Here is a 55,961-nt window from a genome sequence, read left to right on the forward strand (position 1 = left end):
CAAAATTCACCCCCGAGCCGAAGCACAGAATCCGGACGGTGGATCAGGGCTCAGTCACGCAGGTCAGGGGCGCAGGCGGCCGCCACCCGATAGGTCGCGCACACCATCCCGCTGTCCGAGACGTGGCTGCCGGTCAGGGTGAGCAGGACGTCGCGCGCGAGTCGGCCGAAGAGGGGGATCCCCTCACCGAGGAGCACCGGCGCCGTGCTCACGGTGATCTCGTCGATGAGACCGCGCTCGAGGCAGCTGCGGATCAGGGCACCGCCGTCGACGTAGACCTGCTCCGCGCCACCGGACCGCAGGACCGCGGACGCCTCCTGCAGGGACGTCACGAACGTGACGCGGTCGTCGAGCCCGCGTCGGGTGCGGGACACGACGACGACGGACTTGTCGGGGTAGGGCCAGTCGCCGAAGGTGAGGACCTTGTCGTAGGTCCGGCGGCCCATGAGGACGTGATCGACGTCGGGGTAGAACGTCTCCCAGGTGAGGGCGGGGCGGTCACTGCTCACCCGCGCGTGGGACCGACCGGGAGGCGGGTCGGTGAGCCAGTCGAGGTCGTCGTCGGGACGGGCGAGGTAGCCGTCGAGGCTCACCCCGACGAAGACACGTCCGGTCCAGGCGCGCGCACCGCCGAGGTCATCGGTGGCCTCACTCACGTCATCGACGTGGTCTCGGGGCTGGGGCCGCTTCGGGCTCACCCGTCCTCCTCATCCCAGATCCGGGTCTTGCGCGGACGCCGGGGAGCGGGGCTCGGCGCGTCGGGGCCGAGGGAGTCGCGGTACTCCCGGCGCAGGTAGACGAAGACGATGGCGAACCCGACCGGCGCGGCCCCCCACCACTGCAGGGCGTAGGCGAAGTGGGGGCCGGTGTCCGTGGAGGGCGGCAGGAGCGGGGTCGGACGCGGGGGAGTGCCGCCGTCGGCCGTACGTTCGGCGTCGAGGACGACGTAGATCGGCCGCAGCCGCAGACCGGTCACCCTGGACACCTCGGAGAGGTCGATCGAGGCGAGCTGTCCGGCCGGGAGATCGCGACCGCGGCTCTCCTCACCGGGACGCAGCCAGCCGGTCACCTCGACGGGGCCGGACGGCGCCGGGGGGACCTCGGGCAGGATGTCGGCGCGCTCGGCGTTCTGGACCCACCCGCGGTCGACGACGACGCCCTCGCCGCCGGAGAGTCGCAGGACGTCGAGCACCTCGTAGCCGTAGGTCACCCGCTGCGGCCGGTTGCGGACCATGAACCGGCCCTCGGGCAGGTAGCTGCCCTCCATCGAGACGTGACGCCACTGGCCGTCCTCGGGCAGCGACCCCGCCCCGGCCGGGACGATGTCGTCCAGCGGCGAGGGTGGCGCCGCGTAGTAGGTCTCGATCTGGTGCTTGCGGTGAGTCTTGTCGAGGTGGCGTCCCCACTGCCAGCGGCCGAGGAACACGCACGCGGTCGCGAACACCGCGGCGACGAGCAGCGCCGTCAGCCATCGCCGGGTGAAGAGGAGCCGCCACACGTGGGTCACGTTACTCGGGGCCCCGGCACGGCCGTCCGGCGCCCGCCCCTCACGGGCTCCGACAGACGCCGTCGCTATCGTTGCGGCATGACCACGGAGTCCCCGCGCGTGCCAGGTCCCCCGGAGCAGGGGTCGGTGCCCGGTGCGTCGGGGTCCCTGCCCTGGCCCGTGCGACGCCCCGTCGACGGCCCCGGGACCGCGCCCCCGGTCTCCCGTGACGGGCTCGTCGACACCTTCGGGCGTGTGGCCCGCGACCTGCGGGTCTCGCTCACCGACCACTGCAACCTGCGCTGCACCTACTGCATGCCGGCCGAGGGGCTGCCGTGGATGGCGCGACCCCAGATGCTCACCGACGACGAACTCCTCCGGCTCGTCGGGCTGTTCGTCGACCTCGGCATCGAGCAGGTGCGCCTCACCGGCGGTGAGCCCCTGCTGCGCAAGGGCCTCGTCGACCTCGTCGCCGGGATCGCCGCCCTGCCCGAGCGGCCACGGATCGCGATGACGAGCAACGGGATCGGTCTCGCGCGCCTCGCAGGCGACCTCGCGGAGGCCGGCCTCGACCGCGTCAACATCTCCCTCGACACGACCGACCGGGCGACGTTCGAGCAGCTCGCCCGCCGTGACCGCTTCGACGACGTCGTCGCCGGACTCGCGGCCGCCGCCGACGCCGGTCTCCTCCCGGTCAAGGTCAACGCGGTCGCGATGCGGGGGATCAACGACGACGGGGTCGCCGACCTCCTGCAGTGGTGCCTCGTGCGTGGGTACGAACTCCGCTTCATCGAGCAGATGCCCCTCGACGCCCAACACGGATGGGCGCGGTCGCAGATGGTGACCGCGGACGAGATCCGCGAGCGCCTCGAGAAGCGGTTCACGCTCACCGCCGTGCCGGAACGGGGGAGTGCGCCCGCCGAGCGGTTCCTCGTCGACGGCGGCCCCGCCGTCGTCGGGGTCATCGCCAGCGTCACCGCGCCGTTCTGCGGGGCCTGCGACCGGGTGCGGCTCACCGCCGACGGCATGGTTCGCAACTGCCTGTTCGCCCGGGGCGAGGTCGACCTGCGGGGACCCCTGCGCGAGGGCGCGAGCGACCGCGACCTCGTCCGCCTCATCCGTGGCGAGATGTGGCGCAAGGCCGCCGGTCACGGCATCGGCAAGCCCGACTTCACCCAGCCTGCGCGGCCGATGTCCGCGATCGGCGGTTGATCGCGACAGCCCTCACGGGCGGCGCGACGACCCGCGTCAGACCCGCGTCGCTCCGTGATCGGCGTCCTTGGCCGTGCCGACGACGACCGTGGGGACGGGCTGCGGTGCCGGGGACTCGGGGTCCTCCTGTGCCGGTCGGTCCCAGTCGTGGGTGCCGGCCTCGGCCGTGAGCATGCGGTGGACGACGGGCTCGTGCTCCTCGACCGTGGTGCGCATGTCCCGGTTGTTCGCGAGCACGACGGCCGGGTAGGGAAGGACGACGGCGGCGGCGATGAAGATCCACGCGCCGGGGCGCCAGTCGACGACCGTGACGAAGAGCCCTGCGATGAGGAAGCAGATCGTGCGGATGGACATGGAGATCGTGTATCCGCGCATGCGTCGGCGTTGATCCTCGGCCCGCGATCTGGGAAGGCTGGAGATCGAATGAACCCGCTCGTCGGGGTCTCTCGCCATGTCGCCACTCTACGCGCCGTCTCCGATCGCGTCACCGGCGCGGGCTCGGGACCAGCGAAAAGCTACCCGTGGGTCACCTGAGGGCATGTGCGACAAGGGAGTCCGTGGTGCATTAGGTTCGGGATCGCCCGCCGCCGTCGTCCCTGCCAGGAGCGCTCCGATGACCGATCCGACCCCCCGTCCCGTCCTCGTCACCGGAGGCAACCGAGGCATCGGCCTGGCCGTCGCGAGAGAACTGCGCGAGGCGGGTCACCCGGTCGTCGTCGGGTGCCGGTCGGAGGAGGCGCCCGAGGGTCTCGATGCGGTCCGCCTCGACGTCACCGACACGGCCTCGGTGGACGCGGCGTTCACCGAGGCGGAGAAGATCGTCGGCGCCCCGATGGGTGGCCTCGTCGCGAACGCGGGCATCACCCGAGACCAGCTCCTCATGCGCATGAGCGACGACGACCTCGACGCCGTCCTCGACACCAACCTCGTCGGGGCCATCCGCTGCGCCCGCCGCGCGACCAAGAGCCTGCTGCGCGCCAAGGGTGGGCGGATCGTCCTCGTCTCCAGTGTCGTCGGCCTCTACGGCTCGCCGGGGCAGGTCAACTACGCGGCGAGCAAGGCGGGTCTCGTCGGCGTGGCCCGGTCCCTCACGCGCGAGCTCGGCTCCCGGCGCATCACGGTCAACGTCGTCGCGCCCGGCTACATCGACACGGCGATGACCCAGGAGCTGCCCGACGACCTCAAGGCCACGTACCGCGGGATCATCCCCGCCGGCCGGTTCGGCGAACCGGAGGAGGTCGCGGGCGTCGTGCGGTTCCTCGTCTCCGACGCGGCCGGCTACGTCTCCGGCGCCGTCATCCCCGTCGACGGCGGGTTGGGCATGGGGCACTGACCCCGCCCGTGCCCCCGTCCCACCTCACCCGCCCAGCCCCCAGGAGAAGAACCCCCATGGCCCTGCTCGAGGGAAAGAACATCCTCGTCACCGGTGTGCTCACCGAATCGTCCATCGCGTTCCACGTCGCGCGCCTCGCGCAGGAAGAGGGCGCCACGGTCGTGCTCACCTCCTTCGGGCGCGCCGCGCGGATCACCGAGAAGATCGCCAAGCGGCTGCCGGTCGAGGCGCCCGTCGTCGAGCTCGACGTCTCGAACGCCGCGGACATCGACGCCCTCGCCGACCGCGTGCGGGCCCACACCGACCACCTCGACGGGGTGCTCCACTCGATCGGGTTCGCCCCGCAGGAGGCCTTCGACTTCATGGGCGCGAGCTGGGAGGACGTCGCGCCGGCGCTCCAGATCTCGGCCTACTCCCTCAAGGCCCTCGCCAAGGGGTGTCTGCCCCTCATGTCGACCGGCGGCACGATCGTCGGTCTCACCCTCGACGCGTCGGTCGCGTGGTCGGGGTACGACTGGATGGGCGTGGCGAAGGCGGCGTTCGAGTCGACGAGTCGGTATGTCGCCCGCGACCTGGGCCCCCGGGGCATCCGCAGCAACCTCGTGGCCGCGGGGCCGATCAGCACGACGGCCGCCAAGAGCATCCCGGCGTTCTCGAAGTTCGCCCAGTGGGGCGACCACTCCCCGCTCGGATGGGAGATCTCCGACCCCACCCCCGCGGCCAAGGCCTGCGTCGCGCTCCTCTCGGACTGGTTCCCCGCGACGACCGGCGAGATCGTCCATGTCGACGGTGGCTTCCACGCGTTCGGTGGTTGAGCGCCCGGCCGTCTCCGAAATCCTCACCTGATGAGCGGTATTCGCCGATAGGGGTCGGGAGGGCGTCGTTCTCGCGCCCGTCCGGACCCACCGGAGGAATCCCGCGCACACGTGGAGGCCGCACGCATGTCGAACGAGTCGCCGATCTGGACCCCGGCGCGGCATCCGCTCGCCCGGTTCCTCCGCGGACTCGTCACGGGAACCCGGCCGCCGATGGACGGCGGATGGATGCGAGTGACGCCCTGGGTCCCGCACATCCAGGGCATCCTGTCCTTCCCCGGGCACGCGATCCTCGCGGTCTCCTACGATCACACCGAGAACGACCTCGCCGAGCTCGGCGTCGACGGCTGGGGCGGCGCGCACGACCCACGGGTCGTCACGGCGCTGGCCAAGAACGGCTGGATCGACACCCTCGACCTGCTCATGCTCGGCCCGGGCGGAGGTGAGGCGAGCGCCGGTGACCACCTCGTGATGCGCTCCGATCTCGCCCGCCACCCCCTCGTCGAACACGCGAGGCGCGTGCGCTCGGAGGTCCAGGTGTTCGGCTCGGCCGACCCGGCGGTGGAGGACGTCGTCGTGCTCGCACGTGGCATCGGTGGCTTGCGAGAGATCTCCTTCGCCCTCGATCCCCGGCATCGTGGTCAGGGCAAGGGCACCGCGCTCGTGCAGGCGGCGTTGCACTCGGTGCCGGAGAACGAGCTCATCGCCGCATGCGTCGCGCCGGCGAACCTGCCGTCGTGGAGGTGCCTCGAACGCGCGGGCATGACGCCCTACGGCACGGTCCAGCTCTTCACCGACCGCCCCGAACGACGCACCTGAGCCACCGCACGCCTGGCGGCGCGTCAGACGGGTTCGGCGCGTCCGGCGGATGCGGCGGGGGAGAGGCCGAGGATCGGGAGCACGAGGGCCAGGTCGGGGACGTCGATCGCGAGGTCCGCCTGTTCCCGGGCGACGGGTTTGGCGCAGAACGCGATCCCGAGCCCGGCGAGCGCCATCATGTCGAGGTCGTTGGCGCCGTCACCGATCGCGATCGTATGGGCGAGGTCGATGCCCTCGACCTCGGCGAACTCCCGGAGGGCGGCCGCCTTGGCGGCCCGGTCGACGATCTCCCCGTCGACCTCGCCGGTGAGCCGCCCGTCGCGGATCGCGAACCGGTTGGCCCGCACGTGGGTGATCCCGAAGCGTGCGGCGAGGGGTCCGACGATCTCGACGAACCCACCCGAGACGAGCGCGACCGCGTGTCCCTGGTCGTGCAGGGTGCGCACGAGCACGTCGGCCCCGGGGGTGACGGTGACCGAGGCCTCGACCTCTGCGAGAACGTCCCGTCCGAGGCCCGCGAGGGTCGCGCACCGCGCGCGGAGGCTCTCGCCGAAGTCGAGCTCACCGCGCATCGCGGCCTCGGTGACGGCCGCGACCTCGGCCTGCGCCGTCGCGCCGGCGTGCGCCGCGACGAGTTCGATGACCTCCTCACGGATGAACGTCGAGTCCACGTCCATGACGACGAGCAGACGCCCGTCCGGCACGTGGCCGGGACGGGCGCCCGACGAGCTGTCGGCGTTCACGTTCTGACGGCGAGGTTCGTTCACGCTCTGATGATGACGCCGTTCACGCCGTGGACACGGCGTTCGTCACGCCCGGACGATGGTGTTCTTGGGCACGACGACGACCCCGTCGTCACTCACGTGGAAGCCCCGTTCGAGGTCGCGCGCGTGGTCGACGCCGACCTCGGCACCGTCCTCGAGGACGACGTTCTTGTCGAGGATCGCCTTCTCCACGACGGCCTTGCGACCGATGCGGGCGGCCTCCAGGAGCACGGAGTCGTGCACCTGTGCATAGGAGTTCACGCGTACGAGCGGCGAGACGACCGATCCTTCGACCCGGGCCCCGGAGATGACCGCCCCGGAGGCCACGGCGGAGTTGATCGCCTCCCCGAGGCGGCCGGTCTCGTTGTGGACGAACTTGGCCGGCGGGTGGTTGCCGACCTGGGAGGTGTAGATCGGCCACTCGTAGTTGTAGAGGTTGAAGATCGGGTGGATCGCGATGAGGTCCATGTTGGCCTCGTAGTAGCTGTCGATCGTGCCGACGTCGCGCCAGTACGCGCGGTCGCGATCGGTGACCCCGGGGATCTCGTTGTAGGCGAAGTCGTACACCCATCCCTCGCCACGGTCGACGAAGTGCGGCACGATGTCGCCGCCCATGTCGTGGGCGCTGGCCTCGTTCTCGGCGTCCGCGACGACGATGTCGCGCAGCACGTCGGCGTCGAAGACGTAGTTGCCCATCGAGGCGAGCACCTCGTTGGGGGAGGAGGGCAGCCCCTGGGCGTCCTTCGGCTTCTCGCGCCACCGACCGATCTTGCGCTCGTCGGCCGGGTCGACCTCGATGACACCGAACTGGTCGGCGAGGGAGATCGGCTGCCGGATGGCCGCCACCGTGATCCCCGCCTGGGTCTCGATGTGCTGCTGGACCATCTGACTGAAATCCATGCGGTAGACGTGGTCGGCGCCGACGACGACGACGTAGTCGGGGCGCTCGTCGTCGAGGGTGTTGAGGCTCTGGTAGATGGCGTCCGCGCTCCCCATGTACCACTGCTTGCCCATGCGCTGCTGGGCCGGGATTGGGGTGACGTAGTTGCCGAGCAGGTGGGACATGCGCCACGTGCGACTGATGTGCCGGTCGAGGCTGTGGGACTTGTACTGCGTGAGGACGACGACCTTGAGATAGCCGGAGTTGACGACGTTGCTCAGGGCGAAGTCGATGAGACGGTAGATGCCGCCGAAGGGGACCGCCGGTTTGGCCCGGTCGGCCGTGAGGGGCATGAGCCTCTTTCCCTCTCCGCCGGCGAGAACGATGGCCAGGACATTGCTGCTGCGCTTCCGACGCCTCATGCGCTCAACCTACCTGCGGGGTCGCCCGCGAGGGACGGGAACAAGGGCCCTGCTTCGGCGGGTCCGGGGACCTCTCTCCCGCGCTCGGTCGGGGGCCGCGGTCCACCCCCGCAGCCGGGGTTTGCCGACTAGGGTGAAGCGGTGCGCGTAGACATCCTCACGAAGGAATACCCCCCACAGATCTACGGCGGTGCCGGGGTCCACGTGGCCGAGCTGACGCGGGCGCTGCGGGCCCGTGGTGACATCGACGTCCAGGTGCGCTGCTTCGGCGGTCCCCGCGACGAGGCCGGGACGACGGGCTACCCCGAGATCGCCGAACTCGCCGACGCGAACGCGGCCCTGCAGACCCTCGGGGTCGACCTCGCGATGGCCGGCGACTGCGTCGGCACCGACCTCGTCCACTCCCACACGTGGTACGCGAACATGGCCGGGCACGTCGCCTCGCTCCTCGCGGGCGTCCCGCACGTCATCTCGGCGCACTCCCTCGAGCCGCTGCGTCCCTGGAAGGCCGAGCAGCTCGGCGGCGGCTACCGGGTGTCCTCCTGGGTGGAGCGCACGGCGTACGAGTCGGCCGCAGGCATCATCGCCGTGAGCCGCGGCATGCGCGCCGACATCCTCACGTGCTACCCCTCGATCGATCCCGACCGGGTCTCCGTCGTCCACAACGGCATCGACTCCACGGACTGGCAGCCCGACCATTCGGGCGCGGGCAAGGACGTCTGCCGCCGCCACGGCATGGACCCCGACAGGCCCTCGATCGTCTTCGTCGGCCGCATCACCCGGCAGAAGGGCCTGCCCCACCTGTTGCGCGCCGCGGCCGACCTCCCCCCGGAGGTGCAGGTCGTGTTCTGCGCGGGCGCGCCCGACACTCCCGAGATCAAGGCGGAGGTCGAGGCTCTCATCGCGGAGTTGCGGACCACCCGCGAGGGCGTGGTGTGGATCGCCGAGCACCTGCCGCGCGACCAGGTCGTCGCGATCGAGTCCAACGCGACGGTCTTCGCGTGTCCGTCGGTGTACGAACCGCTCGGCATCGTCAACCTCGAGGCGATGGCGTGCGAGGCCCCCGTCGTCGCGACCGCGACCGGTGGGATCCCCGAGGTGGTCGTCGACGGCGAGACGGGGTGGCTCGTCGACATCGAGCAGGTCGGCGACGGCACGGGCACCCCGGTCGACCCGGCCCGCTTCGAGGCCGACCTCGCCGCCGCCCTCACCGAGGCCGTCGCCGACCCCGAGCGGGCGCGCGAGCGTGGTCTCGCCGGACGTCGGCGCGCGGTCGAGCACTTCTCCTGGTCGGCGATCGGTGACCGCACGCTGGAGGTCTACGAGAAGGTCCTCGCCCGGCACTGAGTCCCGTCGCCGCGACCGTCCGCGCGCTCTCTCCCGCGCTCAGTGAGCGCGGGAGGCGAGGTCGAGGGCGGCGGCCCTGGCCCCGGTGACGAGGGCGTGGCGGGCCTCCCGCGCGATGTCGCGCAGGATCGCCCCGCGCCGGTCACCGGCGAGGAGGGTGGGGGCGTCGTGCAGGTGGTCGAGCGCCGTCTCGGCGATCGACGTCAACGTGGCGGCCTGCGTGATGACACGGCGTGCCCGAGGGTCGATGTCGGGCAGTCCCCACCGTCCGCTCGCGAGGCGTTCGTCGGCGAGGCTGCGCAGCCCGGAGTCCCACTGCGCCACGTCGAGATCCTCGAGTGCGCGGACGGCCTCGAGCGTCGAGGAACGCAGGAGGCGTTCGGCATCGGCGGCGTCGTCGTCCCCGGCCGACACCGGCGACGTGGCCTCGTGGGCCGTCCACCGCAGCAGGGTCCCGGTGTCCCCGGCGGGACCGAACTCCTCGAACTCCGGCACGAGGGCTCCACCGAGCAGCGGCGACCACGCGCATTCCCCCGCGTCGAGTGCGGCGCCGACGAACTCGGCACCTCCCCGGGGGAGACCGACGAGGTCACCCGGCGCGGGCAATGACACGAGGACGACGCGCTCCCCGAAGCGCTGCCACAGGTCGAGACGCGCGACCGCGGGGGCGGCATCGACGTCGGCGATGTCGGGGGACGCGGCCCGCACGACCCGGTCGAGGTCGCTCTCGCCGCGCACGAGCGCCCGCGTCGCCCACAACGCGAGGCGGACGGAGGCGGGGAGCTCGGGCACCCGCCCAGCGTAGGGGGCCACCGACCCCTCGGCCGCGTCCGCCGAGGCGACGCGCATCCACCTCGCCGCTGCCGATAGGGTCACCCCCATGAGTGACGTGCTCGCGTTCGCCGGTGTGACCGTGACCCGTGGGGGCAAGGAGATCCTCTCGGAGGTCGACTGGGAGGTCGAGGAGGGCCAGCGGTGGGTGATCCTCGGCCCCAACGGCGCCGGCAAGAGCACCCTGCTGCAGATCGCCGCCGCACGCCTGCACCCCACGCGTGGCGTCGCCGGGGTCCTCGGTGAGGTCATGGGCGCGGTCGACGTGTTCGAGCTGCGCCCGCGCATCGGCCTCGCCAGCGCCTCCCTCGCCGAGCACGTCCCCGGTGACGAGCGGGTCTCGGACGTCGTCGTCACCGCCTCCTACGGGGTCGTCGGACGCTGGCGCGAGCAGTACGACCGCCAGGACATGGCCCGGGCGCGCGAGCTCCTCGAGGCACTCGGTGTCTCCCACCTCTCCGACCGCCGGTTCGGCACCCTCAGCGAGGGCGAACGCAAGCGCGTGCAGATCGCGCGGGCGCTCATGACCGACCCCGAGCTCATGCTCCTCGACGAGCCCGCCGCCGGCCTCGACCTCGGCGGCCGCGAGGACCTCCTCGCGCGGCTCGGCGAACTCGCCGACGACATCGAGGCCCCGGCGCTCGTGCTCGTCACCCACCACGTCGAGGAGATCCCCCCGGGGTTCACCGACGTGCTCCTGCTGCGCGACGGCGGCGTCGTCGCCGCCGGCCCGCTCGAGATCACCCTCACGAAGGAGAACCTCGAGGCGACCTTCGGACTGCCGCTCGTCCTCGAGCAGCACGGGCGCCGCTGGACCGCCCGCGCCGCCACCTCCTGACACCGACATCGCGGCTCGGCCACGCCGTCGCCCGTGCCCCGTCCCGCTCGACCGGCCCGGGGCCGTCGACCCCACGGCGCCCACGCCGGCTCCCACCGGCGTCGACCTCGACGAAACGCGGGCCGCGCGGTGGAAAGCGGACTGGTGGGACGCGGCTCGTCCTCTAGGGTGGGGATGGACCGGTGCTCCACGATGCCGGCACGACGGGGAGGCTGGATGCGATGGAGTGGATGACCTGGCTGCAGGAGAACCCGTGGGCCGCGTGGCTCGCGGTCGCTCTCGTCCTCACCGCGATCGAGGCCGCCACCGCCGACTTCATCTTCCTCATGCTCGCCGGGGGGGCGGTCGTCGGTATGGTCGTCGGCTTCCTCCCGACCACCATCGCGATCCAGGTCGTCGCGGCGTCCGCGGCGGCGCTCCTCCTCCTCGTCACCGTCCGACCGGCGCTCAAGCGTCGGATGCTCGACTCCATCCCCGACGCCGCGCTCGGCATCGAGTCCTACGCCGGCCGCACCGCGCGTGTCACCGAGACGGTCGACGAGCACGACGGCCGGGTGCGGTTCGACGGGGAGATCTGGAGCGCTCGTTCCGAGGGCTCCGGCATCCCGCTCCAGGCGGGAACCACGGTCACGATCGTCCGGGTCGAGGGCGCCACGCTCGTCGTCGCCCCCACCGAGACGGTCCAGGACGTCGTCCCCGGTGTGGACGGCACGCCGCCGTCCGGGCCGGACGGCCCGCACCACTGACCGATCCATCCACCGTTCTCACACAAGGGGAGTGACAACGCATGCCCATCGGGACCATCCTGCTCCTGCTGCTGCTGATCCTCGTCGTGACCGTCGTCTTCAGGTCGGTCCGCATCGTCCCGCAGCAGACCTCGCTCATCATCGAGCGACTCGGTAAATACTCACGCACTCTCGACGCCGGTTTCCACGTCATCGTGCCGTTCGTCGACAAGGTGCGCGCGAACATCGATCTTCGTGAGCAGGTCGTGTCGTTCCCGCCGCAGCCCGTGATCACGAGCGACAACCTCGTCGTCAACATCGACACGGTCATCTACTACGCGGTCACCGACAGCAAGGCCGCGGTGTACGGCATCGCGAACTTCATCCAGGGCATCGAGCAGCTCACCGTCACGACGCTGCGCAACGTCATCGGTTCGATGGACCTCGAGGCCACGCTCACGAGCCGTGACCAGATCAACGGCCAGCTCCGTGGCGTCCTCGACGACGCCACCGGCCGTTGGGGCATCCGTGTCTCCCGCGTGGAGCTCAAGGCCATCGACCCGCCGCACAGCGTGCAGGACTCGATGGAGAAGCAGATGCGCGCCGAGCGTGACCGCCGCGCCGCGATCCTCACGGCCGAGGGTGTCAAGCAGAGCCAGATCCTCACGGCCGAGGGTGAGAAGCAGAGCCAGATCCTGCGCGCCGAGGGGTCGGCGCAGGCCCGCATCCTCGAGGCGCAGGGTCAGGCCCGCGCCATCAAGCAGGTCTTCGAGGCGATCCACAAGGGCAAGCCCAACCAGTCCCTCCTCGCCTACCAGTACCTCCAGATCCTCCCGCAGCTCGCCCGTGGCGACTCGAACAAGATGTGGATCGTGCCCAGCGAGTTCACCGAGGCGATGAAGGGCTTCGGCAACGCCTTCGGCAGCAGCGGCATCACCTTCCCCGGCAGCGACGACGCCGACGTCGAGGTCGAGTGGGGCGAGGACGACGACGCCTTCGAGGACATCGCGCTGCAGGACCCGCACGAGGCACTCAAGGAGGCCCGTGACGAGGCCGCGAGCACGTCGGCCGAGGCCGAGGGCACGTCCGCCCACATCCAGGGTCGCCGCCCGCGTCCCTCCACGGCCGGACTCGAGTCCCGTCCCGACACCCCGCAGCTCGGCGCCGCCGCCCCGGGGATGGACCTGGGGGGTCTCGGGGTTCCCGGGGCCATGCCCGACGCGCGGCCCGAGGCCGCCGGGATGCCGGCGCCAGCGCCCGCGGACGCACCCGGTGGCGCCTCCTCCGCACCGCCGCCTCCGCACCCGCAGGACGACGAGCAGCGCTGACCCGTTCGCTCACCGACACCCCGCCACCCTTAGGGTGGCGGGGTGTCGGTGTTCGAGGTGGTCATGATCGTCCTCGCGGGCGTCGCCGCCGGGACGATCAACACGATCGTCGGCGCCGGATCGCTCGTCACCTTCCCCACCCTCCTGTTCTTCGGGTATCCGCCGGTCGTCGCCAACATGAGCAACACCGTGGGGCTGGTCGCCGGGGGAGTGAGCGGGGTTCACGGCTACCGTCGCGAGCTCGCGGGGGAGGGGCGCACGCTGCGGACCCTCGTGCCGGCCTCGCTCGCCGGAGGACTGGCCGGGGGGCTGCTGCTGCTCGTGCTCCCGGCGGCGGTCTTCGAAGTCGTCGTCCCGGTGCTCATCGCTGTCGGGGTCGTCCTCGTCCTTCTCGGCCCACGCCTCAAGGAGCGGGCGGCCCGTCGACGGGCGGCAGGACGCACCCCGCGTTCCCACGGCGTGGCCCTGCCGCTGCTCGTCGGGCTCGCGGGCGTGTACGGCGGCTACTTCGGGGCTGCGCAGGGTGTCATCCTCGTCGGCATCATGGGCGCGATGCTGCCTGCCTCGCTGCAGACGATCAACGGGATCAAGAACGTGCTGGGGCTCGTCGTCAACGCGACGTCGGCGCTCGTGTTCGTCGTCGTCGCCGGCCCGGACATCGCGTGGGGGGCGGCCCTCGCCCTCGGTGTCGGCGCGTTGATCGGCGGGGTCCTCGGGGCGCGGATCGGCCGCCGTCTACCCCCGCCGCTGCTCCGCGGCGTCATCGTCGTGATCGGTGTCGTCGCGATCGTCCGGATGATCGCATGACGACGGTCTCGCGGGCGGAGGCGGGCGGCGGTGGACGTCGGGAAGCGGAGAAGAGGAGAGGGAGCGGGGCATGAGCGTAGGGCCGATCGAGATCGAGGATCCGCGTGACGAGCGGGTCGCCGACTTCCTCCACCTCACCGACGTGCGCCTACGTCGTCGTCTCGAACCGGAGCGCGGCCTCTACCTCGCCGAGAGCGAGAAGGTCATCCGCCGAGCCCTTGCCGCGGGACACTCACCGCGCGCCTTCCTCATGTCGCGCAAGTGGCTGGACGACCTAGCCGACCTCGTGGAACAGGCCACTGCGACGCGCGTGCCCGTCTACGTCGCCGGGGAGGACGTCATCCGCGAGATGACCGGTTTCCACCTCCACCGCGGCGCCCTCGCCTCGATGCAGCGCCCCGATCTGCCGACGCTCGAGGACGTCCTGGGCGGCGCACGACGGGTCATCGTGCTCGAGGACATCGTCGACCACACCAACGTCGGGGCCGTCTTCCGCTCCGCCGCCGCTCTCGGCGTCGACGGCGTCCTCGTCACGCCGCGATGTGCCGACCCGTTGTACCGACGCAGCATCCGGGTGTCGATGGGCACGGTGTTCCAGGTCCCGTGGGCGCGCACGGGCACCTGGCCCGCGGACGTCGACACCCTGCGTCGAGCGGGGTTCACCGTGGCCGCGTTCGCGCTCGAGGACGACTCGGTCTCGCTCGACGACCTCGCCGCCGATCCGCCCGACCGGCTCGCGCTCGTCCTGGGGGCGGAGGGCGACGGCCTCGGTCACCGCACGGTCGCGGCCTCCGACCTCGTCGTGCGGATCCCGATGGCGGGCGGGGTCGACTCCCTCAACGTGGCCGCCGCCTCCGCCGTCGCCATGTGGGCCCTGCGCGTCGGGGATCAGCTCAGCGCATAGGTACCGGTGAGCAGGGCGCGCCCGATGACGTGCTCGAGCATGATGAACGACGCCTTGGCCGGGGAGGTCTGGGTGTCGATCGACAGGTCGGCGACGTCGAGGGCGTGGACGGCGAAGATGTAGCGGTGGGCGCGGTCTCCGGGCGGCGGGGCGGCGCCACCGAAGTCGTCGGTGCCGTAGTCGTTGTGGAGCTGCACCGACCCGTCGGGCAGGCTGCCGCCGCCGATGAGCCCCGCGCCCGTGGGCAGCTCGGTGACGTCGGCGGGGACGCCGACGACGAACCAGTGCCAGAAGCCCGAGGGGGTGGGGGCATCCGGGTCGAAGCACGAGACGGCGTAGCTCTTCGTGCCCTCGGGCGCGCCGGACCAGCGCAGGGCGGGCGAGGCGTTGTCCCCTCCGTAGGTGTGCGCGGCGGGCAGGGTGTCCCCGTCGGCGAAGTCGGGGCTCTCGAGGGTGAACGTCGGGACGCCGGGGAGCAGGTCGTAGGGGTTCGGGGCCGGGGGTCGGTCGAGGTTCATGCCCTCGACCCTAGCCGCGTGAGCGTCCGTCGAGGGCGGTGGGGCGGGGCTCCTGTGAGGTGGGTGGGGAGACGAGCCGCGCGACCAGCCGATCGAGCTCGGCCTCCGGGTCCTCGGTGAGGCCGCCGTGCCGGGGCCCGGGTTGGAGCACCGTGCTGCGTGGGGCGGCGAGCCAGCCGAACCGGGCGCCCTGCCGGGTGAGATCGGGCCGGCACGCCTCGCCGCGGCAGACCGCGTCCACCTGGGCCAACGCGGCCCGAAGAGCCTCGAGGTCGAGCCCGGGGTCGAGCGCGCGCAGCCGGTAGGCGTGAAGGTCGTGTCCGCTCAGCAGCAGCTCGGCCGCCTGACAGAACAGGACCACACCGACGTTGACGAACTCCTCCCGCTCGACGCGGGGGACGCAACGCAGGGTGACGTACTGATAGGGGAGAACGCTCATGCCGCACCTCCCGGGAGCCAGGCAGCCGGGGCGTGAAGGCGGGCGGTCAAGACCTCGACGTAGGCCCGGCGCACCGCGCTCGCGTCGGGCAGTTGCTCCGTGGGCTCGAGCCATCCCGCCGGCACGGCGTCGACGATGTCCCCCAGGACCGCGGGCGTGAGCGCCCCGGCGAACTCCGTGTGCCTGGCGGCGACGGCGGCCGGGTCGCCGGCGACCCCGGCGAGCACGTGCGTGCCGACGTCGAACCGTTGCGCGGCGAACCGCTGTGGGGACGGGGCCCGCGATGGCCAGGAGTGATGGAAGTACAGCGCGGCGCCGTGGTCGATGGCGACGAGCCGGTCGTGCCACCACAGGAGGTTGGGGTTGGCCCAGGTGCGGTCGACGTTCGCGGTGAAGGCATCGAGCCAGACGATCGCCTGCGCCGTCTCGGGCGAGGGTTCCCGGGAGCCGTCGTACCCGAACGCTCCCGGGAGGAAGTCGAGGCCGAGGTTGGCGCCGAGGGAGGCGTCGAGCAGGTCCTGGACCTCCTCGTCGGCCTCGTACCTCGCGATCGCGGCCGGAACCTCGATCTCGACGAGATCGGGCACGTCCACGCCGATCGCTCGGCCGATCAGCCCGACGATCACCTCGGCGACGAGGACCTTCAGCCCCTGCCCGGCGCCGCGGAACTTGACGACGTACATGCCGTCGTCGTCGGCCTCCATGAGCCCGGGCATCGACCCGCCCTCGCGCAGCGGCAGGACGAAACGGGTGGCCTGCACCTTCACGAGCCCGTCGGGCGTCACGTCGTCCTCACCCCGTCAGCCTAGATCGTGCGGAACACGACCGTGACGACCGCCGTGGCGGGTCGGGGCACGCTGGAGGGGCAGGTGAGCGGGCGGACGCATCGTCGCGCACCCGTCGTGACGCAGACGCGGGACAGCGGCGCGCGACCTGGTTACCGTGTGCCCATGGAACCGGTCTACACCCCCGTCATCGGCCTCGCCCGTACCCTCTTCGCCCTCGAGGGGTTGCGGTTCCGCGTCACCGGGCACGAGAACATCCCGCGCAAGGGCGGCGCGGTGATCGTCATCAACCACCTCTCCTACCTCGACTTCACGTACGCGGGTCTCGCGGCGCAGCCCTCGGATCGGCTCATCCGGTTCATGTGCAAGGACACGATCTTCGATCACCCGATCGCCGGTCCGCTCATGCGCGGCATGAAGCACATCCCCGTCGACAGGGAGAACGGCTCCGCCTCTTTCCGCCTCGCGCTCAAGGCCCTCAAGGACGGGGAGCTCGTCGGGGTGTTCCCCGAGGCGACGATCTCGCGATCGTTCGAGCTCAAGGAGTTCAAGTCCGGAGCCGTGCGCATGGCGCAGGCGGCGCGGGTGCCGATGATCCCGATCGTGCTCTGGGGGAGTCAGCGCGTGTGGACCAAGGGCCGCCCCAAGCGTCTCGGCCGCACGAACACCCCGATCTCGCTGGACGTCGGCACCCCGATCGACGTCCCCCGTGACGCCGACGCCGAGCAGGTCCTCGCCGAGCTCCACGACACGATGGCGGCGATGCTGCGCGCGGCCCAGGAGGTCTACCCCACGGTGCCGTTCGAGGAGCGCGAGCGGATGCCGGTGCGCCTCGGCGGCACCGCGCCGACGTTGGACGAGGCCACGGCCCTGGACCGCGAGGAGGCCCGGCTGCGTCGGGAGAAGAAGCTCTCCCGCGGCGCCGACGGCGGGGACCCGGCGGAGGTCGCGGCCCAACCGTGAGCCTTTCTGACGTCTCCGCAGGTGGAAGGGCTGTCGGGCCGACCTCCTAGGGTCGTGACATGAACGCACCGGAGACGACCGCAGCGCCACCGACCTCGACGTCGCCACCGACGTCGTCGGTGCGGGAGGACCAGAGGCCGACTCTCGATCCCGAGCAGCGGCGCCTCGCCGACCGGGTCATCACCGCGCTCGCCGGTCCCGAATCCCGGCTGCGGGAGGACCAGGAGAGCGCGGTCGCCGCCCTCTCCCGGCCGGGTGCCCGGGCGCTCGTCGTCCAGGCGACCGGGTGGGGGAAGTCGGCCGTGTACTGGGCCGCGACGGCCATCCGGCGGGCGGCGGGGGCCGGGCCGACCCTCGTCGTCTCTCCGTTGCTCTCGCTCATGGGTGACCAGGTCGCCGCCGCGGGGCGGGCCGGGCTCGTCGCCGAGACCCTCCACTCGGGCAACGTCGACGAGTGGAGCGTCATCGAGGCCCGGCTCTCCGCGGGCGAGGTCGACGTCCTGCTCGTCTCGCCCGAGCGGCTCGCCAACCCGGGGTTCGGGCGACGCGTGCTCGCGGGCCTGCGGGGGCGCCTCGGCCTGCTCGTCGTCGACGAGGCGCATTCGATCTCGGACTGGGGCCACGACTTCCGGCCCGACTACCGCCGGGTCGCCGACACGTGGCGCGATCTCGACACCGAATGCCCCGTCCTCGCCACGACGGCCACCGCCAACGCCCGCGTCACCGCCGACATCGCGGCCCAGCTGGGTCCCGCGACGCTCGTGCTGCGTGGGCCTCTCGCCCGGTCGAGCCTGCAGCTCGCGGTCGTGCCCCACCTCGAGCCGTTGCCGCGCTACGCCTGGGTGATCGAGCACCTCCGACGCCTGCCGGGGTCGGGCATCGTCTACGCCCTCACGGTCGCCGACGCCGAACGTCTCGCCGGAGCCATCGCCGCCGAGCTCGGGCCGGGCACTCCGGTCGCCGCCTACACGGGCCGCCTGCCCGCCGAGGACCGCGCGCGCCTCGAGCAGGACCTGCGTGAGAACCGGGTCAAGGCCCTCGTCGCCACGTCCGCGCTCGGCATGGGCTTCGACAAGCCCGACCTCGGGTTCGTCGTCCACGTGGGCGCGCCTCCCTCGCCGGTGTCGTACTACCAGCAGGTCGGGCGCGCCGGCCGGGGCATCGACCACGCCCTCGTCGTGCTGCTGCCCTCCCGCGGCGACGAGGCGGTGTGGGACCACTTCGCGACCTCCACGCTGCCCGACCCCGCCCAGGTGGACGCCATCCTGGCCGAGCTCCGCGCCTGTGCGCCCGAGCCGGTGTCGGTCGTGGCCCTCGAGTCACGCACCGGGGTGCGCCGCGGCCGGGTGGAACTGCTCATCAAGCAGCTCGCCGTCGACGGCTGCGTCGACCGGGTCGAGGGTGGCTGGGTCGCCACCGACGTGCCCTGGAGCTACGACGCGGCCCACTACGAGGGGATCCTCGCCCAACGCCGCCGGGAGGCGGACATCATGCGCGACTACATCGCCGGGCGCGACTGCCTCATGGCCCTGCTCCAGCGCTCGCTCGACGACCCGAACGCCAGGCCCTGCGGGCGCTGCTCGGTCTGTCTCGGGCACCTTCCCGACGGGCTGACCGAGCGGCCCGACGCCGACCTCGTGACCCACGTCGGCGACGGCCTGCGCACGCGCCATCACGTGCTCGAACCACGCAAGATGTGGCCCGGCGACCCGCATCCCCGTCGCGGGCGCATCGCGGCGGGTGAGGCGGCGGAGCCCGGCCGGGTGCTCATCCTCGCCGACGCCCCGGAATGGCGTGGACACCTCGCCCGGTTCGCCGAGGACGAGGTCGACGCCGAGCTGCTGGACCACGCCGTGAGGGTGCTCGCCGACTGGCGGGGTTCCTGGGCCTCCCGTCCCGAGGTCGTCGTCGCCCTCGACGCCGAGGGGCACCCCCGGGCCACCGAGGCGATCGCCCACCACCTCGCGACGGTCGGCCGACTCGACCGCGCACGCCTGCTGGTGGAGAACGCCGACACCGATGGGAGGGAGGAGGCCGGCACGGATTCGGCGGGGGCGGTCGAGGCCGCCGCGTGGGCCGCACGCCTCGTTCTGCCCGAGTCCGAGGCCGAGCGGCTCGCCGGGCGGTGGGTCCTGCTCGTCGTGGACGCCTCGTCGACGACCTGGGCCCCCACGGTCGCGGCCGCCCTGCTCCGGGCCCGCGGCGCCGCCGGGGTGCTGCCTCTCCTCGTCCACCGGCGCCCGTGATGGCCGTGGTGGGACGCCGGGTCACGCCGACCGCGCTGGTCGAAGGCGGCCCGCGTGCCGTGCGGCGTTGGGAGTGAGGAGGATTCGAGACGCGGTGATTTTTCTCCCCGAGGGTGGTTTGGCGACCGACGTCCGTGGGCAAGGTATGTGACGTACAACGCTCGGCACGAGCCGCGAGGTTCTTCGAGGGGGCTGCCCCTTCGACACCGATGGCGCCGAGGAGATGCTCCGCGGTGGCGCGAAGAGACCACATCTCTTGCCACCTCCACGACGAGAGGAAGAACTCTATGTTCGGCCAGAACCTGACGCAGGACGACATCGCCCGCATGCAGAACGCCGAGGTCGTTGACCAGAACGGCGACAAGGTGGGCTCCGTCGGCCAGATCTACCTCGACGACCAGTCCCAGCGCCCCACCTGGGTCACCGTGAAGACGGGCCTGTTCGGCACCAAGGAGACCTTCGTGCCGCTCGACCAGGCCTCGCAGGACGGCGACAGCATCCGCGTGCCCTACACCAAGGACTTCATCAAGGACGCGCCGAACATGGACGCGGACCACCACATCTCGGAGTCCGAGGAGGACGAGCTCTACCGGTACTACAACCTCGAGCAGGGCCGCACCGCCGTCGACCACGACGTCGACCGCGACCGCTCGGCTCAGGGTGTCGCCGGTGGGGTCGACCGCGATGTCGACGAGCGCCACGCCCACGCCGACACCCGCGAGGGTGTCGACCGCACGGCCGACGACGGCTCCGTGGTCCGCCGCGAGGAGCAGCTCAACGTGGGCACCGAGCGCGTCGAAACCGGCCGTGTCCGCCTGCGCAAGCACGTCGTCACCGAGACCGAGACGGTGGCCGTCCCCGTCGAGCGTCAGGAGGTCCACGTCACCCGCGAGCCCGTCGCCGAGGGCGAGACCGGTGGCCGCATCGGCGAGGACGAGGAGGTCTCCGTGACCCTCCACGAGGAGCGCCCGGTCGTCGAGAAGGAGACCGTCGCCAAGGAGCGCATCGGTCTCGACAAGGAGACCGTGCGCGACACCGAGCAGGTCTCCGCCGAGGTCCGCAAGGAGCAGGTCGAGGTCGAGCGTGACGGCGACGTCCGTCGCGACGACGACAGGCGCTGATCTCCGCCCCCCGTCGAGGGGGAGAGCCCCACGGGCAGATGCACGCCCCCGGCACCGCGTTGGCGGAGCCGGGGGCGTTCCCGTGTCGGCCGAGTCGTCGACGTGGATCGGGGCGCGCTCGACCGATGGTGGGGGAGGGGCCGTCGTGCGGCCGCCTACCGTGGGCCCTGCATGAACGCCCAGGCGTCGGTGACGATGTCGTGGAGCGTGAGTTCGGGCCGCCACCCCAGCTCCTCACCCGCGCGTCGCGACGAGGCGACCAGCGTCGTCGGGTCTCCGGCACGGCGGGCCTTGACCTCCGCGGGCACGGGGTGGCCGGTGACCTCACGGCAGGTGTCGATGACCTCCTTGACCGAGTACCCCGAGCCGCTGCCGAGATTGAACACCCGGTGGCGACCCGGCTCGGAGCTCTCCAGCGCGAGCAGGTGCGCCCGGCCCAGGTCGACGACGTGGAGGTAGTCGCGCACCGCGGTGCCGTCGGGCGTGTCGTAGTCGTCGCCGAAGATCGACACCGTCTCACGCTCCCCGGCAGGCACCTTGAGGACGTTGGGGATGAGGTGGGTCTCCACGGCGTGCCGTTCCCCGAACCGGCCCCGGGCTCCGCCGACGTTGAAGTACCGCAGCGAGGTCGCTCCCATGCCGTACGCCTTCGCGTACCCGGTGAGAAGCATGTCGACGGCGAACTTGGCATGGCCGTAGGGGTTGATGGGGGAGGGGGTGACGTCCTCGGTGATGGGGCTGACCTCGGGCTCGCCGTACACGGCGGCCGTGGAGGAGAACACGACCCGCGGGATGCCCGCAGCCCGCACGGCGTCGAACAGGACGTAGCTGCCGACGACGTTGTTCTCCCAGTACAGCTGGGGGTCCTCGACCGACTCGCCGACGAGCGACTTCGCGGCGAAGTGGAGCACCCCGTCGAAGCCACCACGCAGCAGCAGGTCGCGCGCGTCATGGATTCGACGCACCTCGAGCCGCGCCCCCTCGGGGACGGCGTCCTCGTGACCCGTGGACAGATCGTCGACGACGACGACCTCGTGCCCGGCCTCGAGCAGCTGCGACGTGACCACCGAGCCGATGTAGCCGGCACCCCCCGTGACGACCAGTTTCATGTGACCCCTCCTCGTCTGTCGGCAGCCCTGGAAACCGGGCCCGTTCCACTGTAGGTGAGGGGCGTCGCCGGTCTCCGACGGTGTCGCCGGACCACCTGCCCTGATCCCGGCGGCGTGCCGCGGCCACCTGGGGGAGGCCTCAGACGGGTCCGGCGCCGGCCGATGAGTGGTCGCGAAGTGAAGGGAGCACGATGCGACGTCCGTACCGCAACTCAGCCCTCAGCGAGCGCGATCGACAGGTCATCGAGATCGAGCGACGTTGGGGCCCTGGGCCGGCCGCCCTGCCGATGAAGCTGGACGAGGCCAGCCAGCGGCTCGGGATGGATGCGCGCTCCTACACCCTCGTGCTCAACAGTCTCATCGACGACCCCTCGGCACATGCGCTCGACCCCTCGACGATGGCCGGCCTTCGGCACATCCGTGACATGCACCGCGACGCCAGGGGCGCCTCCTGACGCACCTGAGCGCCGCCGTCCCTCGCACCCCGTCGGACCCGTCGACGACGGCTCGCATCGTTTTCGCGTCGGGGACGGGGCCGTGCTAGTGTTCCGGAGGTCGCGGCGCCGAAAGGCCCCCGGCACACACCCCGTCCGGGTGGCGGAATGGCAGACGCGCTAGCTTGAGGTGCTAGTGCCCTTTATCGGGCGTGGGGGTTCAAGTCCCCCTCCGGACACGTGAGGCGAAGGCCCTCCTGAACGCGTGCAGATGCGCATGGTTCAGGAGGGCCTTCGCGCGTCCTCGACCACCCGGTGCCGTCCGGCAGGCGTGCTCGGGAGACGCCGGTTCACCCCCGAGGAACCCGGATGATCTTGCGTCGGAGCGAGACGAGACGCTTGCCGCCGACGTAGACCCGCACCCGCGCGAGTTCCCAGCGGCCGTGCTCGGCCTCGGCCACGAGCAGGGCCCGCATCTCTGCGCGAGGGACCCGTGGGTGGAAGGTCAACTCGCGGTACTCGTACTCGAACATCCTCACCAGTGTCGCACCCGTGGCGGCGTCGCCGACGCCCCCGTCGACCCGCCGGGGTCGGCCGCCTGCCCGCGGCCCGCACGAGCGATGGGCGCACGCCCTCTTACCTCGCCAGACGCCGCTGCAGGAGGTAGCGTCGGGGGCATGAGCGCAGACCCCAGGGCCGCCCTGGTCACCTTCGTCACCGCCCTCGAACGTCACCTCGAGGCCGCCTCCGCCCGCCGTGGCGAGAACGACCCCGCGGTCGTGGCCGCCTATCAGGCCGTGGCCGAGGCCTTCGATGCCTACGAGGACGCGCTCATGGAAGCGTTCGAGGAGGTCACCCCCCTCGAGATCTTCACCGACGACGAGTACGACGACGACCTCGATGACGAGGACGAGGACGACGAGGACGACGAGTCGGATGACGACGACGACTCGGACGACGACGAGGACGACTCGGACGACGATGACGATGACGATGACGACGAGGACGCCGACGACGAGGACGCGATCGCTTCCCGCCGGTAGGTGACCACCCTGCGCCACTGGCTCGTCCTCGCGCCGGCCCCGACACCGACGCCCTCTCTCGACATCTCGCTCACCCGTGCTGCGCTCGCCCATGGTTTCGAGGGCGTCTGGGTGGGCGAACGCCTCGCCGGGGACTCCTCGGCTCGTCTCGCCGCCCTCGCGGCAGCCGTGCCCGCGGTCGGGTTGGGGCTCGGTCTCGTGCCCGTCACGGCCCGGGTCCGCGATCACCTCCAGGACACGCTCACGACGCTCTCGCTCCTCGCGCCCGGTCGGACCTCCCTGGCGTTCGCGCTGCCCACGACCTTGTCGCCCCTCGCGCGCCCGGGGTGGAGGGAGGCTCTGGGCGAGGCCGCAGACCTTGCCCGCCGTTCCGGGGTGCCCGTCTGTGCTGCGGTCCACGACGTGTCGACGTCCGTCGCCGCGGGGCGACTCGTCGATCGGCTCGTGCTGCGCGGCGTCGACCCCGAGACGGTGAGTCGGGTCCATGCGGCGACCCGGGCGTTGCCACGACCGCCCGAGGTCGACGTCTGGCTCGACGCCGCCGGGGGCGGTGACGGGAAGGCCCTGTCGGTGCTGGCCCCGATCGTGGCCGAGCGGCTGGCCGTGCCGGGCGTCGCCGGACACGACGCCGCACGGGCCGTGGCGCGCAGACGGGGACCCTCGGGCCTGCTCGGGGACGTCGAACGCGCCTACGCGCTCGGCCGCCCCGACCTCGCGGCGGCCGGGGTGCCCGAGGAGTTCGTCCGCGACACCTGCCTCGTCGGCGAGGGGATGAGCGCGCGGGTCGCCGCGTATGAGGCCGCGGGGGCCACCCGCGTCGCGGTCGCCCTCCACGACACGGGAGACGCGGACACGACCCTCGCCGCGGTCTCGGGAACGGCCCTCCCCGACGAGCCCGTCACCTAGCCGTCCTGCCCCGGGAGGCCGAGAACGGGAGGGGCGGCCGTCACGTGAGACAACGACGATCACCTCTCTTCGGGCACGCACCTGGCGTCACGGCCCCCTGGGGTGGTCGCGCCGCCCTTCTGCTCCTCGAACCGCTCGCCACCGCCCCGTGGCCGAGCGGTGACGGGCCGGGCGACTCGTCGGCCGCTGAGTGAGCTCCCGTCAGGTCACCGTCGCGCTCAGACGTCGTGATCAGGCGTCGTGGTGACCGGGTCCCACAACCCGGTCGCGGAACCGGTCCTGAGGTGTTCGGTGTAGACGCCGACCTTCCACTCGATGAGCGATCGGCACTCCTCGAGCGCGGCGATCTGAGCCTCGACGCGCAGGCGATGGTCTTCGAGGAGCCTCAGTCGGTCCTCCTCGTTGCCCGGTCCCTGCCTGACCAGGGCGGCGAACCTCGTCAGGTCGGCGAGAGGCATCCCGGACTCGCGGAGTTTGACGAGGATGCGGAGCCAGTCGACGTCGACGGGGCTGTAGGCGCGGCGGCCGCCCGCGGTTCGTCGCACCGGTCCGATGAGCAGGTCCTCGCGCTCGTAATAGCGCAGGGCGTGGACGCTGAGGCCGGTGCGGTCGGCGACCTCCCCGATCGTGAACGTCTCCTGGTCGGCCGACGTGGTCATCGCCACACCCTTTCGCGGTTGATCTAGAGTGCACTCTAGGTTCTAGGTTCGCGGTATGGCAAACACTCGGCAGGCACCCCTCGGCTCCGGATTCACCGCCGCGTCCACGGCGGACGACGTCGTGGCCGGCGTCGATCTCGACGGCAGGACGGCCCTGGTCACCGGCGGATACAGCGGCCTCGGGCTGGAGACCACCCGCGCCCTCGTCAAGGTCGGGGCTCGTGTCCTCGTTCCGGCGCGGCGGCCCGACGTCGCGATCGCGGCCGCCGGCGTGATGGCCGCGCCGGAGCGGCGGGTCGGCCCCGGCTGGGAGAGCCAGTTCGCGACCAACCACCTCGGTCACTACGTCCTCGTCAACCTCCTGTTCCCGCTGCTGGCGAGCGCCGACGGCGCGCGGGTGGTCTCGTACTCCTCCGCCGGGCACTTCCTGTCCGACATCCGCTGGGACGACATGCAGTTCGAGCACGGCTACGACAAGTGGCAGGCCTACGGCCAGTCGAAGACCGCCGACGTGCTCTTCGCCGTCCACCTCGATGCGATCGCGAAGGACCGGGGCGTGCGTGCCTTCGCCGTGCACCCGGGGGGAATCATCACGGATCTGCAGCGCCACATGACGGCCGAGGAACAGATCGCCTGGGGGTGGATCGACGCGGAGGGAAACGTCGTCGGGCCGGGGTTCAAGACGCCGAGCCAGGGGGCGGCGACCGGACTCTGGGCGGCCACCTCCCCCCTTCTGGAGAACCGTGGCGGGGTCTACTGCGAGGACTGCGACATCGCGCCCCTCGCCCGCCCCGGCGCCTCGGGGAAGGACGGCGGCGTGCGCGACTACGCCGTCGACCCGCAGAACGCCGAGCGCCTCTGGCGGGCGAGCGCGCAGATGACCGGGGTCGACCTCATCGGCACGTCGGCGACGTGACGCACGGGGGCGCCGCACCCGTCGTCCTCCACCCCCGCGGACCGGGCGCCACCGACGGCGGACGCTCCTGCCCCTAGTCTGGGCGCGTGGCCACCGTCCTCCTCGTCCGTCACGGACGCACCACCGCGAACGCCGCCGGGATCCTCGCCGGCTGGAGCAGCGGCGTCGACCTCGACGACACGGGTCGGGCCCAGGCGCGGGCCCTCGCCTCCCGGTTGGCGGACGTCCCCGTCGTCGCGCTCGTGTCGAGCCCGCTCACCCGCTGTCTGCAGACCTCCGATCTGCTCCTGTCGTCCTGGCCGACGCTCACCACGACCGAGTGCGACGACCTCGGCGAGTGCCGATACGGGGCCTGGACCGGCCGTCCGCTCTCCGAGCTCGCCCAGGAGAAGTTGTGGACGACGGTGCAGCGGCAGCCCTCGGCGGCGACGTTCCCGCCCTCGCCGGAGCATCGGCACGAATCCCTGCGAGAGATGTCGGCCCGGGCAGTCGACGCGGTGCGACGGCAGGACGCGGCGATCGAGGCCGAACACGGCCCGGGGGCGTTGTGGGCGGCGGTCTCCCACGGTGACGTCATCAAGGCCGTGCTCGCCGACGCCGCCGGCACCCCCCTCGACCTCTTCCAGAGGTTCACGGTCGGACCCGCGTCGCTCTCCGTCGTGCGGTACACCGCCGAGCGGCCCTACCTCCTGCGCGTCAACGACACCGGTGCCGACCTCGCGGGGCTCGTCCCGCCGGCTCCGACGTCGGAGGACGGGACCCCGGGCGGACCGGCGGGGACGGCGGGCGTCGTCGGCGGAGGAGCCTGACGGGATCCCCGTCGGCCACCCCACCGCCGGCCGCCCCCGCAACCCCGGGGAGGCGGCATTACGGTTGGTGCATGGCCCTCATCGACTACGACCCCCCGGAACGATTCGTCGCGGGCACGGTGGGCCCCCCCGGGCAGCGCCAGTTCTTCCTCCAGGCCAGCGGCGGTGGCCGGGTGACGTCCGTGGCCTGCGAGAAGGGCCAGGTGGCCCTCCTCGCCGAGCGCATCGAGGACCTGCTCGACGAGTACGCCCCGACCTCGAGCGACGACGACATCGTCGACAACGCGCCGCTGGACATGCCCCTCGACGAGGAGTTCGCGGTCGGCACCATGCGACTCGACTGGGATCCGGCGAGCCGACGCCTCGTGCTCCACCTCGTCGCGCTGGGGGAGGAGGTCGACGAGACGACCGACCTCGCGCATCTGTCCACCCCGTCGCTGCGGGTGAGCCTCGACGCCGGTTACGCGCGCTCGTTCGCCCGTCGCAGCGCCAAGGTCGTCGCCGCCGGACGACCGCCGTGCCCGTTCTGCGGTGCGCCCCTCGACCCCGCCGGTCACGTGTGCCCCCGGGCCAACGGCTACAAGCGGTGACGAGTCCCCCCTCCCTCGACGAGCTCGAACGGGCGGCCGCCGAGCACGACCTGGAGATCGTCGGACAGCTCCTCGACGCCTCGAACGCCGTGTTCTTCGCCCGGCTCGGGCCGATCCCGGTCGCCTACAAGCCCGTCCGGGGCGAACGGCCGCTGTGGGATTTCCCGACCGGATGCCTCGCCCACCGCGAACGCGCCTCCTACCTCCTCGACCGGGCGGGCGGGTTCGGGGTCGTGCCGCCGACGATCCTGCTCGACGGCCCCCTCGGCACCGGCGTGGCGCAGTGGTGGATCACCGACCCCGACGACCTCCTCGCCACGGACGACGGGGACACCACGGACGACGGCGGCGAGACGAACGACGACGAGACGAACGACGACGACGACCTCGAGGTCGAGGTCGAGGGCTTCGAGGACGAGGAGGAGGTCGATTCCTCCCTCTTCGCGTTCCTGCCCCCGAAGGCGCGGGCGCCGGGCTGGTTGCCGGTGTTCGCCGGGGAGCTGCCCGACGGCCGCCCCGTCGTGTTCGCCCACGCCGACTCCCCTGAGCTGCGCAGGGTCGCGGTGTTCGACGCGATCGTCAACAACAGCGACCGGAAGGGCTCGCACGTGCGGCGCTCACCCACGGGGCACCTGTGGGGAATCGACCACGGGGTCACGCTCCACACCGATCCCAAGCTGCGAACCGTGCTGTGGGGGTGGGCCGGCGACCCGCTGCCCGAGACGGACCTCGCCGCGGTCGCCGCGGTGCGGGCGGCGCTCGACGCGGCCGACCTGCACGGCGAGCTCGGCGAGCTCCTCACGGCCGCCGAGATCGACGCCCTCACCGCACGCGTCGACCACCTCCTCGCCACCGGTCTCCACCCGCTGCCCGCGCCGGGGTGGCCGGCCGTGCCCTGGCCGGTGCTCTGAGCCCGGCGACCGTCTCGCGGCCCGCGCGCCGGGGCTGTCGGCGTCTCCGACTACGATCACGTCGTGATTTCCTGGCCCGCACCCGCTCGCACCCCGCTTCCCGGTCGGGGAGTCATCCCCACGATCCACGACACCGCCACCGACGCCCGTCGGCAGCTCGAGGTCACCGACGGCACGGCCGGTGTCTACGTGTGCGGCATCACCCCGTACGACGCGACCCACATGGGCCACGCCGCCACCTACGTCACCGTCGACCTGCTCAACCGCGCCCTCCTCGACGCGGGCGCGCAGGTGCGGTTCGTCGAGAACGTCACCGACGTCGACGACCCGCTGCTCGAACGCGCGACGCGGGACGGCGTCGACTGGCGGGACCTCGCGACGAGCGAGATCCAGCTCTTCCGCGACGACATGAGTGCCCTGCGCGTCATCCCGCCCGATCACCTCGTCGGCGTCGTCGAGAGCATCGACCTCATCGCGCGCGACGTCCGCGCGCTGCTCGAGGTCGGCGCGGCCTACCGCGTGGGGCGGGCGGATGCGACGGGTCACGGTGAGGACGACCTGTACCTCGACCTCTCGGCGCAGGAGGAGTTCGGCCGCACGAGCGGGTTCACCGAGCACGAGATGGACGAGGTGTTCGCCGACCGCGGCGGCGACCCCGACCGGGAGGGAAAGCGCACCCGTTTCGATCCGCTGCTGTGGCGCGCGGCGCGCCCCGGTGAGCCGAGTTGGGAGGCCGACGGCCTGCCCGTGGGGCGTCCCGGGTGGCACATCGAGTGTTCCGCGATCGCCGTCGAGTATCTCGGCACCCGCTTCGCGGTTCAGTGCGGCGGGACCGACCTCGTGTTCCCCCACCACGAGATGAGCGCGGTGCAGGCCTCCGCGCTCCGCGGCGAGGGGGCGTTCGCCCGCTCCTACCTCCACCAGGCGATGGTCGGGCTCGACGGCGAGAAGATGAGCAAGTCCAAGGGCAACCTCGTGCTCGTCTCGCGGCTGCGCGCGCAGGGGGAGGACCCTGCCGCGATCCGGCTCGTGCTGCTCGCCCACCACTACCGCACGCCGTGGGACTGGACCGACGAGGCCCTGGCCGAGGCCCGAGCCCGCCTGGGGCGCTGGCGCGAGGCCGACGCCCGCACGCGGGAGGACGTCACCCGTCCGGCGTCGACGCCCACCCCCGCCGGACTCCTCGGCGCCGTGCGCCGGCGGATCGCCGACGATCTCGACACCCCCGGCGCCCTCGTGGAGATCGACGCGTGGATCGAGCGCGGCGCCGACCCGGTCGACCTCGGCGGGGCCCCCCTGCACGCGATCGTCGAGACCCTCCTCGGCCTCGCCCTCTGAGCCGGCCGGCCGGTCGGCTCAGGCGTCCGGCTGGTCGGGGCGGGGCGGGCCGTCGCGGCGCTCGGTGCCGCGACGGCGCAGGTAGCGCTCGAACTCGGCGGCGATCGCGTCACCGCTGGCCTCGGGGCTCTCGGCGGTGTCCTGGGCGGACTCGAGGGCCTGGACGTACTCACCGATCTCGTCGTCCGAACTCGCGAGCTCGTCGACGCCGCGTTCCCAAGCGTGGGAGAGCTCTTCGAGGTCGCCGTGGGGGAGGGCGAGGTCGAGGAGCCCCTCGATCCGCGACAGGAGCGCGAGGGTCGCCTTGGGGGAGGTGTGCCCGCCGGCGTAGTGGGGGACCGACACCCAGCACGACACGCACGGCAGGTCGGACTGCATGGCCGCGTCCGCGAGGACCCCGACGATCCCGGTGTGCCCCTCGTACGTGCTCGGCTGGGCGCCGAACCGGTCGGCGAGCGTGGGGTCCTCCGTCGTCGTGATGACGGGGCAGGGCCGGGTGTGGGGGACGTCGGCGAGCAGCGCCCCGAGGCAGACGAGCAGCTCCGCGTCGACCTCGAGCGCGAGCCCGAGCAGTTCGATGACGAACGAACGCCACCGCATCGAGGGTTCGATGCCCTGGACGAGCAGGACGTCGTGACCGAACCCGGTGTCGCGCGCGAGGAGCACCCGCGTGGTCGGCCAGGTGATGCGACGGACTCCGTCGTGCAGGCCGATGCGCGGGCGGTTGACCTGGAAGTCGTAATAGTCCTCGGGGTCGAGGGCCGCGATCGGCTCGGCGCCCCAGAGGTCGGCGAGGTGCGCGACCACCGAGGTGGCCGCGTCGCCGGCGTCGTTCCACCCCTCGAAGGCGGCGACGACGATCGGGCGCGTCAGCTCCGGTAGGTCGTCGACCTCGATCATGTGTGCGACTCCGTACTCATCCCTCCATGCTACGGGTCGGACCAGGCCCGTCGGCGGAGGCCACTACCATGGGGTGCGATCCCGCACCGCCGCCGTGCCATCGCCCGCTCCGGGCGGTCGGCGGCCGTCCCCTGAACGTGAGGTCCCCACCTGTGAGCAGCCGCTCCGATCAGTTCCGTTCCCTCCTGTCGCAACGCGTCATCGTCGCCGACGGCGCCATGGGCACGATGCTCCAGGCCGCCGACCCCTCGATGGAGGACTTCCAGAACCTCGAGGGGTGCAACGAGATCCTCAACGTCACCCGACCCGACATCGTGCGGGCGGTGCACGAGGAGTACCTCGCCGTCGGGGTCGATGCGATCGAGACGAACACGTTCGGGGCGAACCTGCCCAACCTCGCCGAGTACGACATCCCCGAGCGCATCGAGGAGCTGGCCGAGGCCGGGGCCCGCATCGCGCGGGAGGCCGCCGACGGCTACGCCACGGAGGACAAGCCGCGCTTCGTCCTCGGTTCCATGGGGCCCGGCACGAAGCTGCCCTCGCTGCTCCACGCGCCGTACGCGGAGTTGCGCGACGCCTACCAGCTGTGCGCCCGGGGTCTCGTGCGGGGCGGCGCGGACGCGCTGCTTATCGAGACCTGTCAGGACCTGCTCCAGGCCAAGGCCGCGATCGTCGGGTCCAAGCGCGCCCTGGCCGACCTCGGCGAGGACGTCCCGATCATCTGCTCGGTCACCGTCGAGACGACCGGCACCATGCTCATGGGCACCGAGATCGCCGCGGCCCTCGTCGCGCTCGAACCCCTCGGCATCGACATGATCAGCCTCAACTGCGCCACCGGCCCGGCCGAGATGAGCGAGCACCTGAGGCACCTCTCGAAGAACGCGCGTATCGCGGTCGGGTGCATGCCCAACGCCGGCCTGCCCGAGCTCGGCAAGGACGGCGCCGTCTACCCGCTCGGTCCGCAGGCGCTCGCCGACGCCCACCGCACCTTCGTGCAGGACTACGGGCTCTCCCTCGTCGGCGGCTGCTGCGGCACGACGCCCGAGCACCTGGCGGCGGTCGTCGAGGCCGTCGGCGGCCTGCCGGTCACGCCTCGCGACCCCCACCCGGAGCCGAGCGTGGCCTCCCTCTACACCGCGGTGCCGTTCCGTCAGGACGCGAGCTTCCTCTCCATCGGCGAACGCACGAACGCCAACGGCTCCAAAGCGTTCCGCGAGGCGATGCTCGCCCAGGACTGGGAGCAGTGCGTCGAGATCGCCAAGAACCAGACCCGCGAGGGCGCGCACCTCCTCGACGTCTGCGCCGACTACGTGGGTCGCGACGGCGCGGGCGACATGAGCGAGATCGTCAGCCGGTTCGCCACGAGTTCCACGCTGCCCCTCGTCCTCGACTCCACCGAACCGGCCGTCATCGAGGCCGGGCTGGAGCGCATGGGTGGCCGCGCGGTCATCAACTCGGTCAACTACGAGGACGGCGACGGGCCCGACTCCCGCTTCACCCGCATGATGACGCTCGCCACCGAGCACGGGGCCGCGGTCGTCGCGCTCACGATCGACGAGAACGGGCAGGCGCGCACGGCCGACGGCAAGGTCGAGATCGCGACCCGCCTCGTCGAGGCGCTCACCGGCGAGTGGGGTCTGCGCGTGGAGGACATCGTCGTCGACGCCCTCACCTTCCCCATCGCCACCGGCCAGGAGGAGACCCGCCGCGACGGCATCGAGACCATCGAGGCCATCCGCCGCATCACCGAGGCCTATCCCGGCATCCAGACGACGCTCGGCGTCTCCAACGTGAGCTTCGGCCTCAAGCCCGCCGCCCGCGTCGTGCTCAACTCGGTGTTCCTCGACGAGTGCGTCAAGGCGGGGCTGAGCAGCGCGATCGTCAACGCGGCCAAGATCCTGCCCATCGCCCGCATCGACGAGGAGCAGTACAAGGTCGCCCTCGACCTCGTCCACGACCGCCGCGAGTGGGCGGGCGAACCGGGGGCGAGCGAGTGCACCTACGACCCGCTGCAGAAGATGCTCGAGATGTTCGAGGGTGTCGACTCGGCCTCGCTCAAGGAGTCCCGCCTCGAGGAGCTCAACGCCCTCCCCGTGGGGGAGCGGCTCGCCCAGCGCATCATCGACGGCGAGCGGCAGGGTCTCGACGCCGACCTCGACGAGGCCGTCGCCTCCGGCACCCCGGCGCTCGCGATCATCAACGACCACCTCCTCGAGGGCATGAAGGTCGTCGGCGAGCGGTTCGGGGCGGGCACGATGCAGCTACCGTTCGTCCTCCAGTCCGCCGAGACGATGAAGGCCGCCGTCGCCCACCTCGAGCCCGTCATCGAGGAGCAGGTCGCCGCCTCCGGCGGGGCCGGTCGCCAGGCCAAGGCCAAGGTGCTCCTCGCCACGGTCAAGGGCGACGTCCACGACATCGGCAAGAACCTCGTCGACATCATCCTGTCGAACAACGGCTACGACGTCGTCAACATCGGCATCAAGAAGACGGTCAACGAGATCATCGAGGCGGCCGAGGAGAACGACGTCGACGCCGTCGGCATGAGCGGTCTGCTCGTCAAGTCGACGGTCGTCATGAAGGACAACCTCGAGGAGTTCAACAAGCGCGGGCTCGCCACCCGCTGGCCCGTGCTCCTCGGCGGTGCCGCGCTCACCCGTGTGTTCGTCGAGGACGACCTCGCCTCGATGTACGACGGGCACGTGCGGTACGCCCGCGACGCCTTCGAGGGTCTGCGGCTCATGGACGCGATCGCCGCGGCCAAGCGCGACGGCAGCGACCTCGGCGAGGTGCTCCCCGAACTCAAGAAGCGTCGGGTCAAGCCCCGCGCGCAGGCCGCCGACGCCGAGGCCGGCGAGACACCGGCGCGCTCCGACGTCGCCCGGCTCGAGGAGGTGCCCACCCCGCCGTTCTGGGGCACCCGCGTCGTCAAGGGCATCGCCCTCGCCGACTATGCCGCCTACCTCGACGAACGCGCGACGTTCCTCGGGCAGTGGGGTCTCAAGCCGACCCGCGGGGGTGAGGGCCCCGACTACGAGGAGCTCGTCGAGACCGAGGGCCGTCCACGTCTGCGCATGTGGCTCGACCGCATCAAGACGCAGGAGATCATGGAGCCGGCCGTCGTGTACGGCTACTTCCCCTGCTACAGCGAGGGCGACGACCTCGTCGTCCTCTGGCACGAGGACGGCACCCACACGGTCGACGGGCAGCAGGTCGAGCACCGTGAAGGCACCGAGCGGGAGCGGTTCACGTTCCCCCGGCAGCGCCGTGACCGTCACCTCGACCTCGCCGACTTCTTCCGCAGCAGGGAGGACTACGAGGCCACCGGGGTCCCCGACGTCATCCCCTTCCAGCTCGTCACGATGGGCGCCAAGGTCAGCGAGGTCACCGCCGAGCTGTACGGCCGGAACGCCTATCGCGACTACCTCGAGCTGCACGGCCTGTCGGTGCAGCTCACCGAGGCGCTCGCCGAGATGTGGCACGCCCGGGTCCGTGACGAGCTCGGCATCGGCGACCCCGACTCCCTCGGGCTCGGCGAGATCCTCGACGTCAAGTTCCGCGGCTGCCGCTACTCCTTCGGCTATCCCGCGTGCCCCGAGCTGGAGGACCGGGCGACGATGGTCCGCCTCCTGGAGCCGGGGCGCATCGGCGTCGAGCTGTCCGAGGAGCTCCAGCTCCACCCGGAGCAGTCGACCGACGCCCTCGTCGTGCACCATCCCGAAGCCAACTACTTCAAGGTCTGAGGCGACCCCGTGGAGGCACCCCCGAGCGCATCCCCCACACCCGTGACCCGCACGGACGCCCTGGCGGGCCGACGGCTTCCGGCCGCCGTGCTGTGGGACATGGACGGCACGCTCATCGACACCGAGCCGTACTGGGCCGAGTACGAGACCGCGCTGGTCGAGTCCTTCGGCGGCACATGGACGCACGAGAACGCCCTCGCCTGCGTGGGCAATCCGCTCGAGGTGTCGGCGCGGTACATCCGGGAGAACAGCCCCGTCGACCTGCCCGAACGCGAGATCACCCTGCGCATGCAGGAGGGTGTCATGGTCCGGATGGGGGAGCGCATGCCGTGGCGCCCCGGCGCCCGGGAGCTGCTCATGGGGCTCGGCGCGGCGGGCGTCCCGTGCGCCCTCGTGACGATGTCGTGGCGGCCGATGGTCGACGTCTTCCTCGCGACGGTGCCGCCGGGCACGTTCTCGGCCGTCGTCACCGGCGACGTCGTCGCCGAGGGGAAGCCTCACCCCGAGGCCTACCTCACCGCGATCGAGGCGCTCGGTGTGCGTGCGCGGGAGTGCGTGGCGATCGAGGACTCGCGTTCGGGGGTGGGCTCGGCACTGGCCTCCGGCGCCCGCACGATCGCCGTCCCCCACCTCGTGGAGATCCCCGACGCACCGGGGCTGGCGAAGGTGCCCACCCTCGACGGGGTCTCCCCGGAGGATCTGTGGGAGCTGTCGCAGGCGTGAGCGGGGCCCCCAGCGGTGTGCGCCTCGGAACCCCCTTCGGGGTCCCCATCCACCTCGCCGCGAGCTGGCCGCTCTTCGCCGTCTTCGCGATCGTCTACTTCGGCCCGCAGATCCAGCACGCCGTCCCCGAACTCGGAGCCGGCGCGTACGTGGTGGCCGCCGCCTACGTCGTGCTCCTCGCGCTGTCCGTGTTCGCCCACGAGGTCGCCCACGCGGTCGCGGCCCGGGCGAGCGGAGCGCGGGTGGGCCGGATCGTCCTCGACCTCTTCGGGGGCCACACCGTCTACGAGGCCGACCGGCTCACCCCCGGACAGTCGGCGCTCGTCGCGGTCGTCGGCCCGTTGACGAACGGGGTGCTCGCCGCCCTCGTCTGGGTCGTCGCGCCGGTCCTGCCCGACGGCGTGCCCTGGCTGCTCGGCATGGCGTTCGTCTGGTCCAACGCGATCGTCGCGATCTTCAACCTCATCCCCGGCCACCCCCTCGACGGCGGACACCTGCTCGACGCACTCGTGTGGCGTGTCACCGGGCGACGCGACCTCGGTCTGCTCGTCTCGGGGTGGGCCGGGCGCCTCGTCGCGCTCGGCGTCGTCGCGTGGTTCGCGCTGCGGCCTCTCGCCGCGGGCGTCGTCCCCTCGCTGTTCGTCCTCGGGTGGGCCGGGCTCATCGCGGTCATGCTGTGGGCGGGCGCGTCGCAGGCCGTCCGCCACGGTCGTCACCTGCGGGCCTACGCCCGGGTCACCACGCGTGACGTCCTCGCCCCGGTCGTCCTCGTCGCCGCCGACACCCCGCTGTCGCACATCCCCGCGGGGCCGCGCGGCGCGGGCGCCGTCGACCCCATCGTGCTCGTCGGGGACGCCGACGCCCCCGCAGAGAGCTGGTTGCTGTGCGAGCCGCCGGCCGACCTGGACCCGCGCGAGGCCGCGTCGGTGCCCGCCTCGGCCGTGGCCGCACGCCCCCGGCCGGGGTGGATCCTCGACACCCCGCACCTGCCCGACCTCGCCGACCTCGTCGACCACATGCACGCGGCCTCCGCGGCCGTCGTCCTCGTGCGCACCTCGGACGGAGTGCTCGGCGGCGTCGAGGCGTCGACGGTGGCGGCGGCGCTGCGGCGGCACGGCCTGCGCCCGTGACGGGTCGTCGGAGCCACGACCTAGACTCGCCGTATGACCGACGCCCCCTCCTCACCCACCGGCGCCCACCTGCGCCGAGGCCCGTTCACGGCCGGTGACCGCGTTCAGCTCACCGACCCCAAGGGCCGCCTCCACACCATCACGCTCATGGAGGGCGGGCAGTTCTTCACCCACCGCGGCAGCCTCGCCCACGACGACGTCATCGGCGCGCCCGACGGATCCACCGTGACGAACACCGCCGGCGTCGAGTACCTCGTCCTGCGCCCGCTGCTGTCCGACTACGTGATGTCCATGCCGCGCGGCGCCGCCGTGGTCTACCCCAAGGACTCGGGTCAGATCGTGCAGATGGCCGACGTGTTCCCCGGCGCCCGCGTCGTCGAGGCCGGGGTCGGCTCCGGTGCCCTGTCGATGTCGCTGTTGCGCGCCGTCGGGGACGGGGGCCGGCTGTACTCCTTCGAGCGCCGGGAGGACTTCGCCGACATCGCGCGCGCCAACGTCGAGGCCTTCTTCGGCGGCCCGCACCCCGCGTGGAGCGTGCAGGTGGGCGATCTCGTCGAGGCCCTGCCGGAGGCCGTCGAGACCGGCAGCATCGACCGGGTCGTGCTCGACATGCTCGCCCCGTGGGACTGCCTCGAGGCGGTCGCCGACGCCCTCGCCCCCGGCGGCGTGCTCATCTGCTACGTCGCCACGGCCACCCAGCTCTCGCGGGTTGCCGAGGACCTGCGCGACCACGGTGGCTTCACCGAGCCCTCGGCCTGGGAATCCCTCGTCCGGGGCTGGCACCTCGAAGGACTCGCCGTCCGGCCCGAGCACCGGATGCACGGCCACACCGGCTTCCTCATCACCGCCCGCCGCCTCGCGCCGGGGGTCACGCCGCCGTTGCGCAAACGGCGGCCCGCCAAGGGCGCTTACGGTGAGGACGCGGCCGAGAGCCCCGCCCTCACCACGCGGGACTGGAGCCCCGAGGACGTGGGGGAGCGCCCGGTCAGCGAGAAGAAGATCCGCAAGATGCGGCGGGCCGCGGGCACCGTGCTCCGGCGCGACGCCGCCGAGACCGGCGAGACCGGCGACACCCTCGGTGCCACCGAGGACGTCCCGGCGCCGCAGGAGGGGGATGACGCATGAGTGAGGCCACCCGTGAGCCCGGACGCGTGACGACAGGTCCCGGGCGCCGGCTCGCCTCGGCGGAGGCCGCGGTCGCCTCCCTCAGCAAGCGCAACGAGGAGCTCACCGGGGCGCTCACCTACGCCCGCAACCAGCTCTCGGGACTCAAGGCGCAGGTCGATGCCCTCGCGAGTCCACCGTTGCAGTACGGCGTGGTCCTGCGCCAGGCCTCGGACGGCACAGTCCAAGTGCTCACCGGTGGACGTCCGATGCTCGTCACCGTGTCCCCGGATGTCCGCGAGAAGGACCTCGCCCCCGGCCGGGAGGTCCGGCTCAACGAGACGCTGTGCGTCGTCGGGGTGGGAGGGTACGAGGACCTCGGGCAGGTCGTCACCGTCCACGAGGTCCTCGACCACGAGCGCGTCGTCGTGCTGCTCCACGGCCAGGAGCAGCGGGTGGCCCGTCTCGCCGAATCCCTGCGTGAGGAGAACGTGCGGGCGGGCGACGCCGTGCTGTACGACAGCCGCACCGGATTCGCGCTCGAGATCGTGCCCGAAGCCGAGGTCGAGGACCTCGTCCTCGAGGAGGTGCCCGACATCTCCTACGCCGACATCGGTGGCCTCGAGGGCCAGATCGAGGCGATCCGCGACTCCGTGGAGCTGCCCTACCTGCACCCCGAGCTGTTCCGCGAGCACCACCTGCGGCCCCCCAAGGGCGTGCTGCTGTACGGCCCGCCCGGGTGCGGCAAGACCCTCATCGCCAAGGCCGTCGCGGCCTCGCTGGCCCGCCAGAGCGCCGAGCTGCGCGGTCGCACCGACACCACGAGCTACTTCCTCAACGTCAAGGGCCCCGAGCTGCTCGACAAGTACGTCGGCGAGACCGAGCGGCAGATCCGCCTCATCTTCCGGCGCGCGCGCGAACACGCCTCCGGCGGTGCTCCCGTCGTCGTGTTCTTCGACGAGATGGACTCCCTGTTCCGCACCCGTGGATCGGGGTTGTCCAGCGACGTCGAGACCACGATCGTCCCGCAGCTCCTCGCCGAGATCGACGGCGTCGAACGTCTCGACAACGTGCTCGTCATCGGCGCGAGCAACCGCGAGGACATGATCGACCCGGCCATCCTGCGCCCGGGTCGCCTCGACGCCAAGATCCGCATCGACCGGCCCGACCAGGCCGCCGCCCGCGACATCTTCGGCAAGTACCTCACGCCCGACCTGCCGCTGGCGCAGTCCGAGCTCGACGCGCACGACGGGTCACGGGAGGCCACGGTCGCGGCGATGATCGACGACGTCGTCACGCAGATGTACGCCCGCACACCGGAGAACGCCTACCTCGAGCTCCACTACGCCGACGGCGCCCGCGAGATCCTCCACTTCGGCGACCTCGCCTCCGGCGCGATGATCCAGAACATCGTCGACCGCGCCAAGCGGGCGGCGATCAAGGACCTCCTCGCCGGCGGGGACCGCGGCCTCACCCGCCGACACCTCACCGACGCGCTGGCCACCGAGTTCGCCGAGAACGAGGACCTGCCCGGGGCGAGCAACCCCGACGACTGGGCGCGGGTCTCCGGACGCAAGGGGGCGCGAGTCGACCGGATCCGTCGTCTCGCGGCGGAGCGACGCGGCACCGCGCCGGCCGCGGCGGTCCTCGACGCCCCGGTGGTCGGCGACATCCTCTGAGCGACCGCCGGGGGCCTCTCGTCGAACTGGGGCGTGCGCTTGGCGGGTCACGGGCCCCTTCTCTGGCCTAGCCTGACGCGGAACAGCCCCCACAGAAAGGCCGTCTCCATGTCCGAAGCCGCAAAGATCGTCGTCGTCGACGGGGCACGCACCCCCATCGGTAGTTTCGGAGGCGCCTTCAAGGCGACCCCCGCCCACGTCCTCGGAGCTCACGCGGTCAAGGAGGCCCTCTCTCGAGCAGGCGTCGCCGGCGAGGACGTCAAGGAAGTCGTCATGGGATGCATCGGGCAGGTCGGCCCGGACGCCTACAACGCCCGCCGCGTCGCGATCGAGGCGGGTCTGCCGGACTCCACCCCGGCGTTCACCGTCAACCGTCTCTGCGGCAGCGGTCTCCAGGCGATCTGGTCCGCCGCGCAGGAGATGCGGTGGAACGGTCTGGACATCACCGTCGGCGGCGGCGACGAGAACATGACGATGATGCCGTTCTACGACTTCGGTGCCCGCAACGGCTACAAGCTCGGGGACCGTTCCCTCGTCGACGGCACGATGATGATGCTCACCGACCCCTTCCACAACGTGGGCATGGGTGTCACGGCCGAGAACGTCGCCGAGAAGTACGGCATCTCCCGCGAGGAGCAGGACCAGTTCGCGCTCCGCTCCCAGCAGCTCGCCGCGAGCGAGGCCGCGCAGGCGGCGTTCGCCGAGGAGATCGCGGCGATCGAGACCGGTGGCCGCAAGCCCGTCACCGTCGACAAGGACGAGCACCCCAAGCCCTCGACGACGGCCGAGGTCCTCGCGGGCCTGCGTCCGGCGTTCAAGAAGGACGGCACGGTCACCGCCGGCAACGCCTCGGGCATCAACGACGGCGCCGCCGCGGTCGTGCTCGCCACCGAGACGGCGGCCGAGGAGCGGGGCCTCACCCCGCTCGTCTCACTCGAGCACGTCTCCGTCGCGGCCATGGAACCCGGCCTCATGGGCTACACGCCCACGCTCGCGCTGCGCGACCTGTTCGCCAAGACCGGGCTGACCCCCAGCACGGTCGACGTCATCGAACTCAACGAGGCGTTCGCGGCGCAGGCCGTGGCCGTCGTCCGCGACGCCGAACTCGACATCGACAAGGTGAACCCGTACGGCGGCGCCATCGCGCTCGGCCACCCCGTGGGCGCCACGGGAGCGATCCTCACGCTGCGCCTCGCCAAGCACCTCGTGCGGGCCGACCTCGAGACCGGCATCGTCACGATGTGCATCGGCGGCGGTCAGGCGCTCGCGGCCCTCTTCCGCCGCGTCTGACGCGCGACGCCGAGGCCCGAGAAGGGTCCACGCGCCGGCCGCTCGGCGGCCATGACGAGGAGCGCGCCGGGGTGGAACGTCACCGCCCCGGCGCGCTCCTGCGCGTGCGCCGCGCCGCGATCGCGCGCCAGCCGAGGAGGAGCACCGCGGTGGTCACGAGGCTGACGATGACGAACGACCAGTGGGTGCCCTGACCCACGAGGGCGCGCACGCTCATCCCGCCCGCGACGGTGACGAGCCACACGACGACGCCGCCGGAGAGCGAGATCGGCGCGACGCGGCGCGCGGCCCACCACACCGCCCAGCCGAGCGCACAGCCGATGAGGAACGGCCAGGCGGTCTGAGGCGCCCCGGTCCACGCCTCGCCGTGGGCGGCGCGCCCGAGGGCGGCGAACACGACGACGAGGACGAGGTCGAGCAGGAACGCGACCGCCGGGGACACCGTGGGCACCGGGTGCGTCGGGGTGCTGCTCGTGGACGTGGACGTGGTCATTCGGGCTCCTCCTTGGTCGCGGGCGAGCCGTTCCGATCTCTCAGAACGGCAGCTTGAGCTGCGGCGGCGCGTGCCGGGGGTCGACGCCGTCGAAGAGGCTGCTGACGGACTCCCCGGCGTGGATGCGGGCGATGGCCTCGGCGAACAGATCGGCCACCGACACGACGACGTGCCTCTCCAGGCCCGAGGGGGCGGGCACAGTGTCGGTGGAGACGACCTCGGTGATGAGCGGATGACGGTTGAGCCGGTCGACCGCCGGGCCCGCGAACAAGCCGTGGGTGCAGACGACCGCGGCCCCGGGGGAGCCGGCCTCCGCGAGCTTGTCGAGCAGCTCGATCATCGAGCCACCCGTCGCGATCTCGTCGTCGAGGACGATGGCCCTCTTGCCGGCGACGTCCCCGACGATCGAGTCGATGATGACGCGATCATCGGCGAGGCGCTGCTTGTTGCCCGCGGCGACGGACAGGCCGAGGAGGCGCGCGAACAGGGTGGCGTTCTTCGCGTTGCCGAGGTCGGGGGAGACGACGACGTGGTCGGTGAGGTCGCGGCCACGGAAGTGTTCGGCGAGGGCGCCGATCGCCGTGAGGTGATCGACCGGGCAGGAGAAGAACCCGTGCACCTGGGGGGCGTGCAGGGCCATCGTGATGACGCGGTCCGCCCCGGCGGTGACGAGCATGTCGGCGACCAGCCGACCGCCCAGCGAGATGCGCGAGGCGTCCTTCTTGTCACTGCGCGCGTACGCGTAGTGCGGGATGACGGCGGTGACGTGCGCGGCGGAGGCACCGCGCGCGGCGTCGATCATCATGAGCAGCTCCATGAGGTGCTCCTGCGTCGGCGGGACCAGGGGCTGCACGATGAACACGTCGCGCTGTCGGCAGTTGACGAGCAGCTGCGCCTGGAGGCAGTCGTTGCTGAACCGCGCGATGTCGACGTCCGAGAGCGGGACCCCGAGGTGGTCGCAGATCTGCCGGGCGAGGGATTGATGGGCGGAGCCGGAGAAGACGATCACGTCACGCACGTCGGGTCCTCGGGGGCGAGGGGCAGGGGCCCGGCCATCCTAAGACGCGGCCGGAGCGCCGACGGACCCGGCAAGCGGGGCGGTGAGGGGGATGTGGGCCTCGAGGACCCACGTCGCGCCGACGGGCCCGGCGTCGAGGCTGCCGCCGAGGAGGCGGAGTCGTTCGGCGAGGGAGTCGAGGCCCAGGCCGGTCGACGGGGTCCGGGGGGTGGCCGGGCTGGTGGCCTCCCGCTCGTTCGCGACCCGCACGACGAGCAGACCGTCGGCGACGGAGGCGTCGAGGTGGCAGACGGCGCCGAGGGGCGCGTGCTTGGTGATGTTCGTCGTGCCCTCCCGGACGACGCGGACGGCGGTCGTCTCGGCCGCGCGCGGCAGATCGGGCGGGGTCGCGGACGACGTCGCCTGGAAACCGAGGAACACGAGGTGCCGCACGGCGGAGCCGAGTGCCTCCTGCAGGTTCTCCGCGTCGAGGTCGCGGACGAGCCCGGGGGACTCGACGGCCTCCTCGGCGCGCAGGACGACGAGGAGCCGCTTCAACGCGTCCAGGCCCGAACGGGCCGTCGTCTCGATCGCGTCCCGGGCGTACTCCTGTTCGTCGGGACGGTCCGTCGAGCGGAGCACGGCGGACTGCATCGCGATGATCGTGAGGTCGCGGGCCACGCTGTCGTGCAGTTCGCGGGCGAGGCCGATCCGTTCGCGGCGGCGTCGCTCGGTGAGCGTCGACAGGGCCTCCTCGGCGGTGCGCCGCCGACGGGCGACGAGGCCGACGCTCCACCCGGCCGTCCCGAACAGCAGGCTGGCGGGGATGACGAACTGCCACGTGAATCCGCTCATCCCGGCGTACCGCTCGGTGAGCACCCCCCACGCCACCCAGAGCACGAGGGAACCGAGGAAGACGGCGGGACGACGTTCGTACCCGAGGACGAACGCCGTGATGAGGAGACCGACGAGGGGCAGGACCGCCGCACCCGCGGGCCGCAGGTGGGGCAGGAGCAGGTCGAGGACCGGCAGGGCGACGCCCCCGAGCAGGACGAGGGCCGGCGCCCGCCAGCGACCGCGGAGCAGCACCGAGAGGAGCAGGAGGAGGAACGTGAACGGAGGAAGGCTGTCCAGGAGAGGAGACGCCGATCGGCGGTCGTCGACGATCCAGTACGCGACGAACAGGCAGCCGTAGGCGATGGCGACCCACAGGAAGATCTGAGGGGGGCTGGCGGAGGAGGCGACCTCGTCGATGGCCACCCGTGTCCGCAACCGCCAGGGCACCCCCAGCAGGCGCCTCACCGGCTCATGTGCGAGAGCACAGCGCAGGCAGGTACCGGCACACCCACTTCGGCGGGCCCTGTGGGACGACCACGTCGGAGGGGACGCGCGGGTCGATGGGAGCGGCGGAGGCCGAGCCCAGGGGCGCGAGGGCCATGACGACGGCGACGGCGACGGCGGACAGGGTGCGGCCTGAGCGGGGCATGAGGGCTCCTCCGAGCTGGAAGCGTCCGGGCGGGGGTGAGTCTATCGGGCGCGGTGGGCATCGGACAGGGTCGCGCGTCGCGATGGGGGAGGATGACGGCATGACGAGCGCGAACGGGGACACGACGTCGGGGACGGCCCGCACGGGGACAGCCCCCACAGGCACAGCCCGCACGGGGGCCGTGGGAGCCGGCACGGCGGGGCCGATCGGTCCGGGACGCCCGCGGCGCGTCCTCATCGCCGAGGACGAGCAGCTCATGCGGCATGCGCTGACGATCTTCCTGCGGGGAGCCGAGGACCTCGAGGTCGTCGGCACCGCGGAGAACGGGGCGCTCGCGGTCGAGGCCGTCGCCCGCCTGTCACCCGACGTCGTCCTCATGGACATCCACATGCCGGTGATGGACGGCATCGAGGCCACCCGTCGCATCCTTCACGACGCGCCGCACACGACGGTCGTCGCGCTCACGACGCTCGGCAGCGTGGAGGCCGCCGTCCCCATGCTGCGCGCCGGTGCGCGGGGCTATCTGCTCAAGGACTGCGACCCCGCGACGCTCATCTCCTCGATCCGCCAGGCCGCGGGTGGTGAACCGGCGCTCGCCCCGTCGGTCACGATGGCCCTCCTGCAGGCGGTGGCGGACGGGGACGAGCGGCTCGCCGGTGACCTGCCGCGGTCGCCGTCGGCGGACGCCCCGGCCCTCACGACCGGCGACAAGGACGTGCTGGAACTCCTCGCCGCGGGCGCCAACACGGCGGAGATGGCCGCCGCCCTCGTCGTCGCGGAGGCGACGGTCAAGAGCCGGCTGGCGAAACTCTGCGCGAAGTTCGGGGTCGACGGTCGGGTGCGGCTGCTCATCCGCGCGACCGAGCTCGGGCTCGTGAGTCCCCGGCTCCACCGCCACTGAGCTCCCGGCACGGCCCCGCCCCTACGCTGGGGCCATGACCTCACCGACGAGCCCCGACGCCCCGGACCCCGTGTCGGAAGGCGCCGCCGACCCGTCGCCTCCGTCGACGTCGGCCGCGGTGGTGCCCGGGTCGGTCCGCCGGGTCATGGGCATCGAGACCGAGTACGGCATCGCGGTGCCCGGCCGTCCGCTGCTCGACCCGGTCGTGTTGTCGGGGCGCGTCGTCCAGCGGTACGCGGCCGGGGGCCATGGCCGGGTGCACCGCACCCGATGGGACTACGCGGGTGAGTCCCCGCTCGTGGACGCGCGGGGGTTCTCGGTGAGCCGGGCGCTCGCGCACGAGAGCCAGCTCACCGACGAGTGGGCCGACGACCCACGGGTCGCGAACGTCGTCCTCACCAACGGCGCGCGCCTCTACGTCGACCACGCCCATCCGGAGTACTCCTCGCCGGAGGTCACGACGCCGCGACAGGCCCTCGTGTGGGACAGGGCCGGCGAGCTCGTCATGGCCGAGGCCGCCCGCGCCGGGTCCTCGGACGCCGGCGAGGACCCGCCGATCGACGTGTACAAGAACAACACCGACGGCAAGGGCGCGAGCTACGGCACCCACGAGAACTACCTCGTCGCCCGCGCCACCCCCTTCGAGCGGATCGTCGCGCAGCTCACGCCGTTCTTCGTCGCCCGCCAGATCCTCTGCGGCGCGGGCCGGGTCGGCCTCGGGCAGAACTCCGAACGGGCCGGCTTCCAGATCTCCTCGCGCGCCGACTTCTTCGAGGCGCGGGTCGGGCTCGAGACGACGTTCCGGCGGCCCATCGTCAACACCCGCGACGAGCCGCACGCCCAGGCCTCCCGATACCGGAGGCTGCACGTCATCATCGGCGACGCGAACCTGTCGGAGGTCTCCGCCCTGCTCAAGGTCGGCACGACGAGCCTCGTGCTCGGGCTCATCGAGTCCGGGCGCCTCGACGAGGATCTCTCCCTGCTCGACCCGGTCGCCGCGCTCAAGGTGCTCTCCCACGACCCCGACCTGCGAGCCCGCGTCGATCTCGTCGACGGCCGGCGGCTCACGGGGCTGGAGATCCTGCGCCGCTACCAGGCCCACGTCCTCCGACACCTGCGTGACGAACTCGGCGGCGACCCACTCGCACTCGCCGACGCCGACACCGTCGAGGTCCTCCGGCGATGGGACGCCGTGATGTCGGCCCTCGAGGTCGGTTCTCCCGAGGCGGGCCGCTGGGTCGAGTGGGTCGCCAAACGCGATCTGCTCGAAGGGTTCCGCGCCCGGGACGGCCTCGACTGGGACGACCCGCGTCTCGTGCTCGTCGACCTCCAGTGGTCCCACGGGACCGCCGGCAAGGGGCTGGCGCGGCGCCTCGAGGCGCGCGGGCGTCTGGAGCGCCTCACGACCGAGGAGGAGGTCGCCCGTGCCGTCACCGACCCACCGCCGACGACCCGCGCCTGGTTCCGTGGTGAGTGCATCCGCCGCTACCCGCGGTCGGTCGTCGCGGCCTCGTGGCAGTCGGTCCTCCTCGACCGCGGCGACGGAGGCCCGCTCCACCGCATCGCGACCTCCGAACCCCTCCGCGGCACGCAGGAGCTCACGGAGGACGTCCTCGACCGGCATCCCGATGCGCCGGGGCTGCTCACCGCGCTCGCCGGGGGCTGAGGTCGACGGGGACCCCACCCCGGGACTCCTGTCCCCACCCTCGGGGGAGGCTCGTTCGGGCGTCGGACACCGCGGGCTATGTTGTGGGTCTGGCATCGCCGCTCGTCCACCGAAAGGCCTGGTATGGAACTCATCGACCGTCTCGTCGAGAAGGCGCTCCGCCGTGAGACCCCCACCCGCGAAGAGGCCCTCGCGGTCCTTCGCACGAGCGACGACGACGTGCTCGACGTCGTCGCGGGCGCCTATCGGGTCCGGCGTGAGTTCTTCGGTCGTCGCGTCAAGCTCAACTACCTCGTCAACATCAAGTCCGGCCTGTGCCCCGAGGACTGCACGTACTGCAGCCAGCGTCTGGGCAGCGAGGCGGAGATCCTCAAGTACTCCCTCGCAGGGCCCGACGCGGTGCTGTCGATGGCCAAGGCGGGCGTCGAGGGCGGCGCCCGTCGGGTCTGCCTCGTGAGCAGCGGCCGCGGACCGAGCGACCGCGACATCACCAAGGTCACCGACGCCATCGAGGCCCTGAAGACCGAGCACCCCGACGTCGAGGTGTGCGCCTGCCTCGGGTTGCTCAAGGACGGCCAGGCGCAGCGCCTCGCGGACGCGGGCGCCGACGCCTACAACCACAACCTCAACACCGCGGCCGAGCGCTACGACGACATCTGCAGCACGCACACCTTCGACGACCGTGTCGACACCGTCACCAAGACCCACGACGCGGGCATGTCCGCCTGTTCCGGGCTCATCGCCGGCACGGGTGAGTCCCACGAGGACCTCGTCTCGGTCGTCTACTCGCTCAAGGAGATCGGGTCGGACTCGATCCCGGTCAACTTCCTCATCCCGTTCGAGGGCACCCCGCTCTCGGAGGAGTGGAACCTCACCCCGGCGGAATGCCTGCGCATCCTCGCGATGGTGCGGTTCGTCTGCCCCGACTCGGAGGTGCGCATCGCGGGCGGTCGCGAGATCCACCTGCGCAGCCTGCAGCCCCTCGGGCTGCACATCGCCAACTCGATCTTCCTCGGCGACTACCTCACGAGCGAGGGCCAGGCCGCCACGGCCGACCTCGAGATGATCGCCGACGCCGGGTTCGTCGTCGAGGGCAAGGAGGAGCGTCCCGGCGAGCTTCTCGCCCGGGGTCTCCACCGCTCCGACCTCATGGACGACGCCCTCGTGGGCACCGACGCCGCCGGCGGGTGCGGCGGACACGACGGTGACGCCGGCGGGTGCGGCGGCAGCCACGCCTGTGGCGGTGCGGGCGCGTGTGGCGGCCACGAGACCGACGCCTCCGCCCCGGCCGACCAGCCCCTCGACGCCGACCGCGCCGCCGCCGACCGGGTCATGGCCACGGCCGCGGCCTTCCACGAGGGTGGACGCGAGGGCGCCGAGGCCGTCCGCGTGCGTCGCCGCGGCATCGGCACCGAACTCGCCCCCAACGCCTGATCCTCCATCGCCCACCTGGGACGCGCCTCGTCACCGGACCGCACCGCGGCCTCCGGTGACGAGGCGCATCCGGCCCCCATGAAAGGACACGCCATGTCTGGACAGGAGCAGATCCGCCCGGAGTACCGCGAGGGCGGGGATCCCGGCGAGCCCACCCCGCCGCCCACGCCGACGGGTGAACGCAAGGCCGCGCTGGACGCCGACATCGACTCGGTGCTCGACGAGATCGACTCCGTGCTCGAGGTCAACGCCGAGGAGTTCGTCCGTGGTTTCGTCCAGAAGGGCGGGCAGTAGGCAGGGACGCGTCAGCGGCCCACGCCGGCGATGCGCAGCACCGTGTCGCGGTAGTGGGTGATCACCTGCTCGGTGCTCCAACCACCGTCGGGCCGGTACCACCGCGAGATGTCGAGGCCGAGGGAGACGATCGACACCGTCGTCATCGACACGTCGGGAACGTCGAACTCGCTGGCGGCGACCCCGGCCGCGACGATCGAACGGAACACCCTGTCGATGCCCTCGCGCAGACGCATGACCTCCTCGCGGTGCTCGGGGCTGAGTGAGTCCAGCTCGTAGTTGACCACCCTCGCCCGCACGGTGCCCTCGGCATGCCACGCCCCGAACGCGCAGGCCACGTCGGCGAGACGCTCGGTGGGGGAGATGCCTCGGGCCGAGGCCTCCTGGATCGAGGTGAGCACGCGGCGGTGGCCGCTGAGGGAGATCGCGTAGAGCAGTTCCTCCTTGGAGCGGTGGTGCACGTACATCGCGGTGGCGCTCATCCCCGCCCGAGCGGCGATGTCCCTGGTCGTCGTGCCGTGGAAGCCCCGCTCGGCGAACGCCTCGGTGGCCGCGGCCAGCAACCGGTCCGACGACGGCGAGGGCGGGTGCTCTCCGGTCATGGCGTCCTCCAGGGTCTCTTGACGAGTCAACCCCACCTGGGCAATGGTTAGCAAACGCTCACTGCAGAGCAAGCGCTTAGTTTGGAGACCTGATGCCCGAAGCCGTAATCGTCGCCACCGCCCGCTCCCCGATCGGGAGGGCCTTCAAGGGATCGCTCGCCTCGATGCGTCCCGACGACATGACCGCGCAGATGGTGCGCGCCGCCCTCGACAAGGTCCCCGGGCTCGACCCGCGTGAGATCGACGACCTCATCCTCGGCACGGGTTCGCCGTCGGGAGAGGGGGGCTTCAACCAGGCCAAGGTGGTCGCCACGCTGCTCGACATGGACCACCTGCCGGGCACGACGGTCAACCGCTACTGCTCCTCGAGCCTCCAGACGACCCGCATGGCGATGCACGCCATCCGTGCGGGGGAGGGGCACGTGTTCATCAGTGCCGGCGTCGAGGCCGTGAGCCGGTTCGGCCAGGGATCCGCAGACGGGTACCCCGACACCCAGAACCCGCTGTTCGCCGAGGCACGGGCCCGGACCGAGGACTTCGCGGCCGGCGGCATGACCTGGCACGACCCCCGCGAGGACGGCGCGCTGCCGGACGTCTACATCGCGATGGGCCAGACCGCCGAGAACGTCGCCCAGCTCACCGGCACGACCCGCGAGGAGCAGGACCGCTTCGGCGTGCGCAGCCAGAACCTCGCCGAGAAGGCGATCGCCGACGGTTTCTGGGCCAAGGACATCACCCCGCTCACGCTGCCCGACGGCACCGTGGTGAGCACAGACGACGGCCCCCGCGCCGGAGTCACCTACGAAAAGGTCTCGACCCTCGACCCGGTGTTCCGTCCCGACGGGACCGTCACCGCCGGCAACTGCTGCCCCCTCAACGACGGGGCCGCCGCGGTCGTCGTCATGAGCGACGTCCGCGCCAAGGAGTTCGGCCTCACCCCGCTCGCCCGCGTCGTGTCCACCGGTCTCACGGGCCTCTCGCCCGAGATCATGGGCCTCGGCCCCGTCGAGGCGAGCCGCCGGGCCCTCGACCTGGCGGGGATGAGCATCTCCGACATCGACCTCGTCGAGATCAACGAGGCCTTCGCCGCGCAGGTCATCCCCTCGGCGCGGCAGCTCGGTGTCGAGGAGGACCGCCTCAACGTCAACGGTGGCGCCATCGCGATCGGCCACCCGTTCGGCATGACGGGGGCCCGGATGACGACCACCCTCATCACCTCGCTGCAGCACCACGACAAGCAGTTCGGTCTCGAGACCATGTGCGTCGGCGGCGGCCAAGGCATGGCCATGATCCTCGAGCGGCTCAGCTGACGCCCACGTCGCCGACCGCCGAACACCACGCATCACCCACATCGCATCCAGCACAGGAGAACTCGTGAACGACTCGACTCAGCGTGTCGCCATCGTCACCGGCGCGGCCCGGGGTATCGGCGCCGGGGTCGCCGCCCGCCTCGCCGCGGACGGCATGGCCGTGGCCGTGCTCGACCTCGACGAGGCGGCCTGCCAGACCGTCGTCGACACCATCGTCGCCGACGGCGGGCGCGCCCTCGCCGTGGCCTGTGACGTCAGCGACCCCGAGCGGGTCGAGGCGGCCGTCGCCACCGTCGCGGAGAAGCTCGGCCCGCCGGTCGTCCTCATCAACAACGCCGGCGTCATCCGTGACAACCTCCTCTTCAAGATGGACGTCGAGGACTGGGACGTCGTCATGAACGTCCACCTGCGCGGCGCGTTCCTCATGTCCAAGGCGTGCCAGGCCCACATGACGACGGCGGGATTCGGGCGCATCGTCAACCTCTCCTCGACCTCGGCACTCGGCAATCGCGGCCAGGCCAACTACTCGACCGCGAAGGCCGGCCTCCAGGGGTTCACCAAGACCCTCGCGATCGAGCTCGGCAAGTTCGGCGTCACGGTCAACGCGATCGCGCCGGGGTTCATCGAGACCGAGATGACCCAGGCCACCGCCGCCCGGATGGGCGTGGCGTGGGAGGACTTCCGCGCCTACGCCGTCTCCCAGATCCCGGTCGCGCGCGGGGGCACCCCGGCCGACATCGCCGCGACGGCGTCCTTCTTCTGCCGCGAGGAGGCGGGGTTCGTCAGCGGACAGGTCATCTACGTCGCGGGCGGGCCGCGCGCCTGACCGCGCTCGACGCCTGCCCGCCCACGCACGAGGAGGAGAATCGCGATGAGAGTGTTCGACGGGATCGAGGAGTTCGAGGCCGCGGTCGGGGAGGAGCTCGGCACGAGCGACTGGTTCGACATCACCCAGGAGATGATCGACGAGTTCGCCGAGGCGACCCACGACCACCAGTGGATCCACGTGGACCCCGACCGCGCGAAGGACGGACCGTTCGGCACGACGATCGCCCACGGCTACCTCACCCTGTCGCTCGTCTCGGTGATGTTCGCGCAGATCTACCGGGTCGACGGGCTCAAGCTCGGCATCAACTACGGCAGCAACAAGGTGCGCTTCCCCTCGGTCGTGCCCGTGGACTCGCGCGTGCGCGGGCACGTCGAACTGGTGTCGGTGACCCCGACGGCGATGGGGCGTCAGGCCGTCACCAAGGTGACCGTCGAGATCGAGGGCGCCGACAAGCCGGCCTGCGTCGCCGAGATCGTCAGCATCCTCGTCCCCTGACCCGGCCGCCGAGCACTCGCCGTGGGTCGGCGAGGGACGTGCGCCCGATCCAGCACCACCCACGTGCCCGCCCGTCGAAAGGCTCCGCCGATGCCCACCCTGTCCGTCGCCAGCATCCTGTCCGAGTCGGCCCGCCGCACGCCCGAGGCGACCGCCCTCGTCCAGGGCGACCGCACCTGGACCTACGCCGAGGCCTGGCGCGAGGCCCGCGCCGTCGCCGGCGGCCTCGCCGCGCGGGGGGTCGCGCCCGGCGATCGGGTCGGCCTCCTCGCGCCGAACGTCAGCGACTTCGTCGCCGCGTACCACGGCATCCTCGCGGCGGGCGCGACGGTCGTCCCCGTCCCGACGCTGCTCGGGCCCAGGGAGGCCGCCTACCTCGTCGAGAAGACGTCGGCGAAGGCCCTCCTCTACCACGACAGCATGGCCGAGACCGCCCGGGAGGCCGCCCGTCTCGGGGGCACGGAGGCCCTCGAGATCGCCCCGCTGATCGGCAGCGAACCGATCGACACGCTCGTGTCACGCGCCCCCGATGACATCGCGGTGATCTTCTTCACGAGCGGCACCACCGGTCGCCCCAAGGGCGCGCTGCTCAGCCACCTCAACATCACGATGAACGTGCTCAACAACGCGTTCGACAGCAACCCGTTCGAGACCACGGACGTCGTCATGGGCGTGCTCCCCCTGTTCCACGTCTTCGGCCAGAACGTCGGGATGAACACGGCGTTCCGGGTGGGGGCGACGCTCGTGCTGCAGCCGAGGTTCGACCCGCAGGAATGCCTGCGCCTCATGCACGACCACGACGTGACCCTCATGTTCGGCGTCCCCACGATGTTCGTCATGCTCCTCGCGGCGCTCGACGCCCCGGAGTCGCCCGGCCCCCCGCCCACCCTGCGCCTGTGCGTCTCCGGTGGCGCCTCCCTGCCGGTGTCGGTCCTCGAGGCGTTCGAGGCGCGTTTCGGCACGCAGATCCTCGAGGGGTACGGGCTCTCGGAGACCTCACCGACGATCACCGCCAACCAGACCCGCCACGGGACGAGGCCCGGCACGGTCGGACACCCGGTGTGGGGTGTCGAGGTCGAGATCGCCGACCCCACGACCGAGGACGAGATCGTCCTGCTCGGTGTGGGGGAACGTGGCGAGGTCGTCGCTCGCGGCCACGCGGTGTTCGAGGGGTACCTCGACGATCCGGAGGCGACCGAACGGGCCGTCGTCGACGGGTGGTTCCGCACCGGCGACATCGGCGTCAAGGACGAGTCGGGGTTCATCTCGATCGTCGACCGCAAGACCGACCTCGTCATCCGCGGCGGGTTCAACATCTACCCGCGGGAGGTCGAGGAGGTGCTCGGCCGCCACCCCGCGGTCAACATGGTGGCCGTCGTCGGCGTGCCCGACGAGGTGCAGGGCGAGGAGGTGTGCGCCGTCGTCACCGTCAACCCCGGGGCGGAGGTCACCGCGGAGGAGCTCATCGAGTACGGCAGGGAGCACCTCGCCAAGCACAAGTACCCGCGGCGCGTGGAGATCGTCGAGGCCCTGCCGATGGGTCCGAGCATGAAGATCCTCAAGCGCGAGATCCGCAGGAACCTCGTCGAGTCGCCGACGACGGACTCCTGACGACCGGCCTCGGCGCCGGGCGTCGGCGGCGCCCCGTACCCTCGCCCGTATGGACCGGCGCATCTACGGCATCGAGACCGAATACGGGCTCACCTGCACCGTCGAGGGCAAGCGGCGACTGACGCCCGACGAGGTCGCGCGGTACATGTTCCGCGGCATCGTCGCGTGGGGGCGCTCCTCGAACGTGTTCCTCGGCAACGGGGCCCGCCTCTACCTCGACGTCGGCAACCACCCCGAGTACGCCACGGCCGAATGCGACACCCTCGTCGACCTGCTCGCGCAGGACCGGGCGGGGGAGAGCATCGTCCAGGGCCTCGCCGACGAGGCCCGCACGCGCATGGCCGAGGACGGCATCGACGCCGCGGTCTACGTGTTCAAGAACAACCTCGATTCCGCGGGTACGTCCTACGGCTGCCACGAGAACTACCTCGTCGCCCGGTCCACCGACCTCGACCAGCTCAGCGACGCGCTGCTGCCGTTCCTCGTCACCCGGCAGCTCGTCTGCGGCGCCGGGCACGTGCTCCTCGACGCCAAGGGCGTCGGCACCTACGTGCTCTCCCAACGGGCCGACGTCATGTGGGAGGGGGCGAGCAGCGCCACCACGCGGTCGCGCCCGATGATCAACACCCGCGACGAGCCGCACGCCGACGCCGACCGGTTCCGCCGTCTGCACGTCATCGTCGGCGACTCCAACGTGTGCGAGACCACGACGATGCTCAAGGTCGGGTCCACGGACCTCGTGCTGCGCGCCCTCGAGGCCGGACGGCGACCCGACGACCTCACCCTCGCCAACCCCATGACGGCCATCCGCGCCGCGAGCCGGGACCTCCTCGGCGCCGCCGACGTCGCCCTCGCCCGCGGGGGGCGCGCCCGCGCGCGGGACGTCCAGCGCGCCTACTTCGAGCTGGCCGCCGCGCACCTCGCGGCCGAGGGGCCCACCCGGCCGCTCGACGCCGAGGTCCTCGACCTGTGGGACCGCACCCTCACCGGGTTGGAGGCCGGCGACATGTCGGGGGTGGACACCGAGATCGACTGGGTGGTCAAGCACCGCCTGCTCACCCGGTTCGCCGAACGGCAGGGGCTCGAACTGGCCGACCCCCGGGTGGCGCAGATGGAGCTCAACGTCCACGACATCGACCCGCGCCGCGGCGTCCTCGCCCGCATGCGCGACAAGGGTCTCCTCGCGACCGTCGTCACCGACGAGCAGGTGGCACGGGCCCGCACGACGGCACCCGCCACCACCCGGGCACACCTGCGGGGAACGTTCGTCGACGCCGCGCGGCGGCACGGCCGGGACTACACCGTCGACTGGAGTCACCTGCGGCTCGATGACCAGGTCGGTCGCACCGTGTTGTGCAAGGACCCGTTCGCCGCGGCGGACCCGCGCGTCGACGACCTCCTCGCCTCCGTGAGGAGGGCCGGGGACGCAGCGGACCGGTGAGCACGTCTGCCGGAGTGCGTGACTCGCCTCCTCGTTCCGACACGCATGGACCTCCACGCTGAGGGAGTTCCCAGCCTGCCTGGTTATGGTGGAGAGTCGGGCCCAGCCCCGACGACCACCGTCCGACTCCCAGAAGGCCTCCGCGTGTCCTCGATCCGACTGCGCCTCGCCGCCGCCGTGCTGCCGTTCACCCTCGTCCTCTCCGCCTGCGGCGGGGACGGGAAGGACGGCTCCTCGGCGGAGGCCACCGCTCCCGCCACCGCCTCCGCTCCCGCCCAGTCGGCCGAGCTCGCCGGCGTCAAGGTCGAGGGGGCCGGCACCGAGAAGGCGTCCCTCGTCCTCCCGAGCAGCCCGTTCACGACGAGCGGGCCGGGCTATCGCGTCGTCGAGGAGGGCACCGGCAAGCAGATCGGTGGCGAGGACGAGGTCAGCGCCCACTACCTCCTCGTCAACGGCAAGAACGGCAAGCAGGTCGACGCCCGCCTCGGCAAGGAGGCCGTCGGCCTGTCGATGGCCGACAAGAGCCTCCAGTCGGCGATCCAGTCCGCGATGGTGGGGCAGAAGGTCGGCTCGCGACTGCTCGTCGCGATCCCGGCCAGGGAGGCCGTGGGTGACCAGGGCAACTCCCAGCTCGGTATCGCCCCCGCCGACACCCTCGTCTACTACTTCGAGGTCACGGACGTGAAGACCCCGCTCACCCAGGCGACCGGGACTCCCGTGCCGCCGAAGCCGGGCCTGCCGACCATCGAGATGGGCAAGACCCCGCAGGAACCGGCGAAGATCACGATCCCCAAGGGCGCCACCCCGCCCACGAAGACCGTCGTGCAGCCCCTCATCGAGGGCAAGGGCCCCAAGGTCGCCGCCGGGCAGACCGTGCGGGTCACCTACACCGGCGCCACGTGGCGGGAGCCGTCCAAGCCGTTCGACTACTCGGGCAAGTCGCCCGAGGGCCACGTCGAGTTCGCCGTCGGCAAGGGCGAGCTCATCAAGGGATGGGACGAGGGCATCCCCGGCCACGCGGTCGGCAGCCGCCTGCTCGTCATCGTCCCGCCGGCGGACGGCTACGGCAAGCAGGGCCGTGAGCCCGACATCAAGGGCGACGACACCCTCGTCTTCGTGCTCGACATCCTCGACGCGCGCTGACGCGAGACCGGACGCCCTCGAACGTCTGTGCGGTAGCGTGCGGGCCATGAGGTCCACGCCCATGGCCGCCGCCAAGACGGAGAGACTCCTCAACCTCGTCATCGCCCTGCTCTCGACGCGGCGGGCGTTGCCGCGTGCCGCGGTTCGCGAGCGGGTCGCGGCCTACCGCGAGGCGCCGAACGACGAGGCCTTCGAGCGGATGTTCGAGCGCGACAAGGACGAGTTGCGTGAGTTGGGGATCCCCGTCATCACCGAGGACCTCGACGTCTACTTCTCCGACGAACCCGCCTACCGCATCGACCGCGTCGAGTACGCCCTTCCCGACCTCGAGGTGACCCCCGAACAGATGTCGCTGCTCGCCCTCGCCGGGCGCACGTGGTCGGAGGCCTCGCTCGGTGCCGCGGCCTCCCGGGCCCTGCGCAAGCTCGAGGCCGTCGCACCCGACGACGAGGCCGGGGCCGGTGTCGCCGACGGCCTGGACCGCATCGAGGCCGGTGTCCGCACGAGCGAACCGGCCTTCGAGGCGGTACGGGCCGCGGTCGTCACGACCCGGCCCGTGCGGTTCCGCTACCGCAGCCGGCGGGGGGACCCGACGAGTCGGCAGGTCCAGCCGTGGGGGATCACCGCGTGGCACGGCCACTGGTACCTCACGGGATTCGACCTCGACCGCGAGGGGCCCCGCGTGTTCCGTCTCGACCGGGTCGTCGGGGCGGTGTCGTTCGCGGGGGCGCCGGGCTCCTACACGATCCCCGATGACCACGACCCGCGCGCCGTCGTCGCGTCCTCGCTCGCGGGCGGGGAGCCGATCACCGCGACCCTCCGCATCCGGCCCGGTCGTGGGCACGTGCTGCGTCGCCGTGCGCGGGTGATCGGGACGGCGTCGGGTCCCGACACCGCCTCGTGGGACGTCGTCGAGGTCACCGGGGCCGGGGTCTCCTCCCTCGCCGACGAGATCCTCGGGCACGGCGCCGACGTCGTCGTCGAGGCGCCCCCGCCGCTCCGTGACCTCGTCCGCGAGCGGCTGTCCGCGGTCCTCGCCGCACACGCCGACGGGGGAGCGGCATGAGCCCGGCCCGTCGCGGCCCGGGCGGTGCCGGTCAGGAGTCGGCCACCGCGCGCCTGTCGCGGTTGCTCACGATGGTCCCCTGGCTGCTGCGCCGTCAGGGCGTCGACATCGACGACGCCGCGCGCCAGTTCGGCGTGAGCCGGGACCAGATCGAGTCCGACCTCGGTCTGCTGTTCGTCTGCGGCCTGCCGGGCGGCATGCCCGACGATCTCATCGAGGCCGAATGGGAGTCGGGGCGTGTGTATCTCGGCAACGCCGACACGATCGCCCGCCCCCTGCGGCTCGGCGCCGACGAGGCGCTCACCCTCCTCGTCGGCCTCCGCAGCCTC

The 55,961-nt window shown here is 72.0% G+C and carries 57 protein-coding genes and 1 tRNA gene (1 of these 58 running past the window's edge); 40 read left to right on the plus strand and 18 right to left on the minus strand.

The genetic code is table 11. The features are described from left to right. Positions 1–50 precede the first annotated feature (50 nt). Both RT054_RS03125 and RT054_RS03130 read right to left on the minus strand, forming a co-directional pair. The gene (locus RT054_RS03125) at positions 51–698 is read right to left on the minus strand and encodes a dihydrofolate reductase family protein (RefSeq protein ID WP_313022124.1); all 648 of its coding nucleotides are present in this window, start codon (positions 696–698) and stop codon (positions 51–53) included. After that, positions 695–1,498, minus strand: a complete 804-nt coding sequence (locus RT054_RS03130; protein ID WP_313022125.1) for an SURF1 family protein — start codon at positions 1,496–1,498, stop codon at positions 695–697. The genes RT054_RS03125 and RT054_RS03130 overlap by 4 nt, the downstream gene beginning before the upstream one ends. An 87-nt stretch (positions 1,499–1,585) precedes the next feature. Between RT054_RS03130 and moaA the strand changes: the two genes are divergently transcribed. Then, positions 1,586–2,698: a GTP 3',8-cyclase MoaA gene (moaA, locus tag RT054_RS03135; RefSeq protein ID WP_312717995.1), complete on the plus strand. Its 1,113-nt coding sequence runs from the start codon at positions 1,586–1,588 to the stop codon at positions 2,696–2,698. A 36-nt stretch (positions 2,699–2,734) separates the two neighbouring features. Here moaA and RT054_RS03140 read toward each other — a convergent pair whose 3' ends face one another. Continuing rightward, positions 2,735–3,151, minus strand: a complete 417-nt coding sequence (locus RT054_RS03140; RefSeq protein ID WP_312717994.1) for a DUF3099 domain-containing protein — start codon at positions 3,149–3,151, stop codon at positions 2,735–2,737. 160 nt (positions 3,152–3,311) lie between these two features. Between RT054_RS03140 and fabG (RT054_RS03145) the strand changes: the two genes are divergently transcribed. The 3 genes from fabG (RT054_RS03145) to RT054_RS03155 all read left to right on the plus strand — a co-directional run bounded on the left by fabG (RT054_RS03145) (position 3,312) and on the right by RT054_RS03155 (position 5,665). Continuing rightward, complete coding sequence (fabG, locus tag RT054_RS03145) at positions 3,312–4,031, plus strand: 3-oxoacyl-ACP reductase FabG (RefSeq protein ID WP_312717993.1); 720 nt, start codon at positions 3,312–3,314, stop codon at positions 4,029–4,031. A 56-nt stretch (positions 4,032–4,087) separates the two neighbouring features. Further along, the gene (gene fabI / locus RT054_RS03150) at positions 4,088–4,846 is read left to right on the plus strand and encodes an enoyl-ACP reductase FabI (protein ID WP_313022126.1); all 759 of its coding nucleotides are present in this window, start codon (positions 4,088–4,090) and stop codon (positions 4,844–4,846) included. A gap of 126 nt (positions 4,847–4,972) precedes the next feature. Beyond that, positions 4,973–5,665, plus strand: a complete 693-nt coding sequence (locus RT054_RS03155) for a GNAT family protein (protein WP_313022127.1) — start codon at positions 4,973–4,975, stop codon at positions 5,663–5,665. A gap of 23 nt (positions 5,666–5,688) precedes the next feature. On the opposite strand, the gene serB is transcribed toward RT054_RS03155, so the two are convergent. Together serB and glgC are read right to left on the minus strand one after the other, a co-directional pair. Further along, positions 5,689–6,432 carry a phosphoserine phosphatase SerB gene (gene serB, locus RT054_RS03160; protein WP_313022128.1) on the minus strand — a complete coding sequence of 248 codons (744 nt, stop codon included), beginning with the start codon at positions 6,430–6,432 and terminating at the stop codon, positions 5,689–5,691. A 42-nt stretch (positions 6,433–6,474) separates the two neighbouring features. After that, positions 6,475–7,731 carry a glucose-1-phosphate adenylyltransferase gene (glgC, locus tag RT054_RS03165; protein WP_313022129.1) on the minus strand — a complete coding sequence of 419 codons (1,257 nt, stop codon included), beginning with the start codon at positions 7,729–7,731 and terminating at the stop codon, positions 6,475–6,477. A 141-nt stretch (positions 7,732–7,872) separates the two neighbouring features. On the opposite strand from glgC, the gene glgA reads away from it, so the two are divergent. Further along, complete coding sequence (glgA, locus tag RT054_RS03170) at positions 7,873–9,078, plus strand: glycogen synthase (protein WP_313022130.1); 1,206 nt, start codon at positions 7,873–7,875, stop codon at positions 9,076–9,078. A 39-nt stretch (positions 9,079–9,117) separates the two neighbouring features. On the opposite strand, the gene RT054_RS03175 is transcribed toward glgA, so the two are convergent. Beyond that, positions 9,118–9,870: a hypothetical protein gene (locus RT054_RS03175; RefSeq protein ID WP_313022131.1), complete on the minus strand. Its 753-nt coding sequence runs from the start codon at positions 9,868–9,870 to the stop codon at positions 9,118–9,120. Positions 9,871–9,958: 88 nt separating this feature from the next. Here RT054_RS03175 and RT054_RS03180 point away from each other — a divergent pair, with 88 nt between their 5' ends. The 5 genes from RT054_RS03180 to RT054_RS03200 all read left to right on the plus strand — a co-directional run bounded on the left by RT054_RS03180 (position 9,959) and on the right by RT054_RS03200 (position 14,511). After that, positions 9,959–10,747, plus strand: a complete 789-nt coding sequence (locus RT054_RS03180; RefSeq protein WP_313022132.1) for an ABC transporter ATP-binding protein — start codon at positions 9,959–9,961, stop codon at positions 10,745–10,747. Between the two features lie 221 nt (positions 10,748–10,968). Further along, on the plus strand, positions 10,969–11,493 hold the full coding sequence (locus RT054_RS03185; protein WP_313022133.1) for an NfeD family protein: 525 nt from the start codon (positions 10,969–10,971) through the stop codon (positions 11,491–11,493). A gap of 41 nt (positions 11,494–11,534) precedes the next feature. Next, positions 11,535–12,800, plus strand: a complete 1,266-nt coding sequence (locus tag RT054_RS03190) for an SPFH domain-containing protein (RefSeq protein ID WP_313022134.1) — start codon at positions 11,535–11,537, stop codon at positions 12,798–12,800. A 42-nt stretch (positions 12,801–12,842) separates the two neighbouring features. Next, on the plus strand, positions 12,843–13,607 hold the full coding sequence (locus tag RT054_RS03195; RefSeq protein WP_313022135.1) for a sulfite exporter TauE/SafE family protein: 765 nt from the start codon (positions 12,843–12,845) through the stop codon (positions 13,605–13,607). A gap of 70 nt (positions 13,608–13,677) precedes the next feature. Further along, positions 13,678–14,511 carry an RNA methyltransferase gene (locus RT054_RS03200; protein WP_313022136.1) on the plus strand — a complete coding sequence of 278 codons (834 nt, stop codon included), beginning with the start codon at positions 13,678–13,680 and terminating at the stop codon, positions 14,509–14,511. Here RT054_RS03200 and RT054_RS03205 read toward each other — a convergent pair. The 3 genes from RT054_RS03205 to RT054_RS03215 are packed head-to-tail and all read right to left on the minus strand — an operon-like array spanning position 14,496 to position 16,253. After that, positions 14,496–15,029, minus strand: a complete 534-nt coding sequence (locus RT054_RS03205; RefSeq protein WP_312717972.1) for a YbhB/YbcL family Raf kinase inhibitor-like protein — start codon at positions 15,027–15,029, stop codon at positions 14,496–14,498. The two genes, RT054_RS03200 and RT054_RS03205, sit on opposite strands and share 16 nt — an antisense overlap. 10 nt (positions 15,030–15,039) lie before the next feature. Further along, positions 15,040–15,468, minus strand: coding sequence for a DUF3037 domain-containing protein (locus RT054_RS03210; protein WP_313022137.1), 429 nt, complete (start codon positions 15,466–15,468; stop codon positions 15,040–15,042). Continuing rightward, positions 15,465–16,253 carry a HipA family kinase gene (locus tag RT054_RS03215; protein WP_313022138.1) on the minus strand — a complete coding sequence of 263 codons (789 nt, stop codon included), beginning with the start codon at positions 16,251–16,253 and terminating at the stop codon, positions 15,465–15,467. The genes RT054_RS03210 and RT054_RS03215 overlap by 4 nt, the downstream gene beginning before the upstream one ends. 165 nt (positions 16,254–16,418) lie before the next feature. Between RT054_RS03215 and RT054_RS03220 the strand changes: the two genes are divergently transcribed. The 3 genes from RT054_RS03220 (at position 16,419) to RT054_RS03230 (ending at position 20,583) form a co-directional block, all read left to right on the plus strand. Then, positions 16,419–17,216 carry a lysophospholipid acyltransferase family protein gene (locus tag RT054_RS03220; protein WP_312717967.1) on the plus strand — a complete coding sequence of 266 codons (798 nt, stop codon included), beginning with the start codon at positions 16,419–16,421 and terminating at the stop codon, positions 17,214–17,216. Between the two features lie 59 nt (positions 17,217–17,275). Next, the gene (locus RT054_RS03225) at positions 17,276–19,462 is read left to right on the plus strand and encodes a DEAD/DEAH box helicase (RefSeq protein WP_313022139.1); all 2,187 of its coding nucleotides are present in this window, start codon (positions 17,276–17,278) and stop codon (positions 19,460–19,462) included. Positions 19,463–19,749: 287 nt separating this feature from the next. Then, positions 19,750–20,583, plus strand: a complete 834-nt coding sequence (locus tag RT054_RS03230; protein WP_312717964.1) for a PRC and DUF2382 domain-containing protein — start codon at positions 19,750–19,752, stop codon at positions 20,581–20,583. A gap of 155 nt (positions 20,584–20,738) precedes the next feature. Here RT054_RS03230 and galE read toward each other — a convergent pair whose 3' ends face one another. Further along, a complete protein-coding gene (gene galE, locus RT054_RS03235) occupies positions 20,739–21,692 on the minus strand; it encodes a UDP-glucose 4-epimerase GalE (protein ID WP_312717963.1) in 954 nt (317 codons plus the stop codon). A 191-nt stretch (positions 21,693–21,883) separates the two neighbouring features. Here galE and RT054_RS03240 point away from each other — a divergent pair, with 191 nt between their 5' ends. Together RT054_RS03240 and RT054_RS03245 are read left to right on the plus strand one after the other, a co-directional pair. After that, positions 21,884–22,147 carry a DUF3263 domain-containing protein gene (locus tag RT054_RS03240; RefSeq protein ID WP_312717962.1) on the plus strand — a complete coding sequence of 88 codons (264 nt, stop codon included), beginning with the start codon at positions 21,884–21,886 and terminating at the stop codon, positions 22,145–22,147. Between the two features lie 133 nt (positions 22,148–22,280). Further along, a tRNA-Leu gene (locus RT054_RS03245) sits at positions 22,281–22,365 on the plus strand. A 111-nt stretch (positions 22,366–22,476) separates the two neighbouring features. Here the strand turns inward: RT054_RS03245 and RT054_RS03250 are convergent. Then, complete coding sequence (locus RT054_RS03250) at positions 22,477–22,659, minus strand: DUF5703 family protein (RefSeq protein WP_312717961.1); 183 nt, start codon at positions 22,657–22,659, stop codon at positions 22,477–22,479. A 144-nt stretch (positions 22,660–22,803) separates the two neighbouring features. Here RT054_RS03250 and RT054_RS03255 point away from each other — a divergent pair, with 144 nt between their 5' ends. Together RT054_RS03255 and RT054_RS03260 are read left to right on the plus strand one after the other, a co-directional pair. Further along, positions 22,804–23,169, plus strand: a complete 366-nt coding sequence (locus tag RT054_RS03255) for a primosomal protein (RefSeq protein WP_313022140.1) — start codon at positions 22,804–22,806, stop codon at positions 23,167–23,169. Continuing rightward, positions 23,170–24,075, plus strand: a complete 906-nt coding sequence (locus RT054_RS03260) for a hypothetical protein (protein ID WP_312717957.1) — start codon at positions 23,170–23,172, stop codon at positions 24,073–24,075. Between the two features lie 218 nt (positions 24,076–24,293). Here RT054_RS03260 and RT054_RS03265 read toward each other — a convergent pair whose 3' ends face one another. Next, positions 24,294–24,734 (minus strand): MerR family transcriptional regulator, encoded by a 441-nt coding sequence (locus RT054_RS03265; RefSeq protein ID WP_313022141.1) that lies wholly within the window; start codon positions 24,732–24,734, stop codon positions 24,294–24,296. 55 nt (positions 24,735–24,789) lie between these two features. Between RT054_RS03265 and RT054_RS03270 the strand changes: the two genes are divergently transcribed. The 5 genes from RT054_RS03270 (at position 24,790) to mshC (ending at position 29,298) form a co-directional block, all read left to right on the plus strand. Beyond that, the gene (locus RT054_RS03270; RefSeq protein ID WP_313022142.1) at positions 24,790–25,650 is read left to right on the plus strand and encodes an SDR family NAD(P)-dependent oxidoreductase; all 861 of its coding nucleotides are present in this window, start codon (positions 24,790–24,792) and stop codon (positions 25,648–25,650) included. A gap of 86 nt (positions 25,651–25,736) precedes the next feature. Continuing rightward, positions 25,737–26,459, plus strand: a complete 723-nt coding sequence (locus RT054_RS03275; RefSeq protein ID WP_313022143.1) for an MSMEG_4193 family putative phosphomutase — start codon at positions 25,737–25,739, stop codon at positions 26,457–26,459. A gap of 71 nt (positions 26,460–26,530) precedes the next feature. After that, on the plus strand, positions 26,531–27,049 hold the full coding sequence (locus RT054_RS03280; protein WP_312717949.1) for a DUF3090 family protein: 519 nt from the start codon (positions 26,531–26,533) through the stop codon (positions 27,047–27,049). Then, the gene (locus tag RT054_RS03285) at positions 27,046–27,960 is read left to right on the plus strand and encodes an SCO1664 family protein (protein WP_313022144.1); all 915 of its coding nucleotides are present in this window, start codon (positions 27,046–27,048) and stop codon (positions 27,958–27,960) included. Before RT054_RS03280 ends, RT054_RS03285 begins: the two co-directional genes overlap by 4 nt. A 63-nt stretch (positions 27,961–28,023) precedes the next feature. After that, a complete protein-coding gene (gene mshC, locus RT054_RS03290; protein ID WP_313022145.1) occupies positions 28,024–29,298 on the plus strand; it encodes a cysteine--1-D-myo-inosityl 2-amino-2-deoxy-alpha-D-glucopyranoside ligase in 1,275 nt (424 codons plus the stop codon). A gap of 18 nt (positions 29,299–29,316) precedes the next feature. Here the strand turns inward: mshC and RT054_RS03295 are convergent, their stop codons facing one another. Next, positions 29,317–30,198: a PAC2 family protein gene (locus RT054_RS03295; RefSeq protein WP_313022146.1), complete on the minus strand. Its 882-nt coding sequence runs from the start codon at positions 30,196–30,198 to the stop codon at positions 29,317–29,319. A gap of 152 nt (positions 30,199–30,350) precedes the next feature. On the opposite strand from RT054_RS03295, the gene metH reads away from it, so the two are divergent. The 6 genes from metH (at position 30,351) to RT054_RS03325 (ending at position 39,864) form a co-directional block, all read left to right on the plus strand. Further along, the gene (gene metH, locus RT054_RS03300) at positions 30,351–33,938 is read left to right on the plus strand and encodes a methionine synthase (protein WP_313022147.1); all 3,588 of its coding nucleotides are present in this window, start codon (positions 30,351–30,353) and stop codon (positions 33,936–33,938) included. Between the two features lie 42 nt (positions 33,939–33,980). After that, positions 33,981–34,661: an HAD family phosphatase gene (locus RT054_RS03305; protein ID WP_312719512.1), complete on the plus strand. Its 681-nt coding sequence runs from the start codon at positions 33,981–33,983 to the stop codon at positions 34,659–34,661. After that, positions 34,658–35,791, plus strand: a complete 1,134-nt coding sequence (locus RT054_RS03310; RefSeq protein WP_313022148.1) for a site-2 protease family protein — start codon at positions 34,658–34,660, stop codon at positions 35,789–35,791. The genes RT054_RS03305 and RT054_RS03310 overlap by 4 nt, the downstream gene beginning before the upstream one ends. A gap of 33 nt (positions 35,792–35,824) precedes the next feature. Then, complete coding sequence (locus RT054_RS03315) at positions 35,825–36,916, plus strand: tRNA (adenine-N1)-methyltransferase (RefSeq protein WP_313022149.1); 1,092 nt, start codon at positions 35,825–35,827, stop codon at positions 36,914–36,916. Next, positions 36,913–38,574, plus strand: coding sequence for a proteasome ATPase (arc, locus tag RT054_RS03320; protein WP_313022150.1), 1,662 nt, complete (start codon positions 36,913–36,915; stop codon positions 38,572–38,574). The genes RT054_RS03315 and arc overlap by 4 nt, the downstream gene beginning before the upstream one ends. Before the next feature lie 108 nt (positions 38,575–38,682). Then, positions 38,683–39,864 carry a thiolase family protein gene (locus RT054_RS03325; protein ID WP_312719505.1) on the plus strand — a complete coding sequence of 394 codons (1,182 nt, stop codon included), beginning with the start codon at positions 38,683–38,685 and terminating at the stop codon, positions 39,862–39,864. Between the two features lie 79 nt (positions 39,865–39,943). On the opposite strand, the gene RT054_RS03330 is transcribed toward RT054_RS03325, so the two are convergent. From RT054_RS03330 to RT054_RS03345, 4 genes are read right to left on the minus strand one after another with little or no spacing between them, the layout of a single operon-like run. Continuing rightward, positions 39,944–40,357, minus strand: a complete 414-nt coding sequence (locus tag RT054_RS03330; protein ID WP_312719503.1) for a DUF3054 domain-containing protein — start codon at positions 40,355–40,357, stop codon at positions 39,944–39,946. Between the two features lie 40 nt (positions 40,358–40,397). Next, the gene (locus RT054_RS03335) at positions 40,398–41,375 is read right to left on the minus strand and encodes a ribose-phosphate pyrophosphokinase (protein WP_313022151.1); all 978 of its coding nucleotides are present in this window, start codon (positions 41,373–41,375) and stop codon (positions 40,398–40,400) included. A gap of 39 nt (positions 41,376–41,414) precedes the next feature. Further along, positions 41,415–42,656, minus strand: a complete 1,242-nt coding sequence (locus RT054_RS03340) for a histidine kinase (RefSeq protein ID WP_313022152.1) — start codon at positions 42,654–42,656, stop codon at positions 41,415–41,417. Positions 42,657–42,660: 4 nt separating this feature from the next. Further along, positions 42,661–42,840, minus strand: a complete 180-nt coding sequence (locus RT054_RS03345; RefSeq protein ID WP_313022153.1) for a hypothetical protein — start codon at positions 42,838–42,840, stop codon at positions 42,661–42,663. Positions 42,841–42,940: 100 nt separating this feature from the next. On the opposite strand from RT054_RS03345, the gene RT054_RS03350 reads away from it, so the two are divergent. From RT054_RS03350 to RT054_RS03365, 4 genes are all read left to right on the plus strand, one after another. Next, positions 42,941–43,741 carry a response regulator transcription factor gene (locus RT054_RS03350; RefSeq protein WP_312719497.1) on the plus strand — a complete coding sequence of 267 codons (801 nt, stop codon included), beginning with the start codon at positions 42,941–42,943 and terminating at the stop codon, positions 43,739–43,741. A 145-nt stretch (positions 43,742–43,886) separates the two neighbouring features. Beyond that, entirely contained in the window at positions 43,887–45,407 is a 1,521-nt protein-coding gene (gene dop / locus RT054_RS03355; protein WP_313022296.1) for a depupylase/deamidase Dop, read from the plus strand. A 123-nt stretch (positions 45,408–45,530) separates the two neighbouring features. Next, positions 45,531–46,841, plus strand: a complete 1,311-nt coding sequence (gene bioB, locus RT054_RS03360; protein WP_313022154.1) for a biotin synthase BioB — start codon at positions 45,531–45,533, stop codon at positions 46,839–46,841. Between the two features lie 93 nt (positions 46,842–46,934). Next, a complete protein-coding gene (locus RT054_RS03365; RefSeq protein ID WP_312719493.1) occupies positions 46,935–47,135 on the plus strand; it encodes a ubiquitin-like protein Pup in 201 nt (66 codons plus the stop codon). A gap of 11 nt (positions 47,136–47,146) precedes the next feature. Here RT054_RS03365 and RT054_RS03370 read toward each other — a convergent pair whose 3' ends face one another. Further along, positions 47,147–47,737, minus strand: coding sequence for a TetR/AcrR family transcriptional regulator (locus tag RT054_RS03370; protein WP_313022155.1), 591 nt, complete (start codon positions 47,735–47,737; stop codon positions 47,147–47,149). 92 nt (positions 47,738–47,829) lie between these two features. Here RT054_RS03370 and RT054_RS03375 point away from each other — a divergent pair, with 92 nt between their 5' ends. The 8 genes from RT054_RS03375 to RT054_RS03410 form a co-directional block, all read left to right on the plus strand. Then, positions 47,830–49,047: an acetyl-CoA C-acetyltransferase gene (locus RT054_RS03375; protein ID WP_313022156.1), complete on the plus strand. Its 1,218-nt coding sequence runs from the start codon at positions 47,830–47,832 to the stop codon at positions 49,045–49,047. A gap of 64 nt (positions 49,048–49,111) precedes the next feature. Further along, positions 49,112–49,873 (plus strand): 3-oxoacyl-ACP reductase FabG, encoded by a 762-nt coding sequence (gene fabG / locus RT054_RS03380; RefSeq protein ID WP_313022157.1) that lies wholly within the window; start codon positions 49,112–49,114, stop codon positions 49,871–49,873. A 45-nt stretch (positions 49,874–49,918) separates the two neighbouring features. After that, positions 49,919–50,371, plus strand: a complete 453-nt coding sequence (locus RT054_RS03385) for a MaoC family dehydratase (RefSeq protein ID WP_313022158.1) — start codon at positions 49,919–49,921, stop codon at positions 50,369–50,371. 90 nt (positions 50,372–50,461) lie between these two features. Then, the gene (locus RT054_RS03390; RefSeq protein ID WP_313022159.1) at positions 50,462–51,982 is read left to right on the plus strand and encodes a long-chain fatty acid--CoA ligase; all 1,521 of its coding nucleotides are present in this window, start codon (positions 50,462–50,464) and stop codon (positions 51,980–51,982) included. A gap of 49 nt (positions 51,983–52,031) precedes the next feature. Continuing rightward, positions 52,032–53,423: a Pup--protein ligase gene (pafA, locus tag RT054_RS03395; protein ID WP_313022160.1), complete on the plus strand. Its 1,392-nt coding sequence runs from the start codon at positions 52,032–52,034 to the stop codon at positions 53,421–53,423. 144 nt (positions 53,424–53,567) lie between these two features. Continuing rightward, complete coding sequence (locus RT054_RS03400) at positions 53,568–54,566, plus strand: FKBP-type peptidyl-prolyl cis-trans isomerase (protein WP_312719485.1); 999 nt, start codon at positions 53,568–53,570, stop codon at positions 54,564–54,566. A gap of 46 nt (positions 54,567–54,612) precedes the next feature. Continuing rightward, complete coding sequence (locus RT054_RS03405; RefSeq protein WP_313022161.1) at positions 54,613–55,632, plus strand: WYL domain-containing protein; 1,020 nt, start codon at positions 54,613–54,615, stop codon at positions 55,630–55,632. Beyond that, positions 55,629–55,961: the 5' portion of a WYL domain-containing protein gene (locus RT054_RS03410; protein WP_313022162.1), read on the plus strand. 690 nt of this gene lie beyond the right edge of the window; 333 of the gene's 1,023 nt are visible here — the first part of the coding sequence; it begins with the start codon at positions 55,629–55,631; its stop codon lies beyond the right edge, outside the window. Before RT054_RS03405 ends, RT054_RS03410 begins: the two co-directional genes overlap by 4 nt.

This window comes from Mobilicoccus sp., from assembly GCF_032060985.1.
GTDB lineage: Bacteria > Actinomycetota > Actinomycetes > Actinomycetales > Dermatophilaceae > Mobilicoccus.

Excerpts from the sequence above, each read along its gene's own strand:
- bioB (WP_313022154.1), top strand. The coding sequence starts at position 45,531 with ATGGAACTCATCGACCGTCTCGTCGAGAAGGCGCTCCGCCGTGAGACC.
- RT054_RS03230 (WP_312717964.1), top strand. The coding sequence starts at position 19,750 with ATGTTCGGCCAGAACCTGACGCAGGACGACATCGCCCGCATGCAGAAC.
- arc (WP_313022150.1), top strand. The coding sequence starts at position 36,913 with ATGAGTGAGGCCACCCGTGAGCCCGGACGCGTGACGACAGGTCCCGGG.
- RT054_RS03280 (WP_312717949.1), top strand. The coding sequence starts at position 26,531 with ATGGCCCTCATCGACTACGACCCCCCGGAACGATTCGTCGCGGGCACG.
- RT054_RS03270 (WP_313022142.1), top strand. The coding sequence starts at position 24,790 with ATGGCAAACACTCGGCAGGCACCCCTCGGCTCCGGATTCACCGCCGCG.
- RT054_RS03385 (WP_313022158.1), top strand. The coding sequence starts at position 49,919 with ATGAGAGTGTTCGACGGGATCGAGGAGTTCGAGGCCGCGGTCGGGGAG.
- RT054_RS03390 (WP_313022159.1), top strand. The coding sequence starts at position 50,462 with ATGCCCACCCTGTCCGTCGCCAGCATCCTGTCCGAGTCGGCCCGCCGC.
- RT054_RS03210 (WP_313022137.1), bottom strand. The coding sequence starts at position 15,468 with ATGAGCGTTCTCCCCTATCAGTACGTCACCCTGCGTTGCGTCCCCCGC.
- RT054_RS03190 (WP_313022134.1), top strand. The coding sequence starts at position 11,535 with ATGCCCATCGGGACCATCCTGCTCCTGCTGCTGCTGATCCTCGTCGTG.
- RT054_RS03140 (WP_312717994.1), bottom strand. The coding sequence starts at position 3,151 with ATGGCGAGAGACCCCGACGAGCGGGTTCATTCGATCTCCAGCCTTCCC.
- RT054_RS03255 (WP_313022140.1), top strand. The coding sequence starts at position 22,804 with ATGAGCGCAGACCCCAGGGCCGCCCTGGTCACCTTCGTCACCGCCCTC.
- RT054_RS03205 (WP_312717972.1), bottom strand. The coding sequence starts at position 15,029 with ATGAACCTCGACCGACCCCCGGCCCCGAACCCCTACGACCTGCTCCCC.
- RT054_RS03345 (WP_313022153.1), bottom strand. The coding sequence starts at position 42,840 with ATGCCCCGCTCAGGCCGCACCCTGTCCGCCGTCGCCGTCGCCGTCGTC.
- RT054_RS03295 (WP_313022146.1), bottom strand. The coding sequence starts at position 30,198 with ATGATCGAGGTCGACGACCTACCGGAGCTGACGCGCCCGATCGTCGTC.
- RT054_RS03180 (WP_313022132.1), top strand. The coding sequence starts at position 9,959 with ATGAGTGACGTGCTCGCGTTCGCCGGTGTGACCGTGACCCGTGGGGGC.
- RT054_RS03315 (WP_313022149.1), top strand. The coding sequence starts at position 35,825 with ATGACCGACGCCCCCTCCTCACCCACCGGCGCCCACCTGCGCCGAGGC.
- RT054_RS03265 (WP_313022141.1), bottom strand. The coding sequence starts at position 24,734 with ATGACCACGTCGGCCGACCAGGAGACGTTCACGATCGGGGAGGTCGCC.
- RT054_RS03325 (WP_312719505.1), top strand. The coding sequence starts at position 38,683 with ATGTCCGAAGCCGCAAAGATCGTCGTCGTCGACGGGGCACGCACCCCC.
- RT054_RS03185 (WP_313022133.1), top strand. The coding sequence starts at position 10,969 with ATGGAGTGGATGACCTGGCTGCAGGAGAACCCGTGGGCCGCGTGGCTC.
- RT054_RS03365 (WP_312719493.1), top strand. The coding sequence starts at position 46,935 with ATGTCTGGACAGGAGCAGATCCGCCCGGAGTACCGCGAGGGCGGGGAT.
- dop (WP_313022296.1), top strand. The coding sequence starts at position 43,887 with ATGGGCATCGAGACCGAGTACGGCATCGCGGTGCCCGGCCGTCCGCTG.
- glgC (WP_313022129.1), bottom strand. The coding sequence starts at position 7,731 with ATGAGGCGTCGGAAGCGCAGCAGCAATGTCCTGGCCATCGTTCTCGCC.
- RT054_RS03370 (WP_313022155.1), bottom strand. The coding sequence starts at position 47,737 with ATGACCGGAGAGCACCCGCCCTCGCCGTCGTCGGACCGGTTGCTGGCC.
- pafA (WP_313022160.1), top strand. The coding sequence starts at position 52,032 with ATGGACCGGCGCATCTACGGCATCGAGACCGAATACGGGCTCACCTGC.
- RT054_RS03220 (WP_312717967.1), top strand. The coding sequence starts at position 16,419 with ATGGAACCGGTCTACACCCCCGTCATCGGCCTCGCCCGTACCCTCTTC.
- fabG (WP_312717993.1), top strand. The coding sequence starts at position 3,312 with ATGACCGATCCGACCCCCCGTCCCGTCCTCGTCACCGGAGGCAACCGA.
- RT054_RS03240 (WP_312717962.1), top strand. The coding sequence starts at position 21,884 with ATGCGACGTCCGTACCGCAACTCAGCCCTCAGCGAGCGCGATCGACAG.
- moaA (WP_312717995.1), top strand. The coding sequence starts at position 1,586 with ATGACCACGGAGTCCCCGCGCGTGCCAGGTCCCCCGGAGCAGGGGTCG.
- RT054_RS03225 (WP_313022139.1), top strand. The coding sequence starts at position 17,276 with ATGAACGCACCGGAGACGACCGCAGCGCCACCGACCTCGACGTCGCCA.
- RT054_RS03330 (WP_312719503.1), bottom strand. The coding sequence starts at position 40,357 with ATGACCACGTCCACGTCCACGAGCAGCACCCCGACGCACCCGGTGCCC.
- RT054_RS03155 (WP_313022127.1), top strand. The coding sequence starts at position 4,973 with ATGTCGAACGAGTCGCCGATCTGGACCCCGGCGCGGCATCCGCTCGCC.
- RT054_RS03250 (WP_312717961.1), bottom strand. The coding sequence starts at position 22,659 with ATGTTCGAGTACGAGTACCGCGAGTTGACCTTCCACCCACGGGTCCCT.
- RT054_RS03200 (WP_313022136.1), top strand. The coding sequence starts at position 13,678 with ATGAGCGTAGGGCCGATCGAGATCGAGGATCCGCGTGACGAGCGGGTC.
- RT054_RS03405 (WP_313022161.1), top strand. The coding sequence starts at position 54,613 with ATGAGGTCCACGCCCATGGCCGCCGCCAAGACGGAGAGACTCCTCAAC.
- fabI (WP_313022126.1), top strand. The coding sequence starts at position 4,088 with ATGGCCCTGCTCGAGGGAAAGAACATCCTCGTCACCGGTGTGCTCACC.
- RT054_RS03375 (WP_313022156.1), top strand. The coding sequence starts at position 47,830 with ATGCCCGAAGCCGTAATCGTCGCCACCGCCCGCTCCCCGATCGGGAGG.
- RT054_RS03350 (WP_312719497.1), top strand. The coding sequence starts at position 42,941 with ATGACGAGCGCGAACGGGGACACGACGTCGGGGACGGCCCGCACGGGG.
- galE (WP_312717963.1), bottom strand. The coding sequence starts at position 21,692 with ATGAAACTGGTCGTCACGGGGGGTGCCGGCTACATCGGCTCGGTGGTC.